General features: G+C 73.7%; 6 protein-coding genes and 4 pseudogenes (1 of these 10 running past the window's edge). All 10 read left to right on the top strand.

Annotated features, from left to right (window positions below; genetic code table 11):
• Nucleotides 1-66 precede the first annotated feature (66 nt).
• Nucleotides 67-15,129 (top strand): type I polyketide synthase, encoded by a 15,063-nt coding sequence (locus tag Q3Y56_RS11735; RefSeq protein WP_304461895.1) that lies wholly within the window; start codon nt 67-69, stop codon nt 15,127-15,129.
• A pseudogene (locus Q3Y56_RS33450) lies at nt 15,045-15,512 on the top strand (SDR family NAD(P)-dependent oxidoreductase); the annotation flags it as partial. The gene Q3Y56_RS11735 and the pseudogene Q3Y56_RS33450, both read left to right, overlap by 85 nt.
• Nucleotides 15,513-15,584: 72 nt before the next feature.
• Nucleotides 15,585-16,382 (top strand): phosphopantetheine-binding protein, encoded by a 798-nt coding sequence (locus Q3Y56_RS33445; RefSeq protein WP_369696854.1) that lies wholly within the window; start codon nt 15,585-15,587, stop codon nt 16,380-16,382.
• Nucleotides 16,383-16,494: 112 nt separating this feature from the next.
• Nucleotides 16,495-38,316, top strand: coding sequence for a type I polyketide synthase (locus tag Q3Y56_RS11725; RefSeq protein WP_304461894.1), 21,822 nt, complete (start codon nt 16,495-16,497; stop codon nt 38,314-38,316).
• Between the two features lie 78 nt (nt 38,317-38,394).
• Nucleotides 38,395-44,889, top strand: a complete 6,495-nt coding sequence (locus tag Q3Y56_RS11720; protein ID WP_304461893.1) for a type I polyketide synthase — start codon at nt 38,395-38,397, stop codon at nt 44,887-44,889.
• Nucleotides 44,890-44,897: 8 nt separating this feature from the next.
• Nucleotides 44,898-45,755, top strand: a pseudogene (locus Q3Y56_RS11715) (acyltransferase domain-containing protein); the annotation flags it as partial.
• Nucleotides 45,732-46,031, top strand: a pseudogene (locus Q3Y56_RS33440) (hypothetical protein); the annotation flags it as partial. The pseudogenes Q3Y56_RS11715 and Q3Y56_RS33440, both read left to right, overlap by 24 nt.
• A gap of 201 nt (nt 46,032-46,232) precedes the next feature.
• A pseudogene (locus Q3Y56_RS33435) lies at nt 46,233-47,399 on the top strand (beta-ketoacyl reductase); the annotation flags it as partial.
• 123 nt (nt 47,400-47,522) lie between these two features.
• Entirely contained in the window at nt 47,523-48,263 is a 741-nt protein-coding gene (locus tag Q3Y56_RS33430; protein ID WP_369696853.1) for a phosphopantetheine-binding protein, read from the top strand.
• A 39-nt stretch (nt 48,264-48,302) separates the two neighbouring features.
• On the top strand, nt 48,303-57,671 hold the 5' portion of the coding sequence (locus Q3Y56_RS11705) for a type I polyketide synthase (RefSeq protein ID WP_304461892.1). 1,404 nt of this gene lie beyond the right edge of the window; the window shows 9,369 of its 10,773 coding nt (coding positions 1-9,369); it begins with the start codon at nt 48,303-48,305; its stop codon lies beyond the right edge, outside the window.

The following is a 57,671-nucleotide window of genomic DNA, read 5'->3' as shown; positions in this document are numbered from 1 at the left end:
CGCCGAGAACTCGACTGATTCTGGTTATTTTTCGATGCCGGTCTGCCGTAAATGGGTTGCGTTTAAATGGCGAATGAAGAGACGCTGCGGGACTACCTCAAGCTGGTAACGGCGGATCTGCATCAGACGCGCCGCCGCCTGCGCGAGGCGGAGGCGAAGAACCACGACCCCATCGCCATCGTGGGAATCGGCTGCCGTTATCCCGGCGGGGTGCGTTCTCCCGAGGACCTGTGGCGGATCGTCAGCGAAGGCGTCGACGCCGTCGGCGACTTCCCCGTCGACCGCGGCTGGGACGTCGAGACGATGTACCACCCGGACCCGGACCACCCCGGCACCAGCTACGTGCACGAGGGCGGCTTCGTCGACGGCATCGCCGACTTCGACCCGTCCGTCTTCGGCATCAGCCCCCGCGAAGCCCTCGGCATGGACCCGCAGCAGCGCATGCTGCTGGAGACCTCCTGGGAGGCGTTCGAACGGGCCGGCATCGACCCGACCGCGGTGCGCGGCAAGCAGATCGGCGTCTTCGTCGGCACCAGCAACCACGACTACCTGACCGCCATCCTCAGCTCCACCGAGAACTTCGAGGGCTACTTCGGCACCGGCAACGCCGCCAGCGTCGCCTCCGGCCGGCTGTCGTACACCTTCGGCCTCGAAGGCCCCGCCGTCTCCGTCGACACCGCCTGCTCCTCCTCCCTGGTGGCGCTCCACCTGGCCGTCCAGGCGCTGCGCAACGGCGAGTGCGCACAGGCGCTGGCCGGCGGCGCGACCCTCATGTGCGCCCCCGGGGTCTTCGTCGACTACAGCAAGATGCGCGGACTGGCCCGCGACGGCCGCTCCAAGCCCTTCGCTCCCGAGGCCGACGGCTTCTGCCTGGGCGAGGGCGTCGGCATGCTGCTCGTCGAGCGGCTCTCGGACGCCCAGCGCCTGGGCCACCCGGTGCTCGCCGTCATCCGCGGCTCCGCCGTCAACCAGGACGGCGCCAGCAACGGCCTCACCTCCCCCAACGGCCCGTCCCAGCAGCGCGTCATCCTCCAGGCACTGGCCAACGCCCGGCTCACCCCGGACCAGGTCGACGCCATCGAGGCGCACGGCACCGGCACCGCGCTCGGCGACCCGATCGAGGCGCAGGCGCTGCTCGCCACCTACGGCCAGGACCGCCCGGCGGGCCGCCCGCTCCTCATCGGCTCGGTCAAGTCCAACATCGGCCACGCCCAGGCGGGCGCCGGTGTCGGCGGCGTCATCAAGATGGTCATGGCGCTCCAGCACGGCGTGCTGCCCAAGACCCTCCACCTCACCGAGCCCACCCCGCACGTCGACTGGACGGCGGGCGACGTCGAGCTCCTGACGCGGGCGCGGGCGTGGCCGGAGACCGGCGCGCCGCGCCGCGCCGCCGTCTCGTCGTTCGGCATGAGCGGCACCAACGCGCACACGATCATCGAGCAGGCCCCCACCCCCGGAACGGGTACGGACGACGCGGAGACGGACCCCGCCGACGCGGCCGAGGGCCACGCCGAGACGGTGGAGGGCCACGCCGAGCCGACCGCGGACTCCGCCGAGCCCGCCGTAGCGCGCACCGGGACGACCGTGGCCCGCACCGCGACGGCCGTGGCGCGCACCGCGACGGCGCTGCCGCTGACGCCCGTCGTCCTCTCCGGCAAGAACCTGGACGCGCTGCGCGCCCAGGCCGGGCAGCTCCGCGCGCACCTCGCCGCCCACCCGGACCTGGGCCTGACCGACGTCGGCTACGCGCAGGCCGTCACCCGCGCCGCGCTGGACCGGCGCGCCGCCGTGGCCGCGAGCGACCGCGACGAACTCCTGGCGGGCCTGGCCGCGCTGGCCGACGGGCAGCGGCACCCCGCCCTGACCGAGGGCCTGGCCGCCGAGGGCAAGGTCGCGTTCCTCTTCACCGGCCAGGGCAGCCAGCGGCTCGGCATGGGCCGCGAACTGTACGAGACGTACCCGGCGTTCACCCAGGCGCTGGACGACGTCTGCGCCCAGCTCGACCGCTTCCTGGACAAGCCTCTCAAGGAGGTGCTGTTCGGCGACGACGCGGCGCTGCTGGACCAGACGGGATACACCCAGCCCGCGCTGTTCGCCGTCGAGGTGGCGCTGTTCCGGCTGGTGGAGTCCTGGGGCCTGAAGCCCGACTTCCTGTCCGGGCACTCGATCGGCGAACTGGCGGCCGCGCACGTCGCCGGGGTGCTGTCGCTCACCCACGCCTGCGCCCTGGTCGCGGCCCGCAGCCAGCTGATGCAGCAACTCCCCGCCGGCGGCGCGATGATCGCCGTGCAGGCGTCGGAGGCGGAGGTGCTGCCGCTGCTGACCGACCGGGTCGGGATCGCCGCGGTCAACGGCCCGGTGTCGGTCGTCATCGCGGGCGACGAGCACGCGGCGCTGGAGATCGCGGCGCGCTTCGAGGCCGACGGCCGCAAGACGAAGCGGCTGACGGTGAGCCACGCGTTCCACTCCCCGCACATGGACGGCATGCTCGACGCCTTCCGCCAGGTCGCGCAGAAGCTGACGTACCAGCCGCCGACGATCCCGATCGTCTCCAACCTCACCGGCACGCTGGTCTCCGCCGACGAGATCACCAGCCCCGACTTCTGGGTGCGGCACGTCCGCCAGGCCGTGCGCTTCCTCGACGGCGTCCGCTGGCTCGACGACCACGGCGTGACGACGTACGTCGAACTGGGCCCCGGCGGAGTGCTGTCCGCCATGGCCCAGGACTGCCTCACCAGCGCCAAGGCGCGGACCCACGCGTTCGTACCGGCCCTGCGCGCCGACCGCCCCGAGGCCCGCACCCTGACCCAGGCACTCGCCCAGGCCCACGTACGCGGCGCCGCCGTCGACTGGCACACGTACTACTCGGGCACCGGGGCCCGCCGCGTCGCCCTGCCCACCTATGCCTTCCAGCGGCAGCGCTACTGGCCGTCGAACCCCTTCTCCTACGGGGACGACGCGGCCACCGCGCCCGTCACCGCGCTCGACACGGCCGACGCCCGCTTCTGGGAGGTCGTCCACAGCGAGGACCTCGCGGCCCTGGTCGACACCCTCGGCCTCGACGGCGACCAGCCGCTCAGCGCCGTCCTGCCCGCCCTGTCCGCCTGGCGCAGGCAGAGCCACGACCGGAGCACCGTCGACGGCTGGCGCTACCGCGTCACCTGGAAGCCGCTCACGGAGACCGGGCGGGGGCGGCTGACGGGGACGTGGCTGGTGGTCGCCCCGGACGGGGGCGACAGCCTCTGGGCGGCGGCTGCCGTCCGCCTGCTCACCGAACGGGGCGTCCAGGTCCGGCAGATCGAGGTGGACACCGCGGGCGCGGACCGGGCCGCGATAGCCGAACAGGTGCGTGCCGCGCTGTCCACCGCACCGAACCAGGCTCCGGCCGACGGGGTGCCGACCGATGGCGCGTCGGCCGACGGCGACATCGTGTCCGTCGACGGCGTCCTGTCCCTCCTCGGGCTGGACGAGCGCCCCCACCCCGGCCACCCCGCGCTGCCCGCCGGGCTCGCGGCCACCCTCGCCCTCCTCCAGGCGCTCGGCGACGCGGGCGTGGACGCGCGGCTGTGGGCCGCCACCCGCGGTGCCGTCTCCACCGGCCGCTCCGACCGGCTCACCAGCCCCGTCCAGGCTCAGCTGTGGGGCCTCGGCCGGACCGCCGCCCACGAACACCCCGACCGCTGGGGCGGCCTGATCGACCTCCCCGCGGCCACGGACGACCGCGCCCTGGGGCGGCTCGCCGACGTCCTCGCCGACCCCGGCGACGAGGACCACCTCGCCATCCGCCCGAACGGCGTCTTCGTACGGCGCCTCAGCCGCGCCCCGCACGCCGACAGCGCCGCCGGACCCGCCGCCGACACGTCATGGAGGACGCGCGGCACCGCGCTCGTCACCGGCGGCACCGGTGCCCTCGGCGCCCACGTGGCCCGCTGGCTCGCCCGCAACGGCGCCGAGCACCTGCTGCTGACCAGCCGCCGGGGCCAAGACGCGCCGGGCGCGGCCGAGCTGCGCGACGAACTCACCGCGCTGGGCGCCCAGGTGACCATCGCCGCCTGCGACACCGCCGACCGCGCCGCGCTCGCCGACCTGCTGGCCGCCGTCCCGGCAGACCCACCCCTGACCACCGTCGTCCACGCGGCCGGGGTGCTGGACGACGGCGTCCTGGATGCCCAGACCCCGCGGCGGTTCGCCGCCGTACTGCGCGCCAAAGCCGAAACGGCACGGCACCTGCACGAGCTGACGCGCGACCTCGACCTGACCGCCTTCGTGCTCTTCTCCTCCATGGCGGGCACGTTCGGTGCCGCGGGCCAGGCCAACTACACGGCCGCCAACGCCTATCTGGACGCGCTCGCGGAAGCCCGCCGGGCGGACGGCCTGCCCGCCACGTCCATCGCCTGGGGCGCCTGGGCCGAAGGCGGCATGGCCGCCGACGGACTCGTCGCCGAACGGCTCCGGCACTCCGGGCTGCCCGCGCTCGCCCCCGACCTGGCCCTCGCCGCCCTGCATACGGCACTGAGCCGCGACGAGAGGTTCTCGCTCGTCGTCGACATCGACTGGGACCGGTTCGCCCCTGGCCTCACCGCCATCCGCCCCAATCTGCTCGTCGCCGACCTGCCCGAGGCCGTACGCGCCGTGGAGCAGGCGGCGGCGACCAACGGAACCACCGGTACCGGCTCCGGCACCGGCTCCGACGACGGTTCGCTGGCGCGCCGGCTCACCGCTGCCGCGACCGCGGAGGAGCGCGAGCAGCTCGCCGTGGACTTCGTCCGCACCCAGGTCGCCGTCGTCCTCGGCTACCCCGGGCCCGCCTCCGTCGAGCCCGCCCGCGCCTTCCGGGACCTTGGCTTCGACTCCCTCACCGCGGTGGAGATCCGCAACCTGCTGGGCTCGCTCACCGGCCTCAAACTCCCCGCCACCCTCGTCTTCGACTACCCGACCCCGCTCGCCCTCGCCGGCCACCTCCTCACCGAACTGCTCGGCGAACAGGCCGCCGTCACCGGTCCCGCCGTCACGGCGGTGGTGGCCGAGGACCCCATCGCGATCGTGGCGATGAGCTGCCGGTTCCCGGGCGGCGTCCGTACCCCCGAGGAGCTGTGGCGGCTGCTGGCGTCCGGGCAGGACGCGGTGACCGGCTTCCCCGCCGACCGCGGCTGGGACATCGAGAACCTGTACGACCCGGAGTCGGCCGCCGAGAACACGACGTACGTCCGCGAGGGCGGCTTCGTCGCCGACGCGGCCGACTTCGACCCGGCGTTCTTCGGCATCTCGCCGCGCGAGGCCCTCGCGATGGACCCGCAGCAGCGGCTGCTGCTGGAGACGTCGTGGGAGGCCATCGAGCGGGCGGGCATCGACCCGGTGACGCTGCGCGGTCGGCAGGTCGGCGTCTTCGCGGGCACCAACGGCCAGGACTACCTGCCGGTCATCCTGGCCGCCCCGGACGGCGCGGAAGGCTTCCTCGGCACCGGCAACGCCGCCAGCGTGCTGTCCGGCCGGGTCGCGTACGCACTCGGACTGGAGGGCCCGGCGGTCACCGTCGACACGGCGTGCTCGTCGTCGCTGGTCGCTCTGCATTGGGCGATCCAGGCGCTGCGGCAGGGCGAGTGCTCGCTGGCGCTGGCCGGTGGCGTCACGGTCATGTCCACCCCGTCGTCGTTCATCGACTTCAGCCGTCAGCGCGGGTTGGCGGCCGATGGTCGGGTCAAGGCGTTCGCGGCGGGTGCGGATGGTACGGGCTGGGGTGAGGGCGTGGGCATGCTGCTGGTGGAGCGGCTGTCGGACGCGCGCAGGAACGGGCATCCGGTGCTGGCGGTCGTGCGCGGTAGCGCCGTCAACCAGGACGGTGCCAGTAATGGGTTGACGGCGCCGAATGGTCCGTCGCAGCAGCGGGTGATTCGGCAGGCGCTGGCGAGTGCCGGGTTGTCGGCGAGCGATGTGGATGCGGTGGAGGCGCACGGTACGGGGACGAAGCTGGGCGATCCGATCGAGGCGCAGGCGCTGCTGGCCACGTACGGCCAGGAGCGGCCGGAGGGCTCGCCGCTGCTGCTCGGCTCCATCAAGTCCAACTTCGGGCACACGCAGGCCGCGGCGGGTGTCGCGGGTGTGATGAAGATGGTGCTGGCGATCCAGCACGGGCTGCTGCCCCAGACGCTGCATGTAGACGAGCCGACGCCGCATGTGGACTGGTCCGCGGGGGAGATCGCGCTGCTGACGGAGGCGCGGGAGTGGCCGGAGACCGGCTGCCGCCCGCGTCGGGCCGCCGTCTCGTCGTTCGGCATCAGCGGCACCAACGCGCACACCATCATCGAGCAGGCGCCCGAGGACGATTCCGTCGTCGGAACGTCGGTCACGGCACCCCGGACCGGCACGCTCCCCTGGGTCCTGTCCGGCAAGACGGACCAGGCCCTGCGCGATCAGGCACGCCAGCTGCACACGTACCTCACCGACCACCCCGAACTCGCCCCCGTCGACGCGGCGTTCTCCCTCGCCACCCGCCGTACGGCTTTCGAGGAGCGCGCGGCGGTGGTGTCCGCTGGGGACCGGGAGGGTCTGCTGGCGGGGTTGGCGGCGCTGGCGGAGGGGCGTGGCTCGGCTGGTCTGGTCACGGACACGGCTGTGGCGGGCAAGGTGGCGTTCCTGTTCACGGGGCAGGGCAGCCAGCGGCTCGGCATGGGCCGCGAGCTGTACGAGACGTATCCGGTGTTCGCGGACGCGCTGGACGCGGTGTGCGCGCATCTGGACGGGCACCTGGAACGGCCGCTGCGGGACGTGCTGTTCGGGGACGACGCGGGGTTGTTGGATCAGACGGGGTACACGCAGCCTGCGCTGTTCGCGGTCGAGGTGGCGCTGTTCCGTCTGGTGGAGGCGTGGGGGCTGAGGGCGGACTTCCTGTCCGGGCACTCGATCGGTGAGCTGGCGGCCGCGCATGTGGCCGGGGTGCTGTCTCTTGAAGATGCCTGTGTGCTGGTTGCCGCCCGTGGGCGTCTGATGCAGGAACTCCCGGCCGGTGGGGCGATGGTCGCGGTCCAGGCGTCGGAGGACGAGGTGCTGCCGCTGCTCTCCGGCCGGGTGAGCATCGCCGCGATCAACGGTCCGGCGTCGGTCGTCATCGCGGGTGACGAAGAGGTGGCGCTGGCGATCGCGGCGCGGTTCGAGGCCGACGGCCGTAAGACGAAGCGGCTCGGCGTCAGCCACGCGTTCCACTCGCCGCGTATGGATGGGATGGTGGAGGCGTTCCGGGAGGTCGCGGAGGGCCTGTCGTACGAGGCCCCGCGCATCCCGATCGTTTCGGGTCTGACCGGTGGCGTGGTGGCCGCCGAGGAGATCGCGACCGCCGACTTCTGGGTGCGGCACGTCCGTGAGGCCGTCCGCTTCCTCGACGGCATCCGGGCTCTGGAAGCGCAGGGTGTCACGACGTACGTCGAACTCGGCCCGGATGGAGTTCTGTCCGCGATGGGGCAGGAGTGCGTGTCCGGCGATGCTGCTGTCTTCGTGCCCGTGCTGCGGAAGGGCAGGCCGGAGGCCGAGGCGCTGACCGCTGCCGTCGCTCGTGTGCATGTACGCGGTGTGGCGGTGGACTGGGACGCGTATTTCGCGGGGACGGGTGCCCGGCAGGTCGAGCTGCCGACATACGCCTTCCAACACGACCGCTACTGGCCCAAGGTGTCCTCGCTCTTCCTCGGCGACGTCACCGCCGTGGGCTTGGGCGAGACCGAGCATCCGCTGCTCGGCGCCAGTGCCGAACTGCCCGACGCGGACATCGTGCTGTTCACCGGCCGCCTCGCGCTGTCGACGCACCCGTGGCTCGCCGATCACACCATCTTGGGCAGTGTTCTGCTGCCGGGGACGGCGTTTGTGGAGTTGGCGGTTCGGGCGGGGGACCAGGTCGGTTGTGATCTGCTGGAGGAGTTGACGCTGGAGGCTCCGCTGGTGCTGCCGGAGCGGGGCGGTGTCCAGTTGCGGTTGGCGGTCGGTGCGGCCGATGGGTCGGGTCGGCGGCTGTTGACGTTGCACTCCCGGTTGGAGGGCTTGCCCGTCGAGGAGCCGTGGATCCGCCACGCCAGTGGTGTCCTGGTCGCTGACGCGCGACCGCGGGCGTCGTTCGACCTCAGCGCGTGGCCTCCCGCCGGCGCGACCGAGGTGGAACTCGGCGACCGCTACGCGGGCCTTCTGGACATCGGCTTCGCCTACGGGCCCGCGTTCCAGGGCCTGCGCGCGGCGTGGCGGCGGGACGGCGAGATCTTCGCCGAGGTACGGCTGCCCAAGGACGCCGAGGAGGACGCGGCCCGGTTCGGGCTGCACCCCGCGCTGCTGGACGCCGCACTGCACGCCATCGGGCTCGGAGGCCTCGGCACCACCGACGACGCGGGCCGGTTGCCGTTCGCCTGGACCGGGGTGTCGCTGCACGCGAGCGGCGCGTCGGCACTGCGGGTCCGCCTGACGTCGGCGGGCGCGGACGCGGTCCGGCTGGAGATCGCGGACGGTACGGGCGCGCCGGTCGCGGCCGTGGAGTCGCTGGGGCTGCGCCCGGTCTCGGCCGAGCAACTGCGGACCGCCCGTACGACGCACCACGAGTCGCTGTTCCACATGGAGTGGCCGGAGCTTCCCGCTGGTACGTCCGAGCACAGCGGCGGGCGGGACGGCGGCCGCTGGGCCGTCCTGGGGGCCGACGCCATCGGTCTCGCGGGGGCGGGTTCCGACGCGGCGGTGTACGCGGACCTGGCGGAGCTGGCCGAGGCGGTCGCCTCCGGTGCCCCGGCGCCCGAGGTCGTCTTCGCGTCCCCTGTGGTGGAGAGCGGCGAAGGCGTGGCCGATGCCGCGCACCGGGTCGCCGCCGACGCGCTCGCGCTGGTGCAGGGCTGGCTGTCCGATGAGCGGGTCTCCGACGCGACGCTGGCCGTGCTCACCTCGGGGGCTGTGGCCACCGAGGCCGGCGAGCCGGTGGCGGACCTCGCGGCCGCGGCCGTGTGGGGTCTGCTGCGCTCGGCGCAGTCGGAGAACCCGGGCCGGTTCGTCCTGATCGATGTCGACGGCCACGAGGACTCGCTGCGCGCGCTGCCCGCCGCCGTGGCCTCCGGAGAGCCGCAACTCGCGGTGCGCGCGGGTGCGCTGCGTACGCCACGGCTGGCACGGGTGCCCGTCGGCGAGTCGGAGACCGATTCCGCGAGCGAGCGCGTCTGGCGGCCGGAGGTCGACGGCACGGTGCTCGTCACCGGGGCATCGGGCTCCCTCGGCGGGCTGGTGGCTCGCCACTTGGTGGCCGAGTACGGCGTACGGCGTCTGCTGCTGGTCAGCCGACGCGGGGAGCGGGCTCCGGGTGCGTCCGAACTGGCCGCTGAACTCGCCGAGTCGGGTGCCGACGTGCGCTGGGCTGCCTGTGATGTGGCCGATCGCGGCGCGCTCGCGGAGACGCTGGCGGCGGTCCCCGCCGACCACCCGCTGACCGCCGTGTTCCACACGGCCGGTGTGTTGGACGACGGTGTCATCGGTTCGCTGACGCCCGAGCGGCTCGCCCATGTGATGCGTCCGAAGGTGGACGCGGCGTGGAACCTGCACGAGCTGACACAGGAGCTGGACCTCTCCGCCTTCGTCCTGTTCTCCTCCTCCTCGGGTGTCTTCGGTGGCCCGGGGCAGGGCAACTACGCCGCCGCCAACGTCTTCCTGGACGCGCTGGCCGCCCACCGCGCGGCCCGTGGCCTGCCCGCGACCGCGCTGGCGTGGGGGCTGTGGGCCGGTGGCGGTATGGGCGACAGCCTCGACGAGGCCGACATCGCCCGTATGCGGCGGGCCGGTGTGCCCCCGCTGCCCGTGGCGGAGGGGCTCGCCCTGCTCGACACCGCCCTCCGCGTGGGCCGGCCGTCGCTGGTGCCGATGCGGGTGGACGTCGCGGCGCTGCGGGCGCTGGCGTCCGCTGGTGCGGTCTCGCCGTTGCTGCGGGGTCTGGTGCGGGTTCCGGTGCGGCGCGCCGTCGAGGCGGCGGTGGCCGGCGAGTCGGGTCTGGTGCAGCGGCTTCAGGGGCTGTCGGTGGCCGAGCAGGAGCGGACGCTGTTGGAGTTGGTCCGTACGCAGGTGGCGACGGTGCTCGGTTACGCGGGTCCGGAGACCATCGGTTCCGGGCGGGCGTTCAAGGAGCTGGGCTTCGACTCCCTCACGGCTGTCGAACTCCGTAACCACCTCAACGCGGTGACCGGGCTGCGGCTGCCTGCCACGCTCGTCTTCGACTACCCGGACCCGGCCGTCCTCGCCCGCCACCTGCGCACCGAACTGCTCGGCACCGCGGCCGCGGACGCCGCGCCCGTACCAGTGGCCTCCGCGGTCAAGGACAACGAGCCGATCGCCATCGTCGCGATGAGCTGCCGCTACCCCGGCGGCGTCCGTACCCCCGAGGACCTGTGGCGGATGCTCGCCGCGGGCCAGGACGGCATCTCCCCGTTCCCGGACAACCGCGGCTGGGACCTGGACGCCCTGTACGACCCGGACCCCGAGACCCAGGGCACCTCCTACGCCCGCGAGGGCGGCTTCGTGCACGACGCCGCCGACTTCGACCCGGCGTTCTTCGGGATCTCGCCTCGCGAGGCTCTCGCCATGGATCCGCAGCAGCGCCTGCTGCTGGAGACGTCCTGGGAGGCGTTCGAACGGGCGGGCATCGACCCGCTGTCCGTGCGCGGCACGCAGACCGGCGTCTTCGCGGGCGTCATGTACCACGACTACGGGTCGCGGCTCCGCGCCGTGCCGGAGGAGGTCGAGGGCTACCTCGGCACCGGCAGCTCCAGCAGCGTCGTCTCCGGCCGCGTCGCCTACACCTTCGGGCTGGAGGGCCCGGCCGTCACCGTCGACACGGCCTGCTCCTCGTCCCTCGTCGCCCTGCACCTCGCCGCGCAGGCGCTGCGGAACGGCGAGTGCGCGCTGGCGCTGGCCGGCGGCGTCACGGTGATGTTCACCCCGGGTACGTTCATCGAGTTCAGCCGCCAGCGCGGGCTGGCCCGCGACGGGCGCTGCAAGTCGTTCGCCGCCGCCGCCGACGGCACCGGCTGGGGCGAGGGCGCGGGCATGCTGCTGCTGGAACGGCTGTCCGACGCCCGCAGGAACGGGCACCAGGTGCTGGCCCTCGTGCGCGGCTCCGCCGTCAACCAGGACGGCGCCAGCAACGGGCTCACGGCCCCCAACGGCCCGTCCCAGCAGCGCGTCATCCGGCAGGCGCTCGCCAACGCCCGGCTGAGCGGCGACCAGGTGGACGCGGTCGAGGCGCACGGCACCGGCACCGTCCTGGGCGACCCCATCGAGGCGCAGGCGCTGCTGGCCACGTACGGCCAGGAGCGTCCGGCGGGGCAGCCTCTGTGGCTCGGCTCGGTCAAGTCCAACCTCGGCCACACGCAGGCCGCCTCCGGCGTCGCGGGCGTCATCAAGATGGTGCTGGCGATGCGGCACGGCGTGCTGCCCAGGACCCTGCACGTCGACGCGCCCTCCCCGCACGTGGAGTGGTCCGCGGGCGCGGTGTCGCTGCTGACCGAGGAACGGGCATGGCCGCGGACCGACCGCGCGCGGCGCGCGGGTGTCTCCTCGTTCGGCATCAGCGGCACCAACGCCCACGCCATCATCGAGGAGCCGCCCGCCGCCGCCGACGACTCCGCCGCCATCAGCCCCGCCGCCACCGGCCCCGCCGAACTGCCCGCGATCCCGGCCGTACCGGTCCTGCTCTCCGCGCGCGGCGAGGACGGGCTGCGCGCCCAGGCCCAGCGTTTGCGCTCCCGTATCGCCGCCGACCCGGCCCTGGACCTGACCGACCTCGGGTACGCGCTCGCCACCACCCGTGCCGCGCTGGAGCAGCGCGCCGCCGTGGTCGCCGGTGACCGCGAGGAACTGCTACGCGCTCTGGACGCGCTGGCCCGCGGGGAGAGCCCCGCGCACACGCTGCGCGGCACCGCCGCCGAAGGCAAGACGGCTTTCCTGTTCACCGGGCAGGGCAGCCAGCGGCTGGATGCGGGACGCGAACTGTACGAGACGTTCCCGGTGTTCACCGAGGCCCTGGACGCGGTGTGCGCGGCCATGGACCCGCACCTCGAACGGCCGCTGCGCGATGTGCTGTTCGGTGACGACGCGGCGCTGCTGGATCAGACGGCGTACACCCAGCCCGCGCTGTTCGCGACTGAGGTGGCGCTGTTCCGCCTTCTGACGGCGTGGGGTCTGACCCCGGACTACGTCGCCGGGCACTCGATCGGTGAGCTGGCCGCCGCGCATGTGGCGGGCGTGCTGTCGTTGGCGGATGCCTGCGCGCTGGTGGCGGCGCGCGGCCGTCTGATGCAGCAGTTGCCCGCCGGTGGCGCGATGATCGCCGTCCAGGCGTCGGAGAACGAGGTCCGTCCGCTGCTCGGTAAGAGGGTGGACATCGCCGCGCTCAACGGCCCGTCGTCCGTCGTCATCGCCGGTGACGAGGACGCGGCGTTGGAGGTCGCCGAGCACTTCGCGTCCGAGGGCCGGAAGACCAAGCGGCTCACCGTCGGCCACGCCTTCCACTCCCCGCACATGGACCCCATGCTCGCGGACTTCCGGAAGCTCGCCGAGACGCTGACGTACCAGGCCCCGCGGATCCCGATCGTGTCCCACCTGACCGGAACCGTCGTCTCCGCCGACGAGATCGGGATGCCCGAGTTCTGGGTCCGGCACGTCCGGGAGGCGGTCCGCTTCCTCGACGGCGTCCGCACCCTGCGCGAGGCCGGTGTGACCACGTTCGTCGAACTCGGCCCGGACGGCGTGCTGTCCGCGATGGGTGAGGACTGCGTGACCGCCGATTCCGGCGAAGGCGTTGACGCGGCGGGGACCGACGCGGTGTTCGTCCCCGTCCTGCGCGGCGGCCGCCCCGAGACCCGGACGCTGGCCACGGCCCTGGCCCAGGCGCACGTCCGCGGCGTGGCCGTGGACTGGACCGCCTACTACGCCGGGCGCGGCGCGCGCCGGGTGGAACTGCCCACGTACCCGTTCCAGCGCCGCCGCTACTGGCTCGACGTCGGCGTGTCCGCCGAGGACGTCGCCGCCACGGGCCTGGAGCTCACCGGCCACCCGCTGCTCGGCGCGGCCGTCGAACTCCCCGACACCGGCGGCTACGTCTTCACCGGCCGGCTGTCCCTCCAGAGCCACCCCTGGCTCGCCGACCACGCCGTCATGGACACCGTCCTGCTGCCCGGCACGGCCTTCGTCGATCTGGCGCTGCGCGCGGCCACCGAGGTCGGCTGCGACACCGTGGAGGAACTGACCCTCCAGGCCCCGCTGGTGCTGCCCGCGACCGGCGCGGTCCAACTGCGCCTGGGGCTCGCCGCCGCCGATGACACCGGACGACGCGCCCTGACCCTGCACTCGCGCCCGGAGGACGCGGCCGCCCACGGCGTGGGGGCGCCTCCTGGGGGTACCTCCTGGGGGCACCTCCCAGCGGCCGCGCCGGGGGAGGAGTCTGGGGGAGGCCGCGCTGGGGGAGAGCCGTGGACCCGGCACGCCACGGGATTCCTGACGCGCGGGGGGCAACCGGCCGGGACCGCACCGGAGCCTTCGTTGCCACCGTCGGAGCCGTCGGAGCCGTCGGAGCCGTCGGAGCCGTCGAAGCCGTCGAAGTCGGCCGACCTGACCGAATGGCCCCCGGCCGGCGCCGAACCCGTGGACGTCGCCGCCTTCTACGAGCACGCGGCCGCCGCCGGACTCGGCTACGGCCCCGTCTTCCAGGGGCTGACGGCCGCCTGGCGGCACGGCGACGAGCTGTACGCGGACGTCCGGCTGCCCGAGGGCTACGAGACCGCGGCCGCCGCGTTCGGCGTACACCCGGCCCTCCTGGACGCCGCGCTGCACACGATCGGCCTTGGTGTGGATACGGAGGCCGCTGACGCGGGGGTCGCTGACGCGGCCAACGGGACGGACGCGGGCACCGGCGCCGATGCGGACTCCGGCGCCGATGCGGACTCCGGGGGCACGACCACGGGCGTCCGCACGTCTGCCGGCGCAGGCCGTACCCACGCGGGCACGGACGTGGCCGCCGACGAGGGTCGTACGGGCCGTACCCGCGTGGGCACGGACGTGGCCGACGCGGGCCGTACCGCCGCACGGCTGCCGTTCGCCTGGACCGGTGTCCGGCTGTACGCACAGGGCGCCGCCGCGTTGCGCGTGCGGGTCCGGCCCGCCGGAAACGGCGGCGTCACGCTGGACCTGGCCGACGGCACGGGCGCCGCGGTCGCCACCGTCGGCGGTCTCGTGCTGCGCCCGCTCGACGCCGAGCAACTCGACGCCTCCCGCGGAACGCGCCAGGAGTCGCTGTTCCGCCCCGAGTGGAGCGCGCTGCCGGTGCCGTCCGCCGACGGATCCCGCCCCCAGACCTGTCCCCCAGCGCGGCCGCTGGGAGGTGCCCCCAGGAGGTACCCCCAGGGCGAGCACTGGGTGGCCCTCGGCGGCGACGGGACGTTCACCGTCGCGGGCGAGCCCCTCGACACCTACCCGGACCTGGCCGCGCTCGCCGCCGCCGCGGACGCGGACGGCACCGCGCCGGAGCTGGTGTACGTGCCCCTCACCGCCCCGGCCGGTACGGAACGGTCGGCCGACGCCGCCAGGGCGGCCGCCCGGCAAGCCCTCGACCTGGTGCAACGCTGGCTGGCCGATACCCGCTTCGCCGACACGCCGCTGGTCTTCGCCACCCGGGGCGCGGTCGCGGCCCGGCCCGGAGAGGACGTCACCGACCTGGTCCACACCACCGTGTGGGGCCTGGTCCGGTCGGCGCAGTCGGAGAACCCCGGACGGTTCGTCCTGATCGACACCGACGGGAGCGACGCCTCCGACCGCGCCCTGCCCGCCGCGCTGGCCACCGAAGAACCGCAACTCGCCCTGCGCGCTGGGGCCGTCCACGCCCTCCGCCTGGCACGGGTCGCCACCCCGGTCGGGGCCGACTCCGCCGGAGCCGTCCCCACCGTGCCCACCGGAGCCGCCCCCACCGGAGCTGCCCCAACGGGTCCGCCCCCAACGGGTCCACCACCGCCGCACCCGGCCGCCGCCTCGGCGCCGACCGCGGCACCGTCCTGGTCACCGGCGCGAGCGGCACCCTCGGCAGCCTGTTCGCCCGCCACCTGGTCACCGAACACGGCGCCCGGCACCTGCTGCTGACCGGTCGGCGCGGCGACCAGGCCCCCGGAGCCGCCGAACTCGGCGCCGAGCTCCGCGCCTTGGGCGCCGAGGTCACCTGGGCGGCCTGCGACGCCGCCGACCGCGACGCCCTGGCCGCCACCCTGGCCGCCATCCCCGCCGCGCACCCGCTCACCGCCGTCGTGCACATCGCGGGCGTACTGGACGACGGCGTCATCGGCTCCCTCACCCCGGAGCGCGTGGACGCGGTGCTGCGCCCCAAGGTCGACGCCGCCTGGCACCTCCACGAGCTGACCCGCGAGCTCGACCTGTCCGCGTTCGTGCTCTTCTCCTCCGCCGCCGGGGTCTTCGGCAGCGCCGGACAGGGCAACTACGCCGCCGCCAACACCTTCCTCGACGCCCTCGCCCAGCACCGCGCCGCGCACGGCCTCCCGGCCACCTCCCTGGCCTGGGGCCTGTGGGCGGCGGACGGCGGCATGGCGGGCGGCCTCGACGCGTCCGACCGGACCCGGATCTCCCGGGGCGGCTACGCGGCCCTGCCACAGGACGAGGGCCTGGCCCTGTTCGACCTGTCCGGGACCCTCGACGACGCCGTACTGGTCCCCATCGCGCTCGACGCGAACGCGCTGCGCGGCCAGGCCGCCGCCGGACTGCTGCCGCCGCTGCTGCGCGGCCTGGTCCGCACCCCGATCCGGCGCGCCACCGCCGAGCCGGGCGGCACGGCCAACGGAGCGGCGGCAGCGGCCGGGCCGGGCGCGCTCGCCGAGCGGCTGGCCGCGCTGCCGGCGGCCGAACGCGACCGCGAACTGCTCGACCTGGTCCTCACCCACGTCGCGGCCGTCCTCGGCCACGGCACGCCGGACGACGTCGACGCCACCCGCGGCTTCCTCGACCTCGGCTTCGACTCCCTCACCGCCGTGGACCTGCGCAACCGGCTCGGCGCCGCCGCCGGGCTGCGGCTGCCCGTCACGCTGATCTTCGACTACCCGACCCCCACCGCACTGGCCGGGCATCTGCGCGAAGAACTCGTCACGGACACCGCCGCCGCCCACCCGCCCGTCCACGCGGAACTCGACAAGCTCGAGGCGATCCTCGCCGCGATCGCCCCCGACGACGCCGAACGCCCCGGAATCACCACCCGCCTGCGGGATCTCCTGTCGAAGTGGAATGAAACGCACAGTGCAACGGACAGCGCCGCCGACGACCGCGAAATCCAGGACGCCACAGCAGACGAGATCTTCAGTCTTCTCGACGACGAGCTCGGGCTCTCCTGACCCGTTGCACCCGCTCCGCATGAGCGACCCGCTCCGCACAAGCGACCCGCTCCGCACGGGCGACCCGCTCCACATGGGCTTCTGGACTCTTCACACCGGGGGGATGGCGTAAATGGCGAACGAGGAGAAGTACCTGGAGTACCTCAAGCGGGCCACGGCCGACCTGCGCGAGGCACGGCGGCGGCTGCGCGAGGTCGAGGACCGCGAGCAGGAGCCCATCGCCATCGTCGCGATGAGCTGCCGCTACCCGGGCGGCGTCAGCACCCCCGAGGAGCTGTGGGACCTCGTCGCCCGCGGCGGCGACGCGGCCACGCCCTACCCCGCGAACCGCGGCTGGGGCACCGACGTCCTCTTCGAGCCCGACCCGGAGAGCGGCCACGACGCCTACGTCCGCGAGGGCGGCTTCCTCCACGACGCCGCCGACTTCGACGCCGCCTTCTTCGGCATCCCGCCGCGCGAGGCCCTCGCCATGGACCCCCAGCAGCGGCTGCTCCTGGAGACCTCCTGGGAGGCGTTCGAGCGGGCGGGCATCGACCCCGACACGCTGCGCGGCAGCCGCACCGGGGTCTTCGCGGGCGTGATGTACCACGACTACGCCTCGCGCCTGTTCTCCGTACCCGAAGACGTCGAAGGCTTCCTCGGCAACGGCAGCTCCGGCAGCATCGCCTCCGGCCGCGTCGCCTACACCTTCGGGCTCGAAGGCCCCGCCGTCACCATCGACACGGCCTGCTCGTCGTCCCTGGTCGCCCTGCACCTCGCCGCCCAGGCCCTGCGCCGGGGTGAGTGCACGCTCGCCCTGGCGGGCGGCGTCACGGTCATGTCCACTCCGGGGACGTTCACCGAGTTCAGCCGCCACCGCGGACTCGCCATCGACGGCCGCTGCAAGTCCTTCGCCGCCGCCGCCGACGGCACCGGCTGGGGTGAGGGCGCCGGCATGCTCCTGCTGGAGCGGCTGTCCGACGCCCGCGCCAACGGCCACCGGGTACTCGCCCTCGTACGCGGTAGCGCCATCAACCAGGACGGCGCCAGCAGCGGCCTCACCGCCCCCAACGGCCCGTCGCAGCAGCGCGTCATCCGCCAGGCGCTGGCCGGGGCCCGGCTCTCGGCGGGCCAGATCGACGCCGTCGAGGCGCACGGCACCGGCACCACGCTGGGCGACCCGATCGAGGCCCAGGCCCTGCTCGCCACCTACGGACGCCACCGGACCGCCGAGCAGCCGCCGCTGTGGCTCGGCTCCGTCAAGTCCAACCTCGGCCACACGCAGGCCGCCGCGGGCGTCGCCGGGATCATCAAGATGGTCATGGCGATGCGGTACGGCGTGCTGCCCAAGACCCTGCACGTCGACGCGCCCACCCCCGCCGTCGACTGGACGGCCGGCGCCGTCGAACTGCTGACCGAGGCCCGGCCGTGGCCCGAGACCGGCCAGCCGCGCCGCGCCGCCGTCTCCTCGTTCGGCATCAGCGGCACCAACGCCCACACGATCATCGAGCAGGCCCCGGACGAGGCGCCCCAGCCCACCGAGGAGGACGCCCCGGCGCCCGCCGCCGCGCTGCCCCTGTGGACGCTCTCCGCCAAGACCCCCACGGCACTGCGCGCCCAGGCCGAACGCCTCCGCGCGCACGTGGAGAACGACCCCGACCTGCCCCTCACCGATCTCGCCTACTCCCTCGCCACCGGCCGCGCCGCCTTCGAGCACCGCGCCGCCCTGGTGACGGACGACCGCGACGGCCTCCTGCGGGGCCTGGACGCACTGAGCCGCGAGGAGCCCGCCACCGGGCTCCGCCACGGCAAGGCCACCAGCGGCAAGGTGGCGTTCCTGTTCACGGGGCAGGGCAGTCAGCGGCTGGGGATGGGCCGTGAGCTGTACGAGGCGTATCCGGTCTTCGCGGAGGCGCTGGACGCGGTGTGCGCGGAGCTGGACGGGCATCTCGAGCGGCCGTTGAAGGACGTCCTGTTCGGCGAGGATGCCGGGCTGCTGGATCAGACGGGGTACACGCAGCCTGCGCTGTTTGCCGTCGAGGTGGCGCTGTTCCGGCTGGTCGAGGCGTGGGGGCTGCGGGCGGACTTCCTGTCGGGTCATTCGATCGGTGAGTTGGCGGCTGCGCATGTGGCGGGTGTGCTGTCGCTGTCTGACGCGTGTGTGCTGGTGGCGGCGCGTGGCCGGCTGATGCAGGAGCTGCCTGTCGGTGGCGCGATGGTCGCGGTTCAGGCGTCGGAGGCGGAGGTGCTGCCGCTGCTTTCCGACCGGGTGAGCATCGCCGCTGTCAACGGTCCGGTGTCGGTGGTCATCGCGGGTGACGAGGACGTGGCACTGGAGATCGCGACGCGTTTTGAGGCCGAGGGCCGTAAGACGAAGCGGCTTGCTGTCAGCCATGCGTTCCATTCGCCGCGTATGGACGGGATGGTGGAGGCGTTCCGTGCGGTCGCGGAGGGCCTGTCATATGAGGCGCCGAAGATCCCGATCGTGTCGGGTCTGACCGGTGGCGTGGTGGCCGCCGAGGAGATCACGACCCCCGACTTCTGGGTGCGGCACGTCCGCGAGGCCGTCCGCTTCCTCGACGGCGTACGGACGCTGGCCGCGAAGAACGTCACCACGTACGTGGAGCTGGGTCCGGACGGCGTCCTCACCGCCATGGCGCAGGACTGCCTGCCCGAGAGCGACGGGACGTTCGTGCCCCTGCTGCGGGCCGGCCGCCCGGAGATACGGAGCCTGGCCGCGGCCCTGGCCGAGGCCCATGTCCATGGTGTCTCCCCCGACTGGAACGCGGTGTTCGCCGGGACGGACGCGACCCGTACCGACCTTCCGCTCTACCCCTTCCAGCGCGAGACCTACTGGCTCGACGCCGGATACCTGACGGGCGACGTCACCTCCGCCGGGCTCGGCGCCGCGGACCATCCGCTGCTGGGCGCCGCGGTGGCCCTCGCCGACACCGACGGCTTCCTCTACACCGGCCGCCTGGCCCTCGACACCCACCCGTGGCTGGCCGATCACACAGTCGCGGGCTCGGTGCTGTTGCCGGGTACGGCGTTGGTGGAGTTGGCGGTGCGGGCCGGTGACCAGGTCGGTTGTGATCTGCTGGAGGAGTTGACGCTGGAGGCGCCGCTGGTGCTTCCCGAGGTGGGTGGGGTTCAGCTTCAGCTGTCGGTGGGGGCGCCGGATGCGTCGGGCCGTCGTGTGCTGTCGGTGTATTCGCGGTTCGAGGACGTGGTGGGGGAGGAGCCGTGGGTGCGGCATGCCTCGGGTGTGCTGGCGTCCGGTGCGGCGGCCGCTGATGTTGATCTGAGCGTGTGGCCTCCGGCGGGTGCGGAGGCGCTGCCGGTTGAGGGTCTGTACGAGGTCCTGGCCGAGGCCGGACTCGCGTACGGCCCCGTCTTCCGGGGGTTGACGTCCGCGTGGCGGTGCGGGGACGAGGTCTTCGCCGAACTGGCGCTGCCGGAGGAGGCGCGGTCGGAGGCTACGGCTTTCGGTTTGCATCCGGCGTTGCTGGATTCGGCGTTGCATGCGGTGGGGTTGGGTGGTCTGGTCGGGGGCGGCGAGGGTGCTCGGTTGCCGTTCTCGTGGGCTGGTGTGTCGCTGCATGCGGTGGGTGCGTCGGTGCTGCGGGTGCGGTTGTCGGCGGCGGGTTCGGATGGTGCGGTGGCGCTGGCGGCGGCCGATGGGGCCGGCCGTGCGGTGCTGTCGGTGGACTCGCTCGTCCTGCGGCCGGTGTCGGTCGAGCAGATCGACGGGGCGCGGGGTGGACGGCAGGAGTCGCTGTTCCGCCTGGACTGGACGGAGATGCAAGCCGAGCCCGCCTCGGGAACGGCGCTGGTGCGGTCCGCCCTGGTGGGCTCCGGCCGCCCGAACCTGGCCGCGGCCCTGGCCGGGGACCGTGCCGAGACGTACCCGGACCTGGCCGCGCTGATCACGGCCGTCGACTCCGGTACCGCAATGCCGGACGAGGTGCTCGTCCAGCTCACGGAGACCGGAACGGAGGCAACGGAGGCAGACGGCCCGGGGGCGGTGCACGCGGCCACTGCCGAGGTGTTGGCCCTGCTCCAGCAGTGGCTGGCCGATGAGCGCTTCGCCGACGCCCGCCTGGTCCTGCTGACCTCGGGCGCGGTGGCGGCTGGAACTGATGAGCCGGTGCGGGACCTGGTGCACGCGGCCGTCTGGGGCCTGGTGCGCTCCGCCCAGTCCGAGAACTCGGGCCGCTTCGCCCTGGTCGACGTGGCCGACGACGAGGCGTCGCTTGCGGCGCTGCCTGCCGCCTTGGCGGCCGAAGAACCCCAGGTCGCCGTACGTGGCGGTGTGCTGCGCGCGCCGCGTCTGGCGCGGGTGCCGTCCATGACCGACAGTGCCACGGCGGCCGCGTGGGACCCGGACGGCACGGTGCTGGTGACCGGCGCGAGCGGGCAGTTGGGCGGCCTGTTCGCGCGGCACCTGGTCGCGGAGCGCGGCGTACGGCGTCTGCTGCTGGTCAGCCGCCGGGGCGCGGAGGCGCCGGGCGCGGTGGAGTTGGCCGCTGAGCTTTCCGCGTTGGGCGCCGAGGTGGCCTGGGCAGCGTGCGATGTGGCTGACCGCGACGCGCTGGCGGAGGCGCTCGCGGCGATCCCGTCCGAGCATCCGCTGACGGGTGTGGTGCACACGGCCGGTGTGCTGGACGACGGCGTGATCGGTTCGCTGACGCCGGACCGGCTTGCCGCGGTGTTGCGGCCGAAGGTGGACGCGGCGTGGCATCTGCACGAGCTGACCGAGGGCCTGGACCTGTCGGCCTTCGTGCTGTTCTCGTCGGCCGCCGGCGTCTTCGGCGGCGCGGGCCAGGCCAATTACGCGGCGGCCAACGCCTTCCTGGACGCCCTCGCCCAGCACCGGGCGGCCCAGGGGCTGGCGGGTACGTCGCTGGCGTGGGGCCTGTGGGCCGCGTCCGGCGGTATGGCCGGTGTGCTGGACGACGCCGACGTGAGCCGGATGAACCGCGGCGGGATCACCGCGCTGACCGCCGAAGAAGGCGTCGAGCTGTTCGACGCCGCCGAGCGGGTCGGCGAGGCGCTGCTGGTCCCCGTGCGCATGGACCTGGCCGCGGTACGGGCCCAGGCACGCCGCTCCGGGGCCGTCGCCCCGCTGATGCGCGGGCTGATCCGCGTGTCGGGACGGCGTACGGCGGAGGGCACGGACGGGGCCGCCGCCACCGGTTCGCTGGTCCGGCGGCTCGCCGGACTCGGCGAGACCGAACGGCTGGACGTCCTGCTGGAACTGGTCCGTACCCAGGTCGCCGCCGTCCTCGGCCATGACTCGGCGGACGCCGTCGAGGCGGACCGGGCCTTCAAGGAGCTGGGCTTCGACTCCCTCACGGCCGTCGAGCTCCGCAACCGCGTGAACGCGGCCACCGGACTGCGGCTGCCCGCCACCCTGGTCTTCGACTATCCGACGTCCCTCGTCCTCGCCGAGCACCTCAGGGGTGAACTCGTGGGCGGCGGCGCCCAGGTGGACCTGGTCGCGCCGCGCCCCGGCGTCCGAGCCGCGGCCGACGAGGAGCCGATCGCCATCGTCGCGATGAGCTGCCGGTTCCCGGGCGGGGTCCGGACCCCCGAGGAGCTGTGGCGGCTCCTGGCGGGGGGCGAGGACGCGATCTCCGGATTCCCCGACGACCGCGGCTGGGACCTGGACGCGCTGTACCACCCGGACCCGGAGCACCCCGGCACCTCGTACACCCGCGAAGGCGGCTTCCTGCACGACGCCGCCGACTTCGACCCCACGTTCTTCGGCATCTCCCCGCGCGAGGCGCTGGCCACCGATCCGCAGCAGCGGCTGCTCCTGGAGATCTCCTGGGAGGCGTTCGAGCGCGCGGGCATCGACCCGGCCACACTGCGCGGCAGCAGGACCGGTGTCTTCGCGGGCGTGATGTACCACGACTACGCCTCCCTCGTGGAGCGGGCCCCGGACGGCGGCGGTGAAGGCGCGCTCGGTTCGGGCAGCACCGGCAGCATCGCCTCCGGCCGGGTGGCGTACACCTTCGGCCTCGAAGGCCCGGCGGTGACGGTGGACACGGCGTGCTCGTCGTCGCTGGTCGCGCTGCACTGGGCGATCCAGGCGCTGCGGCAGGGCGATTGCACGCTCGCCCTGGCGGGCGGTGTGACGGTGATGGCCACCCCCGGCACGTTCATCGGATTCAGCCGCCAGGGCGGTCTGTCCGCCGACGGCCGCTGCAAGGCGTTCTCGGCGGGCGCGGATGGTACGGGGTGGTCCGAGGGTGCGGGCATGTTGCTGGTGGAGCGGCTGTCGGACGCGCGGAGGAACGGGCATCCGGTGTTGGCGGTGGTGCGCGGCAGCGCGGTCAATCAGGACGGTGCCAGTAATGGGTTGACGGCGCCGAATGGTCCGTCGCAGCAGCGGGTGATTCGGCAGGCGCTGGCGAGTGCCGGGTTGTCGGTGGCTGATGTGGACGTGGTGGAGGCGCACGGTACGGGTACGACGTTGGGTGATCCGATCGAGGCGCAGGCGCTGCTGGCGACGTACGGTCAGGAGCGGCCGGAGGGCTCGCCGCTGCTGCTCGGTTCCATCAAGTCGAACATGGGCCACACCCAGGCGGCGGCCGGGGTCGCCGGGATCATCAAGATGGTCATGGCGATGCGGCATGGGGTGCTGCCGAAGACGTTGCATGTGGGGGAGCCGTCGCCGCATGTGGACTGGTCGGCGGGTGACGTTGAGCTGCTGACGGAGTCGGTGGCGTGGCCGGAGACCGGCCACCCGCGCCGCGCGGGCGTGTCGTCCTTCGGCATCAGCGGCACCAATGCCCACACGATCATCGAGCAGGCGCCGGCTGCCACCCGGGCGGAGACCTCGGGTGACGCGGCTGCTCCCGTGTCTCCCACGTCTCCCGTGTCTCCCACGTCTCCCGTATCTTCCGCGTCCCCCGTGACGCCGTGGCTGCTGTCGGCGAAGACCGCCGACGCGCTGCGTGCGCAGGCTGCACGGCTCCTCGTCCACGTCGGCGAGAACGCGGACATCGCCCTGGGCGACCTCGGCTACTCGCTCGCGACGGGCCGGGCACGCTTCGACCACCGCGCGGCGGTGGTGGGCGGTGACCGGGACGGTCTGCTGGCGGGGTTGGCTGCGCTGGCGGAGGGGCGCGGTGCGTCTGGTGTCGTCACGGACACGGTTGCGGCGGGCAAGGTGGCGTTCCTGTTCACGGGACAGGGGAGTCAGCGGCTGGGGATGGGCCGTGAGCTTTACGAGGCGTATCCGGTGTTCGCGGAGGCGCTGGACACGGTGTGCGCGGAGCTGGACCGGCACTTGGAGCGGCCGCTGCGTGGCGTGTTGTTCGGTGAGGATGCTGGACTGCTGGATCAGACGGTGTACACGCAGCCTGCGTTGTTTGCCGTCGAGGTGGCGTTGTTCCGTCTGGTGGAAGCCTGGGGTCTGCGGGCGGACTTCCTGTCCGGGCACTCGATCGGCGAGCTGGCGGCGGCGCATGTGGCGGGTGTGCTGTCTCTCGAAGACGCCTGCACATTGGTTGCTGCCCGTGGGCGTCTGATGCAGGAGCTGCCTGCTGGTGGCGCGATGATCGCGGTCCAGGCATCTGAGGACGAGGTGCTGCCGCTGCTTTCCGACCGGGTGAGTATCGCCGCCGTGAACGGTCCGGCGTCGGTCGTCATCGCGGGCGACGAGGATGTGGCGCTGGAGATCGCCGCGTCGTTTGAGGCGCAGGGGCGTAAGACGAAGCGGCTGACCGTGAGCCATGCGTTTCATTCGCCGCGTATCGACGGGATGGTGGGCGCGTTCCGGAAGGTTGCGGAGGGCCTTTCCTACGAGGCCCCGCGCATTCCGATCGTGTCGAACCTGACCGGTGGCGTGGTGGCCGCCGAGGAGATCACGACTGCCGACTTCTGGGTGCGGCACGTCCGCGAGGCCGTCCGTTTCCTGGATGGAGTACGGGCGTTGGAGGCGCAGGGCGTCACGACGTACGTGGAGCTGGGGCCGGACGGGGTGCTGTCCGCGATGGGTCAGGAGTGCCTGGCCGGAGACCCCGCCGTCTTCGTCCCCGTTCTCCGTGACGGCCGCGCGGAGGCGGACACGCTGACCATCGCTCTCGCGCGGGCGCATGTGCGTGGCGCGGCGGTGGACTGGGACGCCTACTTCGCCGGTACGGGGGCGGCCTCGGTCGCGCTGCCGACGTATGCCTTCCAGCGTGAGCGCTACTGGCCGGAAGTGTCGACGTACGGCCTGACCGGCACGGCGGGGGTGGGCCAGACGTCGGTCGATCACCCCCTGGTGGGTGCCGCCGTCGCGCTGGCCGACGGTGAGGGGCTGCTTCTCACAGGTCGGGTCGGGCTCGACTCGCACCCGTGGCTGGCCGATCACGTGGTGATGGGTTCGGTGTTGTTGCCGGGTACGGCGTTGGTGGAGTTGGCGGTGCGGGCCGGTGACCAGGTCGGTTGTGATCTGCTGGAGGAGTTGACGCTGGAGGCGCCGCTGGTGCTTCCCGAGGTGGGTGGGGTTCAGCTTCAGCTGTCGGTGGGGGCGCAGGATGCGTCGGGCCGTCGTCCGCTGTCGGTGTATTCGCGGTTCGAGGACGTGGTGGGGGAGGAGCCGTGGGTGCGGCATGCCTCGGGTGTGCTGGCGTCCGGTGCGGCGGCCGCTGATGTTGATCTGAGTGTGTGGCCTCCGGCGGGTGCGGAGGCGCTGCCGGTTGAGGGCCTGTACGAGGCCCTGGCCGAGGCCGGACTCGCCTACGGCCCCGTCTTCCGGGGGCTGACGTCCGCGTGGCGGCTTGGGGGCGAGGTGTTCGCGGAGCTGGCGCTGCCGGAGGAGGCGCGGTCGGAGGCCACGGCTTTCGGTTTGCATCCGGCGTTGTTGGATTCGGCGTTGCATGCGGTGGGGTTGGGTGGTCTGGTCGGGGGCGGCGAGGGTGCTCGGTTGCCGTTCTCGTGGGCTGGTGTGTCGCTGCATGCGGTGGGTGCGTCGGTGCTGCGGGTGCGGTTGTCGGCGGCGGGTTCGGATGGTGCGGTGGCGCTGGCGGTGGCCGATGGGTCCGGTCGTGCGGTGCTGTCGGTGGATTCGTTGGTGTTGCGGCCGGTGTCGGCCGCGCAGATCGACGGCGCGCGCGGTGGTGGACGGCAGGAATCCCTGTACCGCCTGGACTGGACCGACCTACAGGCCGCCGCTCCCACCGGCCCCGCTCAGGCCCGACGCTGGGCCGTCCTCGGGTCCGGCGGTCTCGGGGCCCGCGCCGCGGGCGCCGACACCCTCGCGTACGCGGACCTCGCGGAGCTGTCCGACGAGCTGGCCGTCGACGATGCCGAGACGCCCGGGTTCGTGTTCGTCACGCCTGGCGACGCGGGTGCGGATCCGGATGCGGTGCATCGGGCGACGGTTGAGGCGTTGGGGCTGGTGCAGGCCTGGCTGGCGGATGAGCGCTTGTCTGATGCGCGCCTGGTTGTGGTGACGTCGGGCGCGGTGGCCGCGCGTGCGGGTGAGTCGGTCGATGATCTGGCCGGTGCGGCGGTGTGGGGCCTGGTGCGTTCGGCACAGGCTGAGAACCCCGGCCGTTTCGTGCTGGTGGACGTGGAGGGCGACGCCGATGCGGACGCCGATCACGAGGCGTCGCTGAACGCGCTGTCCGTCGCCCTGTCCTCGGGTGAGCCGCAGGTTGCCGTACGCGGCGGTGCGGTGCGGGCGCCGCGTCTGGTGCGCGCCGTGCCGGACTCCGGGTACGAGGCGCCCGCGCTGGACGCCGGCGGCACGGTGCTGGTGACGGGCGCGAGCGGGCAGTTGGGCGGCCTGTTCGCGCGGCACCTGGTCGCGGAGCGCGGCGTACGGCGTCTGCTGCTGGTCAGCCGCCGGGGCGCGGAGGCGCCCGGGGCGGCGGAACTCTCGGCCGAGCTGTCGGCTCTGGGCGCCGAGGTGTCGTGGGCGGCGTGTGACGCGGCCGACCGCGACGCGCTGGCCGGGGTGTTGGCCGGGGTACCTGCCGCGTATCCGCTGACGGGTGTGGTGCACACGGCCGGTGTGCTGGACGACGGCGTGATCGGTTCGCTGTCGCCGGACCGGCTTGCCGCGGTGTTGCGGCCGAAGGTGGACGCGGCGTGGCATCTGCACGAGCTGACCGAGGGCATGGACCTGTCGGCCTTCGTGTTGTTCTCGTCGGCTGCCGGTGTGTTCGGTAACGCGGGGCAGGCCAATTACGCGGCGGCGAACGCCTACGTGGACGCGTTGGCGCAGTACCGGGTGGCGCGTGGTCTGGCGGGCACGTCGTTGGCGTGGGGCTTGTGGGCCGATGGCGACGGTGACGGTATGGCCGCTGGGCTGGGCGAGGCCGATGTGTCCCGGATGAGCCGGGGTGGCGTCGCGGCACTGACCCAGGCCGAGGGCCTGGAACTGTTCGACGCGGCGAGGGGCACGGGCGAGGCGCTCCTCGTGCCGATGCGCCTGGACGTGGCCGCACTGCGCGGTCAGGCGGGTTCCGGCACGCTGTCCCCGCTGCTGAGCGGACTGGTCCGGGTGCCCGTACGCCGTACTGCGCAGGGCGCGGCGGCCGCCGGCGGTGCGCTGGCGCGGCGGTTGGCCGGGCGCAGAGAGGCCGAACAGCTCGACATCCTGCTGGAGCTGGTCCGTACCCAGGTCGCGGCCGTGCTCGGATACGCCGATCCGACCGCGGTCGAAGCCGAACGGTCCTTCCGTGAGTTGGGTTTCGACTCGCTGACGGCGGTGGAGCTGCGGAATCTGGTGGGTGGGGCGTGTGAATTGCGGCTGCCCGCGACGTTGGTTTTCGACTATCCGACGCCGGTGGTGCTGGCGGAGTTCTTGCGGTCGGAGATGGTGGGGTCGGTGGCTGGGGCTGCCGGGCCGGTGGTGCTCCGGGCGCGTGTGGATGACGAGCCGATCGCGATTGTGGGTGTGGGGTGTCGTTATCCGGGTGGTGTGGCGTCGCCGGAGGATTTGTGGCGGCTGGTGATGGAGGGCCGGGATGCGATTTCGCCGTTCCCGACCGACCGTGGCTGGGACCTGGAATCGCTGTATCACGAGGACCCCGAACATCCCGGAACCTCGTACGCCCGTGAGGGGGGATTCGTCGACGAGGCGAGTCATTTCGACCCGGGATTCTTCGGGATTTCGCCGCGTGAGGCTCTTGCGATGGATCCGCAGCAGCGGTTGCTGTTGGAGACGTCGTGGGAGGCGTTCGAGCGCGCGGGGATCGATCCGGTGGCGCTGCGTGGGAGCCGGACCGGTGTCTTCGCGGGCGTCATGTACCACGACTACGCCTCGCTGCTGGAGCGGGTGCCCGAGGGAGTCGAAGGGTTCCTCGGGACGGGGAATGCGGCGAGTGTGATCTCGGGGCGTTTGTCGTACACGTTTGGGCTTGAGGGTCCGGCGGTGACGGTGGATACGGCGTGTTCGTCGTCGTTGGTGGCGTTGCATATGGCGGTGCAGGCGCTGCGTAGTGGTGAGTGTGAGTTGGCGCTTGCCGGTGGTGTGACGGTGATGGCGACTCCGGCGGCGTTTGTGGAGTTCAGTCGTCAGCGTGGGTTGGCGGCTGATGGTCGGTGCAAGGCGTTCGCGGCGGGTGCGGATGGTACGGGGTGGTCCGAGGGTGCGGGCATGTTGCTGGTGGAGCGGCTGTCGGACGCGCGGAGGAACGGGCATCCGGTGTTGGCGGTGGTGCGCGGCAGCGCCATCAATCAGGACGGCGCCAGTAATGGGCTGACGGCGCCGAATGGTCCGTCGCAGCAGCGGGTGATTCGGCAGGCGCTGGCGAGTGCCGGGTTGTCGGTGGCTGATGTGGACGTGGTGGAGGCGCACGGTACGGGTACGACGTTGGGTGATCCGATCGAGGCGCAGGCGCTGCTGGCGACGTACGGTCAGGAGCGGCCGGAGGGCTCGCCGCTGCTGCTCGGTTCCATCAAGTCGAACGTGGGCCACACGCAGGCTGCCGCCGGGGTCGCCGGGATCATCAAGATGGTCATGGCGATGCGGCATGGGGTGCTGCCGAAGACGTTGCATGTGGGGGAGCCGTCGCCGCATGTGGACTGGTCGGCGGGTGAGGTTGAGCTGCTGAGGGAGTCGGTGGCGTGGCCGGAGACGGGGCGTCCGCGTCGTGCGGCGGTGTCGTCGTTCGGATTCAGCGGCACCAACGCCCACACCATCATCGAACAGGCCCCGGCTGACCACCGGGCGGAGACCTCGGATGACGCGGTTGCTCCCGCCTCTCCCTTGTCTCCCGCGCTCCGCGTGACGCCGTGGCTGCTGTCGGCGAAGACCGCCGACGCGCTGCGTGCGCAGGCCGCACGGCTCCTCGCCCACGTCGGCGAGAACGGGGACGTCGCCCTGGGCGACCTCGGCTACTCACTCGCGACGGCGCGTACCGCTCTGGAGCACCGCGCGGCGGTGGTGGGCGGTGACCGGGATGCTCTGCTGGCCGGGTTGGCTGCGCTGGCGGAGGGGCGCGGCGCGGCTGGTGTCGTCACGGACACGGTTGCGGCGGGCAAGGTGGCGTTCCTGTTCACGGGGCAGGGCAGCCAGCGGCTGGGGATGGGCCGTGAGCTGTATGACGCCTACCCCGTCTTCGCCGAGGCGCTGGACGCGGTCTGCGCGGAGCTGGATGGGCATCTCGAGCGGCCGTTGAAGGATGTCCTGTTCGGCGAGGATGCCGGGCTGCTGGATCAGACGGGATACACGCAGCCTGCGCTGTTCGCGGTCGAGGTGGCGTTGTTCCGTGTGGTGGAGGCGTGGGGTCTGACGCCGGACTTCCTGTCGGGTCATTCGATCGGTGAGCTGGCGGCCGCGCATGTGGCGGGTGTGCTGTCTCTCGAAGACGCCTGCACATTGGTTGCTGCCCGTGGGCGTCTGATGCAGGAGCTACCTGCCGGTGGCGCGATGATCGCCCTCCAGGCGTCGGAGGACGAGGTCCTTCCGCTGCTGACCGAGCGCGTGAGCATCGCCGCCCTCAACGGCCCGACGTCAGTCGTCATCGCCGGTGACGAGGATGCGGCGCTGGAGATCGCCGCGCGGTTCGAGGCTGACGGCCGTAAGACGAAGCGGCTGGCCGTCAGCCACGCGTTCCACTCGCCCCGTATGGACGGGATGGTGGAGGCGTTCCGGGAGGTCGCGGAGGGGCTGTCGTACGAGGCTCCTCGTACCCCCATCGTCTCCAACCTCACCGGCGCCGTGGTCTCCGCCGAGGAGATCGCGACCGCCGATTTCTGGGTGCGGCATGTCCGCGAGGCGGTCCGTTTCCTCGATGGCGTTCGCACGCTCGAAGCGCAGGGCGTCACCACGTACGTCGAACTCGGCCCGGACGGGGTCCTGTCCGCAATGGCGCAGGAGTGCGTGACCGGCGAGGACGCCGCCTTCGTACCCGTGCTGCGCAAGGACCGGGCCGAGGCCGAGACGGCGACCGCCGCCCTCGCTCGCGCGCACGTCCGTGGCGTGCCCGTGGACTGGACGGCGTACTTCGCCGGGACCGGCGCCCAGCGCGTCGACCTGACCGAACTGCCCACGTACGCCTTCCAGCGCCGCCGCTACTGGCCGGAGTTCGCCGCCGTCGGCGCGAGTGGCACGGCCGGGTTGGGGCTGGCGGCCGTGGACCACCCGCTGGTCGGCGCGGCGGTGCCGCTCGCCGGTGGTGAGGGGCTGCTGCTGACCGGTCGCCTGTCGGTGCAGTCGCAGCCCTGGCTGGCGGACCACGCCGTCATGGGCTCCGTCCTGCTGCCCGGTACGGCCTTCGTGGAGTTGGCGATCCGCGCCGGTGATCAGGTCGGCTGCGACCGGCTCGAAGAGCTCACGCTGGAGGCGCCGTTGGTGCTTCCCGAGGTGGGCGGCGTGCAGCTCCAGCTGTCGGTGGGCGCGCCGGACGGATCCGGGCGGCGCTCGTTCGAGGTGTACGCGCGGGTGGACGACGCTGCCGCAGAAGCCGTCTGGTCGCGACACGCCTCCGGCGTGCTGGCTTCTGGCTCTCCGGTCGCCGACTTCGACCTGGCGGCGTGGCCCCCGGCGGGTGCCGAGCCGGTCGGCGTCGACGGCCTGTACGAGGGGCTGGCGGACCTCGGACTCGCCTACGGGCCTGTCTTCCAGGGGCTTCGGGCCGCGTGGCGGCGCGGGGGCGAGGTGTTCGCGGAACTGGCGCTGCCCGAGGCGGCCGATGCGGGCCGGTTCGGTCTGCATCCGGCGTTGTTGGATTCGGCGTTGCATGCGGTGGGGCTGGGTGGCTTGGTCGGGGGCGGCGAGGGTGCTCGGTTGCCGTTCTCGTGGGCTGGTGTGTCGCTGCATGCGGTGGGTGCGTCGGTGTTGCGGGTGCGGTTGTCGGCGGCGGGTTCGGATGGTGCGGTGGCGCTGGCGGTGGCCGATGGGTCCGGTCGTGCGGTGCTGTCGGTGGATTCGTTGGTGTTGCGGCCGGTGTCGGCCGCGCAGATCGACGATGCTCGGGGCGGTGGACGGCAGGAGTCGCTGTTCCGCGTCGACTGGGCCGAGATCGCCGCCGACTCGGGTGCTACCACGGACAACGCCCGCCGCGCGGTCCTCGGTTTGGGGGCACCTCCCAGCGGCAGCGCTGGGGGAGTCTTCGGGCTGGCCGGGATCGGCTCCGATGCGGCGGTCTACACGGACCTGGCGGCGCTGGGCGAGGCGATCACCTCCGGCGACGGCGGGGCGCCGGACGATGTCCTCGTCGCTCTCGCTCCCGCCGCTGGTGCCGGTGCGGACGAGGTGCACCAGGCGACGGCCGAGACGCTGGCACTCGTTCAGGACTGGCTGGCCGATGAACGGTTGACCGACTCCCGACTGGTCCTGGTGACCTCGGGCGCCGTGTCCACGCGGACGGGTGAGCCGGTCAACGACCTGGCCGGTGCCGCTGTATGGGGGCTGGTGCGCTCCGCGCAAGCGGAGAACCCGGGGCGCTTCGCCCTGGTGGACGTCGAGCCCGATGACGAGGCCTCGTTGGCGGCGCTTCGCGCCGCGCTGGCCTCGGGGGAGCCGCAGGTGGCCGTCCGAGGCGGTCTCCTGACGGCGCCGCGTCTGGCGCGGATGGCAGCTGGGGCCGCGACAGAGACTTCCGCGACAGAGACTTCCGTGGCAGAGGGTTTCGCGGCAGAGGCTTCCATGGACTACGGCTTCGCTGCCGGTGGCACGGTGCTGGTGACCGGCGCCAGTGGCACGCTGGGCCGCCTGTTCACGCGGCATCTGGTCGCCGAGCACGGCGTACGGCATCTGCTGCTGGTCAGCCGCCGGGGCGCCGAGGCACCCGGGGCCGCCCACCTCACCACCGAACTCGCCGCGATGGGCGCGGAGGTGTCGTGGGCCGCGTGTGACGTGGCCGACCGGGACGCCCTTGCCGGTGTCTTGGCCGCCGTCCCGGCCGAGCACCCGGTGACCGGCGTCATCCACACCGCCGGTGTGCTGGACGACGGCGTCATCGGCTCCCTCACCCCCGAACGGCTCGCCACCGTCTTGCGCCCGAAGGTCGACGCCGCCTGGCATCTGCACGAGCTGACGCAGGGCCTGAACCTCTCTGCCTTCGTCCTGTTCTCCTCCGCCGCAGGGGTCTTCGGCAACGCGGGCCAGGGCAACTACGCCGCCGCCAACACCTTCCTGGACGCCCTGGCGCAGCACCGCCGGGGCCACGGCTTGGCGGCCACCTCCCTTGCCTGGGGCCTGTGGGCCGCTGACGGCGGTGACGGTGACGGTATGGCCGGCGAGTTGGGCGAGGCCGACGTGTCCCGGATGGGGCGTGGCGGTGTCGCCGCCCTCACCGCGACCGAGGGCCTGGAACTGTTCGACGCCGCCGGCCGTACGGACGAAGCGCTGCTGATCCCGCTGCGTATGGATCTCGCGGCCGTACGGGCACAGGCAGACGCCTCCGGCGCGGTCGCACCGCTGCTGCGCGGCCTCGTCCGCGTACCGGGGCGTCGTACGGCGGAGGACGCGGCCGCCGGCGGTGCGCTAGCGCGGCGGCTCACCGGGCTCGGCGAGGAGGAGCAGCTCGCTGTCCTGCTGGAGCTGGTCCGTACCCAGGTCGCCGCTGTCCTCGGCCACGACTCCGCCGAATCGGTGCAGCCGCACCACTCGTTCCGTGAGTTGGGTTTCGACTCGCTGACGGCGGTGGAGCTGCGGAATCTGGTGGGCGGGGCGTGTGAGCTGCGGCTGCCCGCGACGTTGGTTTTCGACTATCCGACGCCGGTGGTGCTGGCGGAGTTCTTGCGGTCGGAGATGGTGGGGTCGGTGGCTGAGGCTGCCGGGCCGGTGGTCGTGCGGTCTGTGGACGATGAGCCGATCGCGATTGTGGGTCTGGGGTGTCGTTATCCGGGTGGTGTGGCGTCGCCGGAGGATTTGTGGCGGCTGGTGGTGGAGGGCCGGGATGCGATTTCGCCGTTCCCGGCGGATCGTGGTTGGGACCTGGCATCGCTGTACCACGAGGACCCCGAACACCCCGGAACCTCGTACACCCGCGAAGGCGGGTTCGTGGACGACGCGGGCTTCTTCGACGCGTCTTTCTTCGGGATTTCGCCGCGTGAGGCTCTTGCGATGGATCCGCAGCAGCGGTTGCTGTTGGAGACGTCGTGGGAGGCGTTCGAGCGGGCGGGGATCGATCCGGTGGCGCTGCGTGGGAGCCGGACCGGTGTCTTCGCAGGCGTGATGTACCACGACTACGCCTCCTCGCTGCCGACACTGCCGGAAGGTGTCGAGGGATTCGTCGGGACGGGGAATGCGGCGAGTGTGATCTCGGGGCGTTTGTCGTACACGTTTGGGCTTGAGGGTCCGGCGGTGACGGTGGATACGGCGTGTTCGTCGTCGTTGGTGGCGTTGCATATGGCGGTGCAGGCGCTGCGTAGTGGTGAGTGTGAGTTGGCGCTTGCTGGTGGTGTGACGGTGATGGCGACTCCGGCGGCGTTTGTGGAGTTCAGTCGTCAGCGTGGGTTGGCGGCTGATGGTCGGTGCAAGGCGTTCTCGGCGGGCGCGGATGGTACGGGTTGGTCCGAGGGTGCGGGCATGCTGCTGGTGGAGCGGCTGTCGGACGCGCGCAGGAACGGGCACCCGGTTCTCGCCGTGGTGCGGGGCAGCGCGATCAATCAGGACGGTGCCAGTAACGGTCTGACGGCGCCGAATGGTCCGTCGCAGCAGCGGGTGATTCGGCAGGCGCTGGCCAATGCGGGCCTGACGGCCACCGATGTGGACGTGGTGGAGGCGCACGGTACGGGGACGACGCTCGGTGACCCGATCGAGGCGCAGGCGCTGCTGACGACGTACGGCCAGGAGCGGCCGGAGGGTCGGCCGCTGTGGCTGGGCTCCTTCAAGTCGAATGTCGGTCACACGCAGGCCGCGGCCGGTGTCGGCGGCATCATCAAGATGGTCATGGCGATGCGGCATGGAGTGCTGCCGCGGACGCTGCATGCCGATGAGCCCTCGCCGCACATCGACTGGTCGGCGGGTGAGGTTGAGCTGCTGAGGGAGTCGGTGGCGTGGCCGGAGACGGGGCGTCCGCGTCGTGCGGCCGTGTCGTCGTTCGGATTCAGCGGCACCAACGCCCACACCATCATCGAACAGGCCCCGGAGGCCCCGGAGGCCACAGAAACGGACGGCCCCGCCTCTCGCGATGTGGCAGCCGTCGTGCGGCTCGTGACGGCGTGGCCGCTGTCGGCGAAGACCACTGACGCGCTGCGCGCCCAGGCCGCCCGACTGCACACGTACCTGGACGACCGTCCAGAGATCGCGTTGTCCGACCTCGGCTACTCGCTGGCGACCACACGTGCGTCGCTGGACCACCGCGCGGTGCTGATCGCGGGGGAGCGGGACGGGTTCGCGAGCGGCCTGACGGCGCTGGCTGCCGGGGAGTCCGCTCCGGGCCTGGTCGAGGGCTCGGTGGCGGACGGCAAGGTGGCGTTCCTGTTCACGGGGCAGGGGAGTCAGCGGCTGGGGATGGGCCGCGAGCTGTACGCGGCGTATCCGGTGTTCGCGGCGGCGCTGGACGCGGTGTGTGCGGAGCTGGACGGGCATCTCGAGCGGCCGTTGAAGGATGTCCTGTTCGGTGAGGATGCCGGGCTGCTGGATCAGACGGTGTACACGCAACCCGCGTTGTTCGCGGTTGAGGTGGCGTTGTTCCGTCTGGTAGAGGCGTGGGGCCTGCGGGCCGACTTCCTGTCCGGGCACTCGATCGGTGAGCTGGTGGCCGCGCATGTCGCCGGGGTGCTGTCGCTGTCGGACGCGTGCGCGCTGGTGGCGGCCCGCGGTCGTCTGATGCAGGAGCTGCCTGCCGGTGGCGCGATGATCGGGCTCCAGGCGTCGGAGGACGAGGTACTGCCTCTGCTCACCGAGCGCGTGAGCATCGCCGCGCTCAACGGCCCGACGTCGGTCGTCATCGCTGGTGACGAGGACGTGGCGCTGGGGATCGCGGGGTCCTTCGAGGCTCAGGGCCGTAAGACGAAGCGGCTTGCTGTCAGCCATGCGTTCCATTCGCCCCGTATGGACCCGATGCTGGAGGCGTTTCGGGAGGTCGCGGAGGGCCTGTCGTATGAGGCGCCGCGCATTCCGATTGCGTCGGGTCTGACCGGTGGCGTGGTGTCCGCCGAGGAGATCGCGACCGCCGATTTCTGGGTGCGGCATGTCCGCGAGGCCGTGCGTTTCCTTGACGGCGTCCGCACGCTCGAAGCGCAGGGCGTCACCACCTTCGTCGAACTCGGCCCGGACGGTGTCCTGTCCGCGATGGCGCAGGAGTGCGTGACCGGCGAGGATGCCGCCTTTGTACCGGCGCTCCGTGCCGGACGTCCCGAGGCCGAGACGCTGACCGCCGCCCTCGCGCAGGCCCACGTCCGGGGCGCCGGTGTGGACTGGGCGGCGTACTTCGCCGGGACCGGCGCCCAGCGCGTCGACCTGGCCGAACTGCCCACGTATGCCTTCCAGCGCCGCCGCTACTGGTTGGAGGCCCCCGCCGGAGCCGTCGGCGACGTGGTCTCGGCCGGGCTCGGTGCCACGGACCACCCGCTGCTGGGCGCGGCGGTGGACCTGCCGGACTCGGACGGGGTCCTGTTCACCGGGCGGCTGTCCCTGCAGAGCCACCCCTGGCTGGCCGACCACGCCGTCATGGACACCGTGCTGCTGCCCGGCACCGCGTTCGTGGAGCTGGCGATCCGCGCCGGTGAACAGGTCGGCTGCGACGTGCTGGAGGAACTGACCCTCGAAGCGCCGCTCATCCTTCCGGAGCGCGGCGGCGTCCAACTGCGGGTCTCGGTCGACGCGCCCGACGCGTCCGGACGGCGCGAGCTGACCGTCTACTCCCGGCCCGACCGGCCCGACCGGCATGCCGGGCCCGCGGACGACACCGCGGACATGCAATGGACCCGGCACGCGGCCGGTGTGCTCGCCGATCCCGGCGTCGCCGGGGCCGCCGCCGCGGCCACGTCCCCCGTCGGTCTGGAGGTCTGGCCCCCGGCCGGTGCCGAGCCGGTCGACGTCGACGGTCTCTATGACGGCCTCGCCGCCCTTGGGCTCAGCTATGGGCCGGAGTTCCAGGGCCTGCGGGCCGCCTGGCGGCACGGCGACGACGTGTACGCGGAGGTCGCGCTCGGCGACGGGCAGCGGGCCGACGCCCGGTCCTACGGGCTGCATCCCGCGCTCCTGGACGCCGCGCTGCACGCGGTCGGCCTGGGGGCACCTCCTGGGGGCACCTCCCGGACGGAGTCCGGGGGAGGCCGCGCTGGGGGAGGCTTCTTCGCGGCCGAGGACGAGGCCGCCGGGCGGGCCCGGCTGCCGTTCGCGTGGGACGGGGTGCGACTGCACGCGGTCGGCGCGGGCGCGCTGCGGGTGCGGGTCTCCCCGGCCGGGCAGGGCGCGGTGTCGCTGGCGGTCGCCGACGAGGCCGGTACACCGGTCGCCTCGGTCGGCTCGCTCGCGCTCCGGCCGGTCGACGCCGACCAGTTCACCGTCGCGCGCGGCGGGCACCACGAGGCGCTGTTCGCTCTCGACTGGGCCGCGCTGCCCCTGCCCGCCCCCGCCACGGCGCCGGCACTCCCGGCCGACTCCGGCACGTGGGCCGTCCTCGGTGGCGGCGGTGACCTCAAGGTGGCGGACGTCCTGTCGGACGCGGGTGTCGAGGCCGAGACGTACGCGGACCTGGCCGCGCTCGCCGAGGAGGTGGACACGTACGGCGTGGCGCCGGAGTTGGTCCTTCTGCTGTGCGTACCGGACCTGACCGCGTCTGCCCACACCCCCGCGGCCGTGCACGCTGCCACCAGCCGGGTGCTGACCGTCGTCCGGGAGTGGATCGCCGACGAGCGGTTCGCCGAGTCGCGACTGGTGCTGCTCACGTGCGGGGCGGCGGCCGTTGACGCCGCCGAGTCCGTGGACGATCTGGCGCACGCCGCCGCGTGGGGCCTGGTGCGCTCCGCGCAGGCCGAACACCCCGGCCGCTTCATGCTCGTGGACGTCGACGGGGCGGAGAGTTCCCTGCGGGTGCTCGCCTCGGCGCTGGCCTCCGACGACGAGCCGCAACTGGCCGTCCGCGCGGGCGAGGTCTACGCGCCCCGCCTGGCACGGGTGCCGTCCCTCGCCCCCGCCCCCACCCCCCTCCCCGCCCTCGACCCCAACGGCACCGTGCTCATCACCGGCGCCTCCGGCACCCTCGGCGGGCTGCTGGCCCGGCACCTGGTGGTCGAGCGCGGCGCGCGGCATCTGCTGCTGACCAGCCGCCGCGGCCCGGACACCCCCGGCGCCGCCGCCCTGCGCGACGAACTCACGGCCCTCGGCGCCCAGGTGACCGTCGCCGCCTGCGACGTCGCCGACCGTGACGCGCTCGTCGCGCTGCTGGCCGCCGTGCCGGCAGCGCACCCGCTGACCGCCGTGATCCACTCGGCCGGAGTGCTGGACGACGGCGTCATCGACGCCCTGACCCCGGAGCGGCTGGCGGCGGTCCTGCGGCCGAAGGCCGACGCGGCGTGGCACCTGCACGAGCTCACCCAGGGCCTGGACCTGTCCGCGTTCGTGCTGTTCTCCTCCGCGGCCGGTGTCTTCGGCAACCCGGGGCAGGCCAACTACGCGGCGGCGAACACCTTCCTCGACGCGCTCGCCCAGCACCGCCGGGCCCAGGGCCTGCCCGCCGTATCGCTGGCCTGGGGCCTGTGGGACGACGATGAGGGCGGCATGGCCGCCACCCTCGGTGACACCGACCGGCAGCGCATCAACCGCGGCAGCATGGCCGCGCTCAGCACCGCCCAGGGCCTGGCGCTCTTCGACGTGGCGAGCCTCACCGATCGGGCGCTGCTGATCCCCGCCGCGCTGGACATCGCCGCCCTACGCGCACAGGCCGCCGCGCCCGGCGCCGTCGTGCCACCGCTGCTGCGGGGGCTGATCCGTACCCCGGCGCGCCGCGCCGCGGCCGCCAATAACCAGGGCACGGGCCGCGGTACGGGCGGCGGTACGGGCCGCGACGAGGCGGCGAGCCTCGCCGAGCGGCTCGCGGGCCTGTCCCCGGCCGAGCGCGACCGCTACCTGCTCAACCTGGTCTGCGCGCAGGTGGCCACCGTCCTGGGGCACAGCGGGGCGGCGGCCGTCGAACCCGGCGCGGCCTTCAAGGAACTGGGCTTCGACTCGCTCACGGCGGTCGAACTCCGCAACCGGCTGGGCGCGGCCACCGGACTCCGGCTGCCCGCCACACTGATCTTCGACTATCCGACTCCCGGCGCCCTGGCCGACCACCTGCGCGCGGCGCTGCCGCACGACGCGCACGGCGGCGGTCCGTCCGTCTTCAGCGAACTCGACCGTCTCGAAGCCGCCCTGGCCACGGCCACGGCCGGCGACGACAGCGTCACCCGGTCGCGGATCACGATGCGCCTGCAAGCCCTCATGGCGAAGTGGAACGACGCCCAGGACGCGACGCCGACCGAGGGTGCCGGCGACGACGAAGACCTCGCATCGGCGACCGACGACGAACTCTTCGACCTGCTCGACGACGAGCTCGGCTCCTCCTGAACGGGAGCGCACCGACCAGATGAGCACGACCTCCCCTTCCGCCTCTTCCGCAGGAATTCGCAAGGAGCCGACGACGCAATGGTGAACAACGAGGACAAGCTGCGCGACTACCTCAAGCGGGCGACCGCCGATCTGCGTCAGGCCCGCCGACGGCTGCGCGAGGTCGAGGAGCGGCACCAGGAGCCCATCGCCATCGTCGCGATGAGCTGCCGCTACCCCGGCGGCGTCCGCACTCCCGAGGACCTGTGGCGGCTCGTGCTCGACGGCCGGGACGCCATCTCCGGCTTCCCGACCGACCGCGGCTGGGACATCGAGACGCTCTACGACGCCGACCCCGACCAGGCGGGCGCCAGCTACGTCAGCGAGGGCGGGTTCCTCTACGACGCGGGCGCCTTCGACCCCGCCCTCTTCGGGATCTCGCCGCGCGAGGCGCTGGCCATGGACCCGCAGCAGCGGCTGCTGCTGGAGACGTCCTGGGAAGCGTTCGAGCGGGCGGGCATCGACCCCACGTCGCTGCGCGGCCACCGGACCGGCGTCTTCGCGGGCGTGATGTACCACGACTACACCTCGCGGCTGGACTCCGTACCCGAGGGCGTCGAGGGCTTCCTCGGCACCGGCAGCTCCGGCAGCATCGCTTCCGGCCGGGTCTCGTACACCTTCGGCCTCGAAGGCCCGGCGGTCACCGTCGACACGGCCTGCTCGTCGTCGCTGGTGACGCTGCACATGGCCGTGCAGGCGCTGCGGAACGGCGAGTGCTCGCTGGCGCTGGCCGGCGGCGTCACCGTCATGGCGACCCCGTCCACCTTCACCGAGTTCAGCCGTCAGCGCGGGCTCGCCGCCGACGGGCGCTGCAAGCCGTTCGCGGCCGCCGCCGACGGCACCGGCTGGGGCGAGGGCGTCGGCATGCTGCTGGTGGAGCGGCTGTCGGACGCCCGCCGCAACGGCCACCCGGTGCTGGCGGTCGTCCGGGGCAGTGCCATCAACCAGGACGGCGCCAGCAACGGGCTCACCGCCCCCAACGGCCCCTCTCAGCAGCGCGTCATCCACCAGGCCCTCACCAACGGGCGGCTCTCCGCCGACGACGTGGACGCGGTGGAGGCGCACGGTACGGGGACGACGCTGGGCGACCCGATCGAGGCCCAGGCCCTGCTCGCCACGTACGGCCAGGACCGTCCCGAGGACCGGCCGCTGCTCCTCGGCTCGATCAAGTCCAACATCGGCCACACCCAGGCGGCGGCAGGGGTGGCCGGAATCATCAAGATGGTCAAGGCCATCGAGCACGGCGTGCTGCCGCAGACCCTGCACGTGGACGAGCCGACGCCGCACGTGGACTGGTCCGCGGGCGCCGTGTCGCTGCTGACCGAGACCACGCCGTGGCCGGAGACGGGGCGTCCGCGCCGTGCGGCGGTGTCGTCGTTCGGGTTCAGCGGCACCAACGCCCACACCATCCTTGAACAGGCTCCCGTGGGGGCACCTCCCAGCGGCAGCGCTGGGGGAGAGCCCGAGGAGGAGGAGAACGCGGCCGAGGCCGCTCCAGCGGCGCCTCGCGAACTGGGCGTACTGCCGTGGGCGCTGTCCGGCAAGAGCGCGGCGGCGCTGCGGGCGCAGGCCGAACGGCTGTTGGCGTACGCGACGGCCGAGCCGGAGCCGCGGCCACTGGACGTGGGCCTGTCACTCGCCACGACGCGCGCAGCGCTGGACCACCGTGCGGTGGTGGTCGGGCACGACCGTGACGAACTGGTGGCGGGGCTGGGCGCGCTGGCGGACGGTGCGATGGCCGCAGGCGTCGTGCAGGGAACTGTCACTGCCGGTCAGACGGCATTCGTGTTCCCGGGGCAGGGGTCGCAGTGGGTGGGGATGGCGGTGGGGCTGTTGGATGCCTCGCCGGTGTTCGCCGCCCGTATCGAGGAGTGCGGCGCCGCACTGGCGGAGTTCTGCGACTGGTCGTTGGTGGATGTGCTGCGGGGAGTCGAGGGGGCGCCGTCGCTGGAGCGTGTCGACGTCGTCCAGCCGGTGCTGTTCGCGGTGATGGTCTCCCTCGCGGAGCTGTGGCGTTCGCTGGGCGTTGAACCCGCCGCCGTGGTGGGCCACTCCCAGGGCGAGATCGCGGCCGCCTGCGTGGCGGGGGTGCTGTCGCTTGAGGACGCGGCGCGTGTGGTCGCCTTGCGGAGTCAGGTGATCGGTCGGGTGCTGGCGGGCAAGGGCGGGATGGTGTCGGTCGCGCTGCCGGTGGCCCAGGTCCGCGAGCGGATCGCCGCCTGGGGCGAGGAGCGGATCTCGGTGGCGGCCGTCAACGGGCCGGCGTCGGTGGTTGTCTCCGGTGAACCGGACGCGTTGGACGAGCTGCTGGCCTCGTGCGAGGCGGATGCGGTCCGGGCCCGCCGCGTTCCCGTGGATTACGCCTCGCACTCCGCCCAGGTGGAGCTGCTCCGCGACGAACTCCTGGCCTGCCTGGCCCCGGTGTGTCCGAAGGCGGCGGACGTGCCGTTCCTGTCCACCGTCACGGGCGAGTGGGTCAAGGGCCCGGAGCTGGATGCGGAATACTGGTTCACCAACCTCCGCCGCACCGTCGAACTCGAAGGCGCCGTCCGGCGGTTGCTGGACGACGGCTTCGGCGTCTTCATCGAGTCCAGCGCCCACCCGGTGCTGACCATGGCGGTGCAGGAGACGGCCGAGGACGCGGGCCACGAGGCCGCCGCGCTCGGCTCGCTCCGGCGCGACGAGGGTGGGCTGGAACGCTTCTGGCTGTCGCTGGGCGAGGCGTGGACGCGCGGCGTGGCCGTCGACTGGAACGCCGCCTACGCGGAGACCGGCGCCGACAGGATCGACCTGCCGACCTACGCCTTCCAGCACGAGCACTACTGGCTCGAAGCAGGCACCCCCGAGACCGCCGAAGTCGCCGCCGCCGACCCCCTGGAAGCCCGCTTCTGGGAGGCCGTCGAGCGCGAGGACTGGCAGGCACTCGCCAGTGACGTGGACGTCGACGGCGACCAGCCCCTCAGCTCCTTCCTCCCCGCGCTGTCCTCGTGGCGCAAGCAGGCCCGCGAGCAGTCCACCGTCGACGGGTGGCGCTACCGCGTGACGTGGAAGCCGCTCTCCGATGGACAGTCCGCGCGGCTCTCCGGCACCTGGCTCGTCGTGGTGCCACAGTCCGAGGTCGACGGTCCTTGGACCACCGGTACGGTTCGTGTGCTCGCCGAACGCGGCGCCACCGTACGGCAGATCAGTGTGGACACCGAGGCGTCGGACCGTACGGCGCTGACCGACCGACTCCGTGCCGAGCTGGCGGACACCGGCTCCGTGACCGGTGTCCTCTCCCTGCTCGCCCTGGAGGAACGCCCGCACCCCGTGCACTCCTCCGTCCCCTCCGGCGTCGCCGCCCAGCTCGCACTCATCCAGGCCCTCGGCGACGCCGAGGTCACCGCCCCGCTGTGGTCCGCCACCCAGGGCGCCGTCTCGGTCGGCCGCGCCGACCCGCTGGACTCCCCGGCACAGGCGCTGGTGTGGGGCCTCGGCCGGGTGGCCGCCCTGGAACACGGAGAGCGCTGGGGCGGTCTGATCGATCTCCCGGCCCTTGCCCACCCGGAGCCCGACGACCGCGCGTTCACGCGCCTCGTGACCGTAGTGGCGGGCATCGACGACGAGGATCAGATCGCCATCCGGCCCGCCGGGCTGTTCGCCCGCCGCCTGCTGCGCGCCCCGCTGGCCGAGACCCCCGCCGTACGGTCGTGGCGGCCCGACGGCACCGTTCTCGTCACCGGCGGTACGGGCGCGCTCGGCGCGCACGCGGCCCGCTGGCTGGCCCGTAACGGCGCCCGGCACCTCGTCCTCACCAGCCGCCGCGGTCCGGACGCCCCCGGAGCCGCCGAGCTGCGCGACGAACTCGTCGCCCTGGGCGCCGAGGTGTCCGTCGCCGCCTGCGACGTCGCCGACCGCGACGCGCTCGCCGCGCTGCTGGCGTCCGTACCGGCCGAGCACCCGCTGACCGCCGTCGTGCACACCGCCGCCGTCCTGGACGACGGGGTCATCGAGGCGCTGACGCCGGAGCAGGTCGACCGGGTGCTGAAGGTCAAGGTCGACGCCACGCTCCACCTGCACGAACTCACCAAGGACCGGGACCTGTCCGCGTTCGTGCTGTTCTCCTCCTTCGCCGCCACCTTCGGCGCGCCCGGCCAGGGCAACTACGCGCCGGGCAACGCCTTCCTCGATGCCTTCGCCGAGTACCGGCGCGCCGCCGGGCTGCCCGCCACCTCCCTCGCCTGGGGTCCGTGGGGCGAGGGCGGCATGGCCGAGGGGGCGGTCGGCGACCGGATGCGCCGCCACGGTGTCATCGAGATGGCCCCGGCGTCGGCCGTCACCGCGCTCCAGCACGCCCTGGACCGCGACGAGACCGCCCTGACCGTCGTCGACATGGAGTGGAAGCGCTTCGTCCTGGCCTTCACCTCCGGCCGCTCCCGGCCGTTGCTGCACGACCTGCCCGAGGCCCGGGACGTCATCAAGGACATGAGCGGGGCCGCCGACGAGGACGCGGCGGGCGGCGCCGCCGCCCTGGCGCAGCAGCTCGGCGGGCTGCCCGAGCCCGAGCAGGAGCGGCTGCTGCTGGACCTGGTGCGCGGCGCGGTCGCGGCTGTCCTCGGGTACGCCGGACCCGAGGCCGTCGAGGCGGGCCGGGCCTTCAAGGAGCTGGGCTTCGACTCCCTGACCGCCGTCGAACTGCGCAACCGGCTCGGCGCGGCCACCGGACTCAAGCTGCCGCCCACGCTGATCTTCGACTACCCGACCCCGACGGCCCTCGCCAGGCACCTGCGGACGGAGTCGTCCGGCGGGCAGCATGCGGCGAGCGCCGCCCCGCTCCCCGTCCCAGCGGCCCAGGCGGACGCCGGCGAGCCCATCGCCATCGTGGCCATGAGCTGCCGCTTCCCCGGCGGCGTCCGCACCCCCGAGGAACTGTGGCAGCTGCTCGCCTCCGGCGGCGACGCGCTGTCGGAGTTCCCCGCCGACCGCGGCTGGGACGTGGCATCCCTGTACAACCCGGACCCGGACGCACAGGGCACCAGCTACACCCGGGAGGGTGGATTCCTCACCGGCGCCGCCGAGTTCGACCCCGGCTTCTTCGGGATCTCGCCGCGCGAGGCCATGGCGATGGACCCGCAGCAGCGGCTGCTGCTGGAGACCTCGTGGGAGGCGTTCGAGCGGGCCGGCATCGACCCGGTGTCCCTGCGCGGCAGCCAGGCCGGGGTCTTCGTCGGCACCAACGGCTCCGACTACTCCCTCCTCATGCGGAACACCACCGACGGCGGCTACGAGGGGCACCTGGCCACCGGTAGCGCCGCCAGCGTCGTCTCCGGCCGGCTCTCCTACACCTTCGGCCTGGAGGGCCCGGCGGTCACCGTCGACACGGCCTGCTCCGCCTCCCTCGTGGCGCTGCACCTGGCCGTGCAGGCGCTGCGGAACGGCGAGTGCGCCGTGGCCCTGGCGGGCGGGGTCACCGTCATGGCGACGCCGGGCACGTTCATCGAGTTCAGCCGCCAGCGCGGACTGGCCTCCGACGGCCGGAGCAAGGCGTTCTCGTCGGACGCCGACGGCTTCAGCCCGGCCGAGGGCGTCGGCATGCTGCTCGTCGAGCGGCTCTCCGACGCCCGGCGCAACGGCCACCCGGTGCTGGCCGTCGTCCGCGGCACCGCCATCAACCAGGACGGCGCCAGCAACGGCCTGACCGCCCCGAACGGCCCGTCCCAGCAGCGCGTCATCCGGCAGGCGCTCGCCAACGCCCGGCTGTCGTACGCGGACGTGGACGTGGTCGAGGCGCACGGCACGGGCACGACGCTCGGCGACCCGATCGAGGCGCAGGCGCTGCTGGCCACCTACGGCCAGGACCGGCCCGCGGACCGGCCCGTGCTGCTCGGCTCCGTCAAGTCCAACATCGGGCACGCCCAGGCGGCCGCCGGCGTCGCGGGCGTGATGAAGCTGGTCCTGGCCATGCGGCACGGCGTCGTACCGGAGTCCCTGCACATCGCCGAACCGACCCCGCACGTCGACTGGTCGGCGGGCGCGGTGTCGCTGGTGACCGAGGCCACGCCGTGGCCGGACGCCGACCGCCCGCGCCGCGGCGCCGTCTCCTCCTTCGGCTTCAGCGGCACCAACGCGCACGCCATCCTGGAGCAGGCACCCGCCGAAGAGCCCTCCGGCAAGACCCCGGAGGCAGCCCCGATCACCCCGGCCTCGATCACCTCGGCCCCGGTCACCCCAGCCCCGATCACCCCGGTCCCGGCCACCCCCTGCCGTGGGTGCTCTCCGGCCGCACGGAGGCGGGCCTGCGGGACCAGGCGCGGAAGCTGCTGGCTCACCTGGAGGCCGAACCGGCGCCGCGCCCGGTCGACGTCGGCTGGTCGCTGGCCACCACCCGGAGCACGCTGGAGGAGCGCGCCGTCCTGGTGGGCACCGACCGCCCCGACTTCGTGCGCGGCCTGGACGCCCTGGCCCGCGGACAGGCCCTGCCCGGCCTCGTACAGGGGTCCGGTATCGGGGGCAAGGGGGCGTTCCTGTTCCCGGGACAGGGGTCGCAATGGGTAGGCATGGCCGTGGGCCTGTTGGATGCTTCGCCAGTGTTCTCTGCCCGGATCGATGAGTGCGCCGCCGCGCTCGCGGAGTTCACCGACTGGTCGTTGGTGGATGTGCTGCGGGGGGTCGAGGGTGCGCCGTCGCTGGAGCGGGTGGACGTCGTCCAGCCGGTGCTGTTCGCGGTGATGGTGTCGCTGGCCGAGCTGTGGCGCTCCGTGGGCGTCGAGCCGTCGGCCGTGGTGGGCCACTCCCAGGGCGAGATCGCCGCCGCGTGCGTCGCCGGGGCGCTGTCCCTGCCGGACGCGGCCCGGGTCGTGGCGCTGCGCAGCCAGGTGATCGGCCGCGAGCTGGCCGGTCTGGGCGGCATGGTGTCGGTGGCGCTGCCGGTCGCGCGGGTGCGGGAGCGGATCGAGCGGTGGGGGGAGGAGCGGATCTCGGTGGCGGCGGTCAACGGCCCGTCCTCCGTTGTCGTCTCCGGCGAGCCCGCCGCACTGGACGAGTTCCTGGCCTCCTGCGAGGCCGACGAGGTCCGGGCGCGCCGTGTCCCCGTCGACTACGCCTCGCACTCGGCGCAGGTGGAGCTGCTCCGCGAGGAGCTCCTGGCCTGCCTGGCGCCGATCCGGCCGCAGGCGCCCCAGGTGCCGTTCCTGTCGACCGTCACGGGGGAGTGGGTGACGGGCCCGGAGCTGGACGCGGAGTACTGGTTCACCAACCTGCGGCGCACGGTCGAACTGGAATCGGCTGTCCGGCGGTTGCTGGACGAGGGCTTCGGGGTCTTCATCGAGTCCAGTGCGCATCCGGTGCTGACGATGGGCGTGCAGGAGACGGCCGAGGACGCGGATCGCGCTGTCGCCGTGCTCGGTTCGCTGCGCCGAGACGAGGGCGGCCTGGAGCGCTTCTGGCTGTCGCTGGGCGAGGCGTGGACGCGTGGTGTGGCCGTGGACTGGCGGGCCGTGTACGGCGACGACGCGCGCCGCGTCGACCTGCCCACGTACGCCTTCCAGCACCAGCACCTGTGGCCGCAGGCCCCCGCCGTCGAGACCACCGTCCCGGCGCAGCGCGCCGACGACGTCGACGCCCGCTTCTGGAAGGCCGTCGAGCGCGAGGACCTGGAAACCCTGGCCGGAACCCTGGAGTTCGCCGACCCCGACGGGCTGGACTCGCTCGGCGCCGTCCTGCCCGCGCTGTCCTCCTGGCGCAAGCAGGCCCGCGAGCAGTCCACCGTCGACGGCTGGCGCTACCGCGTCACCTGGCAGCCCCGGCCCGAGGGGCAGCCCGGACGGCTCTCCGGCACGTGGTTGCTCGTCGTACCGCGTACGGAGGCCGACGGCGCCTGGGCCGCCGGCGCCGCCCGCATGCTCGCCGAACGCGGCGCCGCCGTACGGCGGCTCGTCGTGGACGTCGACGCCGTGGACGCCGACGCCGTGGACCGCGCGGCCCTGACCGCGCGGCTGCGCGCGGAGCTCGCCGGGAACGCCGGGAGCATCAGGAACACCGGGAACGCCGCGAGCACTGTGGGCGCCGGGAACGGCACGGGCGCGGAGGCGGCGGAGCTCGGTGAGTACGCGACCTCCCGCGACGGACGCGAGGCCGCCCCCGCACGGGACGGTGCCGGATCCGCCGCCGTCACCGGGGTGCTGTCCCTGCTGGCGCTCGCCCAGGAGCCCGGCCCCGACGGGGTGCACGCCGGGCTCGCCGGTACCGCCGCCCTCGTGCAGGCCCTCGGCGACGCCGACGTGGACGCCCCGCTGTGGTGTGCCACCCGCGGCGCCGTCTCCGTCAGCCGCTCGGACCGGCTGGCCGACCCCGCGCAGGCGCCGGTGTGGGGCCTGGGCCGGACCGCGGCCCTGGAGCACCCCGAGCGCTGGGGCGGCCTGGTCGACCTCCCGGCCGCCGCCGACGAGCGGGCGCTGTCCCGGCTGGCCGGGGTGCTCACCGCCGCCGACGGCGAGGACCAGCTCGCCGTGCGCGCTTCCGGCGTCTTCGTCCGCAGGCTGGCACACGCCCCGCTCGCCGGCGCACCCGCCGTACGGTCCTGGCGGCCGGACGGCACCGCGTTGGTCACCGGCGGTACGGGCGCGCTCGGCGCGCACGTGGCCCGCTGGCTGGCCCGCGGCGGCGCGCGGCATCTGCTGCTGACCAGCCGCCGCGGGCTCGAAGCCCCCGGCGCCGCCGAGCTGCGCGACGAACTGACCGCGCTGGGCGCCGAGGTGACGATCGCCGTGTGCGACGTGGCCGACCGCGAGGCCGTCGCGGCGCTGCTCGACGCCGTCCCCGCCGACCGGCCGCTGACGGCCGTCGTCCACGCGGCCGGTGTGCTCGACGACGGCGTCCTGGACGCGCTGACGCCCGACCGGTTCGCGACCGTACTCGGACCGAAGGCCGACGCCGCCCGCCACCTGCACGAACTCACCCAGGGCCGGGACCTGTCCGCGTTCGTGCTGTTCTCCGGCGTCGCGGGCACCCTCGGCGACGCCGGGCAGGGCAACTACGCGGCGGCCAACGCCTACCTCGACGCCCTGGCCGAGCAGCGGCGCGCCGACGGGCTGCCCGCCACCTCCGTGGCCTGGGGCCGCTGGGGCGACACCGGACTCGCCGCGGGCGGCGCCATCGGGGAGCGGCTGGACCGCGGCGGCGTGCCCGCCATGGCCCCGGCCGCCGCGATCGTCGCCCTCCAGCAGGCCCTGGACCACGACGACGTGGCCGTCGCCGTCGCCGACATCCAGTGGGAGCGGTTCGTCCACGGCTACACGGCGGTCCGCCCCAGCCCGTTCATCGGCGACCTGCCCGCGGTACGGCGGATGACCGAGGCGGCGGGCGGCGGCGAGCCCGGCCCGGCCGAGGCCCCCGCGTCCGCGCTGCGGCAGCGGCTGGCGGGCATGCCCGCCGCCGAGCAACTGCTGGTCGTCACGGAACTGGTGCGCTCCCACGCGGCCGCCGCGCTGGGCCACACCACCACCGACGAGGTCGGCGCCCAGCGGGCGTTCAAGGAACTGGGCTTCGACTCGCTCATCGCCCTGGAGCTGCGCAACCGGTTGGGCGCCGCCACCGGGCGGAAGCTCCCCGCCACGCTGGTCTTCGACCACCCGACTCCGGCGGCCCTCGCCGCGTTCCTGCGGTCGCAGCTGGTCGAGGACGGCGGCGCGGCGGCGGCGCCGGGCATCGCGGAGCTCGACAAGCTCGAATCCGCGCTGTCGGTGCTGGACCCGGCGGGCGAGGACGGCGAGCGGCGGGCGGAGATCGCGGCCCGGCTCCAGGCACTCCTGGCGACCTGGAACGAGCCCCGCGCGGCGACCGGCGACGGCGCCGCCGAGGTGACGGAGCAGCTGCAAGAGGCAACGGCGGATGAGGTCTTCGACTTCATCGAGAAAGAACTCGGAATCTGAGGATCCTCCGATCCGCGGGCAAGGTGTGTGACGACAAGCATGGGTGAGACTCCAATGGCGGATCAGGACAAGATCCTCGACTACCTCAAGCGGGTAACGGCCGATCTGCACCAGACGCGGCAGCGGCTCCGCGAGGCCGAGTCGCGGGATCCTGAACCGATCGCGATCGTCGGCATGAGCTGCCGGTTCCCCGGAGGCGTCGCGTCTCCGGAGGACCTGTGGGAGCTCGTGGCGGGCGGCCGCGACGCCATCGGGGACTTCCCCACCGACCGCGGCTGGGACGTCGAGGCGCTGTTCGACAGCGACCCCGACCAGCAGGGCACCAGCTACACCGACAAGGGCGGGTTCCTGGCGGACGCGGGCCGGTTCGACGCCGCGTTCTTCGGGATCAGCCCGCGCGAAACCCTCGGCATGGACCCGCAGCAGCGGCTGCTGCTGGAGACCTCCTGGGAGGTCTTCGAACGGGCCGGGATCGACCCGGCCACACTGCGGGGCAGCAAGGCCGGGGTGTTCATCGGCACCAACGGCCAGGACTACCCGGAGCTGATGCACCGCCTGCCCCAGGGCGTCGAGCAGTACCTGCTCACCGGCAACGCGGCCAGCGTCATCTCCGGCCGGATCTCCTACACCTTCGGCCTGGAGGGCCCGGCGCTCACCGTCGACACCGCCTGCTCGGCGTCGCTGGTCGCCCTGCACCTGGCCGTGCAGGCGCTGCGCAACGGCGAGTGCTCGCTGGCCCTGACCGGCGGCGTCACCGTGATGAACAGCCCGCGCGCGTTCGTCAACTTCAGCCGCCAGCGCGGCCTGGCCCCCGACGGGCGCTGCAAAGCCTTCGCCGACGGCGCCGACGGCACCGGCTGGGGCGAGGGCGTCGGCATGCTGCTCGTCGAGCGGCTCTCCGACGCCCGCGCGAACGGGCACCCGGTGCTGGCCATCGTGCGCGGCTCCGCCATCAACCAGGACGGCGCCAGCAACGGCCTGACCGCGCCCAACGGCCCGTCCCAGCAGCGCGTCATCCGCCAAGCGCTCACCGACGCCCGGCTGACCCCCGCCCAGGTCGACGCCGTCGAGGCGCACGGCACCGGCACCAGCCTCGGCGACCCCATCGAGGCCCAGGCCCTGCTGGCCACCTACGGGCAGAACCGGCCCGACGGGCGGCCGCTGTGGCTGGGCTCGATCAAGTCCAACGTCGGGCACACCCAGGCCGCCGCAGGCGTCGCCGGGATCATCAAGATGGTCAAGGCCATCGAACACGGCGTCCTGCCGCAGACCCTGCACGTCGACGCCCCGTCGTCCGACGTCGACTGGACGGCGGGCGCCGTCGAGCTGCTGACCGAGGCCCGGCCGTGGCCGGAGACCGGCCGGCCGCGCCGCGCGGGTGTCTCCTCCTTCGGCGTCAGCGGCACCAACGCGCACACCGTCATCGAGCAGGCCCCAGCCGAGGCCGCCCCCGAGGCCGCCCCCGAGGCCGCGGCCGACGATCACGGCTGGTCAGGGCTGGGCGGGCTGCTGCCCATGGTGATATCCGCGCAGAGCCCCCAGGCCCTGCGCGCGCAGGCCCAGCGGCTGGCCGCACATGTGACCGGCCACCCGGAGCCGCGCCCGGTCGACCTCGCCCACTCCCTGGCCACCACCCGCTCCGCCCTCGACCACCGGGCCGTGGTCCTCACCGGCGACACCCCGCGCGAGGAACTGCTGAGCGCTCTGGCGGCACTTGCCGACGAGGACGCTGCCACCGACCTCGTACCGGGCCTGGTACGAGGCGAAGTCCGCGACGGCAAGACCGCGTTCCTGTTCTCCGGCCAGGGCAGCCAGCGCCCCGGCATGGGGCGTGAGCTGTACGCGGCCGTGCCCGTCTTCGCGCGCGCCCTGGACGAGGTGTGCGCCGCGCTCGACCCGCACCTGCCGCGGCCGCTGCGCGAGGTGATGTCCGCCGGGCCCGGCTCGGCCGAGGCCGAGCTGCTGGACCGCACCGGCTACACCCAGCCCGCCCTCTTCGCCCTCGAGGTGGCGCTCTTCCGGCTGCTGGAGAGCTGGGGCGTCCGGCCCGACTTCCTGATCGGCCACTCCATCGGCGAACTGGCCGCGGCCCACGTCGCCGGGGTGCTGTCCCTGGAAGACGCCTGCACGCTGGTGACCGCCCGCGGCCGGCTGATGGACGAACTCCCCGCCGACGGCGCGATGATCGCGCTCCAGGCGTCGGAGGCGGAGGTGCTGCCCCTGCTCACCGACGGGGTGGGCATCGCCGCGATCAACGGGCCGACGTCGGTCGTCATCGCCGGTGACGAGGACGCGGCACTGGAGATCGCCGCGTCGTTCGCGGCCCAGGGCCGCAAGACCAAGCGGCTGACGGTCAGCCACGCGTTCCACTCCCCGCACATGGACGGCATGCTCGACGCGTTCCGCCAGGTCGCCGAGGGAGTCGCCTACCACCCGCCGGTCATCCCGATCGTCTCCACCCTCACCGGCGACTCCGTCGCCGCCGCCGACCTCTGCTCGCCCGACTACTGGGTGCGGCACGTCCGCCAGACGGTCCGCTTCCTCGACGGCGCCCGCCGCCTCGCCGAGTACGGCGTCACCACGTACCTCGAACTCGGCCCGGACGGCGTGCTGTCCGCCATGGCCCAGGACTGCGTCGCCACCGACGGCGCCGTGTTCGCGCCCGTCCTGCGCGGCGACCGCCCCGAGCCCACCGCGCTGGCCACGGCGCTGGCCCACGCCCACGTCCACGGCGCCCGCGTCGACTGGGGCGCCGTCCTCGACGGCAGTGGCGGCCGCCGCGTCGAGCTGCCCACGTACGCCTTCCAGCGCGAGCTGTACTGGCCCGAGCCGCCCGGCCCGTGGACCGGCGACGTCACCTCCGCCGGGCTCGGCTCCGCCGACCACCCGCTGCTGGGGGCCGCCGTCTCGCTGGCCGACGCCGCCGGATTCCTGTTCACCGGCCGCCTCTCGCTGCACACCCACCCCTGGCTCGCCGACCACGCGGTGATGGACACCGTCCTGCTGCCCGGCACCGCCTTCGTGGAGCTGGCCGTCCGCGCCGGGGACCACGTCGGCTGCGACATGCTGGAAGAACTCACCCTCGAAGCGCCGCTGGTGCTGCCCCCGACCGGCGGCGTGCAGCTCCAGGTGGCCGTCGGAGCGCCGGACGCCACCGGCCGCCGCACCCTGACCCTGCACTCCCGCCTGGAGGACGCCGCCGACGGCAGCTGGGGCGAGGGCGAATGGACCCGCCACGCCACGGGTGTGCTCGCCGCCGGGGCCCGTGCGCCCCAGGCGGACCTTGGCGGCGCCTGGCCGCCGCCCGGCGCCACCGAGGTCCCCGTCGACGGCCTGTACGACGTCCTCGCCGGGTCCGGCTTCGCCTACGGGCCGGTGTTCCAGGGCCTGACCGCGGCCTGGCAGCACGGCACGGACGTGTACGCCGAGGTACGGCTGCCCGCGAGCGCCCGCGAGGAGGCCGGACGCTTCGGCCTGCACCCGGCGCTGCTGGACGCCGCCCTGCACGCCGTCGGCATCGGCGACCTGCTGGAGGACACCGAGCACGGCCGCCTGCCGTTCTCCTGGCGCGGCGTCAGCCTGCACGCCGTCGGCGCCACCGCCCTGCGGGTCCGGCTGTCACCCGCCGGTCAGGACACGGTCGCCGTCCTCGTCACCGACGAGTCAGGCGCTCCGGTCGCCTCAATGGACGGGCTGCTGCTGCGCCCGGTCTCCCCGGAGCAGGTGCACGCCGCCCGCGACACCTTCCACGACGCGCTGTTCCGGGTCGAGTGGACCGCCGCGCCGACCCCGGCGACGACGACGGTCACGGCGGGCCAGTGGGCCGTCATCGGCGACACCGCGCCGGACCTGGCCGTCGCACTGCCGACCGCCGCGACGTACGCCGACCTGACCGCGCTGGGCGAGGCGGTGGCCGCCGGGGCGCCGCTGCCGGGGGCGGTCGTGGTGCCGTTCTTCTCCCCCAGCGCGGCTGCTGGGAGGTGCCCCCAGGACACGGCGGACCCGGCGGAGACGCCGGGCGCCACCGACCCCGCGGGCGCCACCGACCCCGCGGGCACGTCTGCCTTCGCGGGCGCCCCCGCCGCGGACGCCCCCAACCGCGCGGGCGCGCCTGGCCTCGCGGAATCGCCCGACCGCGCGTACGCCACGGCCGGCGCCGCCCCTGCGGACACCGCGGACGTGGCCCGCGCCGCCGCCCCCGCACACGCCGCAGCCGCAGCCGCGGCCGCGGCCGCGGACCGGGCCGACCTGCCCGCCGCCGTCCGGGACGCGCTCCACCGTGCCCTGGGACTCATACAGCGCTGGCTCGCCGACGACCGCTTCTCCGGCTCCCGCCTCGTCATCGCCACCCGCGGGGCCGTCGCCACGGGCGCCGACGCCGACGTCGCGGACCTGGTCCATGCCCCACTGTGGGGCCTGCTGCGCTCCGCCGAGTCGGAGAACCCCGACCGCTTCGTCCTGCTCGACGTGGACGGCGAGGAAGCGTCGTACCGGGCCCTGCCCGCCGCGCTCGCCGCCGGAGAACCGCAACTGGCCGTACGCGCCGGAACGGTCGTCGTACCGCGACTGGCCCGGGTGGCCGCCGACCCCGCTCACGCCCTCCCGTCTCTCGACCCCGAGGGCACGGTCCTGGTCACCGGTGCGACCGGCACGCTCGGCGGCCTGGTGGCCCGGCATCTGGTCGCCGAGCACGGTGTACGGCATCTGCTGCTGCTCAGCCGCCGCGGCGCCGACGCGCCCGGCGCGGCCGAGCTGCGCGACGACCTGACCGCGCTGGGCGCCGAAGCCACCCTCGCGGCCTGCGACGTCGCCGACCGCGAGGCGCTGGCCGCCGTCCTGGCCGCCGTCCCGGCGGAGCATCCGCTGACCGCCGTCGTCCACACGGCCGGTGTCCTCGACGACGGCGTCATCGACTCGCTGACCCCGGAGCGCATCGACCGCGTCCTGCCCCCCAAGGTCGACGCGGCGCTGAACCTGCACGACCTCACCCAGGACAGCGACCTGTCCGCCTTCGTGCTGTTCTCCGCCGCCGCGGGCACCCTCGGCGGACCCGGGCAGGCCAACTACGCCGCCGCCAACGCCTTCCTCGACGCGCTCGCCCAGCGCCGCGCCGCGCAGGGCCTCCCGGCCACCGCGCTCGCCTGGGGCCTATGGGCCGAGCGCAGCGGCATGACCGCCGACCTGGCCGACACCGACATCCAGCGCATCACCCGCGCCGGAGTCGCCGCTCTCTCCTCCGCCGAGGGCCTGGCCCTGCTGGACACCGCGCTCGCCGTCGGGGACCCCGCCTTCGTACCGATGCACCTGGACCTGGCGCCGCTGCGGCAGGCGGACGCGAGCATGGTGCCCGCGCTGCTGCGCGGACTGGTGCGCGTCCCGGGCCGCCGCGCCGTGGCGGCGGCCGGTGCCGCACCCGCCGGCGGCCTCGCGGAACGCCTCCTCGGCCTGGCCGCCGCCGAACGCGACCGGCTGCTGCTGGAGATCGTCTGCGCCCAGGTCGCCGCCGTGCTCGGCTACGCGGGCCCGGAGGCCGTCGGCGCGGCGCGCGCCTTCAAGGAACTGGGCTTCGACTCCCTCACGGCCGTCGAACTGCGCAACCGGCTCGGCGCCGTCACCGGCGTACGGCTCCCGGCCACCCTGGTCTTCGACTACCCGACGCCCACCGCCCTCGCGGGCTTCCTGCGCACCGAGATCCTCGGCGACCAGGCCGACGACGCCGCCACCGCCCCGGTCACCACGGTCGCCGCTGTCGACGATGAGCCGATCGCCATCGTCGGCATGAGCTGCCGCTACCCGGGCGGCGTCACCAGCCCCGAGGAGCTGTGGCAGCTCGTCATGGGCGCCGTGGACGCCATCGGCGACTTCCCGACCGACCGCGGCTGGCCGCTGGACGCCCTCCACGGCGACGACCCCGCCCAGGCGGGCACCAGCACCACCAGCCAGGGCGGCTTCCTGTACGACGCGGGCGAGTTCGACCCGGACTTCTTCGGGATCAACCCGCGCGAAGCCCTCGCCATGGACCCGCACCAGCGGCTGCTGCTGGAGGCGTCCTGGGAGGTCTTCGAGCGCGCCGGGATCGATCCGGCGACCGTACGCGGCAGCAGGACCGGCGTCTTCGCGGGCGTCATGTACCACGACTACCTGTCCCGGCTCGCCGCCCTGCCCGAGGGCCTGGAGGGCTATCTGGGCACGGGCACGGCGGGCAGCGTGGCCTCCGGCCGTATCGCCTACACCTTCGGGCTCGAAGGCCCTGCCGTGACCATCGACACGGCGTGCTCGTCGTCGCTGGTCGCGCTGCACCTGGCGGCGCAGGCGCTGCGCAACGGCGAATGCACCATGGCCCTGGCCGGCGGCGTCACCGTCATGGCCACCCCGGACACCTTCGTGGACTTCAGCCGCCAGGGCGGCCTGTCCACCAGCGGGCGCTGCAAGTCCTTCGCGGCCGCGGCCGACGGCACGGGGTGGAGCGAGGGCGTCGGCATGCTGCTCGTGGAGCGGCTGTCGGACGCGCGGCGGAACGGCCACCAGGTGCTGGCCCTCGTCCGAGGCACCGCCGTCAACCAGGACGGGGCCAGCAACGGCCTGACCGCCCCGAACGGCCCGTCCCAGCAGCGCGTCATCCGCCAGGCCCTGGCCAACGCGGGCCTGACCGCCACCGATGTGGACGCGGTGGAGGCGCACGGCACGGGCACGACCTTGGGTGACCCGATCGAGGCGCAGGCGCTGCTGGCCACGTACGGCAAGGAGAAGACCGCCGACCAGCCGCTGTGGCTCGGCTCGGTGAAGTCCAACATCGGCCACACCCAGGCCGCCGCCGGTGTCGCGGGCATCATCAAGATGGTGCTGGCCATGCGGCACGGCGTCCTGCCGCAGACGCTGCACGTCGACGAGCCGTCCCCGCACGTCGCATGGTCCTCGGGCGCGGTGTCGCTGCTCACGGAGGCGCGGCAGTGGCCGGAGACCGGCCGTGCGCGCCGGGCCGCCGTCTCCTCGTTCGGCGTGAGCGGCACCAACGCGCACACCATCATCGAACAGGCCCCGGAACCCGCACCGGCCCCCGTCGAAGGGCCCGACGCCGCGCCCCGTACGGCCGGGACACTGCCGTGGACCCTGTCCGGCAAGAGCGCCGACGCCCTGCGCGCCCAAGCCGAGCGACTGCGGTCCCACCTGGCGGACCGGCCCGAGCAGGACGTCACCGACATCGCCTACGCGCTGGCCACGACGCGCACCGCACTGGACCACCGCGCGGCGGTCACCGGCGAGGACCGGGACGCGCTCATCGCGGGCCTGACGGCACTGGCTGCCAGGGAGCCCGCCCCGGGCCTGGTCGAGGACTCGGTGGCGGACGGCAAGGTGGCGTTTCTGTTCACCGGTCAGGGGAGTCAGCGGCTGGGGATGGGCCGTGAGCTGTATGACGCCTACCCCGTCTTCGCGGCGGCGCTGGACGCGGTCTGCGCGGAGCTGGACGGGCATCTCGAACGGCCGTTGAAGGATGTCCTGTTTGGTGAGGATGCCGGGCTGCTGGATCAGACGGTGTACACGCAGCCCGCGTTGTTCGCGGTCGAGGTGGCGCTGTTCCGGCTGGTCGAGGCGTGGGGCCTGCGGGCCGACTTCCTGTCCGGACACTCGATCGGCGAGCTGGCCGCCGCGCATGTGGCGGGTGTGCTGTCGCTGTCGGACGCGTGCGCGCTGGTGGCGGCGCGTGGCCGTCTGATGCAGGAGCTGCCCGTCGGTGGCGCGATGATCGCGCTCCAGGCGTCGGAGGACGAGGTACTGCCTCTGCTCTCCGATCGGGTGAGCATCGCCGCGCTCAACGGCCCGACGTCGGTCGTCATCGCGGGTGACGAGGATGCGGCGCTGGAGATCGCGGCGCGGTTCGAGGCTGACGGCCGGAAGACCAAGCGGCTGGCCGTCAGCCACGCGTTCCACTCGCCCCGTATGGACGGGATGGTGGAGGCGTTCCGGGAGGTCGCGGAAGGGCTGTCGTACGAGGCTCCTCGTATCCCCATCGTCTCCAACCTCACCGGCGCCGTGGTGTCCGCCGAGGAGATCACCACCGCCGACTTCTGGGTCCGGCACGTCCGCGAGGCGGTCCGCTTCCTGGATGGCGTACGTACGCTCGAAGCGCAGGGCGTCACCACGTACGTCGAACTCGGCCCGGACGGGGTCCTGTCCGCAATGGCGCAGGAGTGCGTGACCGGCGAGGACGCCGCCTTCGTACCCGTGCTGCGCAAGGACCGGGCCGAGGCCGAGACGGCGACCGCCGCCCTCGCTCGCGCGCACGTTCGTGGCGTGCCCGTGGACTGGACGGCGTACTTCGCCGGGACCGGCGCCCAGCGCGTCGAGCTGCCCACCTACGCCTTCCAGCGCCGCCGTTACTGGCTTCAGACGCCCGCGGGCTGGGTCGGCGACGTGGTGTCGGCGGGGCTCGGCCCGGCCGACCACCCGCTGCTCGGTGCCGCCCTGCCGCTCGCGGACTCCGACGGCTTCCTGCTCACCGGGCGGCTCTCGCTCGACACCCACCCCTGGCTGGCCGACCACGCCGTCATGGACACCGTCCTGCTGCCCGGTACCGCCTTCGTGGAGCTGGCGATCCGCGCCGGGGACCAGGTCGGCTGCGACCACCTCGAAGAGCTGACCATCGAGGCCCCGCTCGTCCTGGCCGAGCAGGGCGCCGTACAGCTCCAGGTCGTCGTCGGGTCTGCCGAGGGATCCGGGCTCCGCACCGTGGCCCTGTACTCGCGGGCGGAGGACGCGCCCGAGGGGACGCCCTGGATCCGGCACGCCAGTGGTGTGCTCGCCGCCGGGGGCCCGCGGCCCGCCTTCGACCTGACCGAGTGGCCGCCGCCGGGCGCCGAACCCGCCGACGTGACGGGCCTGTACGAGCACCTGGCGCACGGCGGTTTCGCCTACGGGCCGGTGTTCCAGGGCCTGCGGGCCGCGTGGCTGCGCGGCGACGAGGTGTTCGCCGAGGTCGAGCTGCCGGAGGACCGCACCGCCGAGGCCGGGCAGTTCGGCCTGCACCCGGCGCTGCTGGACGCCGCGCTGCACGGCAGCTTCGCCCGCGAGGGCGGGGACGAGCAGGGCCGCCTGCCGTTCTCCTGGAGCGGCGTGTCCCTGTACGCGGTCGGCGCCGGGGCGCTGCGGGTCCGGCTCGCCCCGGCCGGGGCCGACGGCGTGGCGCTGGAGCTCGCCGACGGCACCGGCGCGCCGGTGGCCCGGGTCGAGCACCTGGCGCTGCGCCCGGTCTCGGCCGGACAGCTCAGCGGGCCCGCCGCCACGCACCATGAGTCGCTGTTCCGGGTGGACTGGGCCACCGTTCCGGTGTCCGGGACCGCCGAGGCCGGGGGGTGGGCGGTGCTGGGCGACGCGCCCGCCGCGCTGACCTCCGCCGCCGTGACCACCGCG

Source organism: Streptomyces sp. XD-27 (assembly GCF_030553055.1).
Taxonomy (GTDB): domain Bacteria; phylum Actinomycetota; class Actinomycetes; order Streptomycetales; family Streptomycetaceae; genus Streptomyces.
The sequence above is the reverse complement of the archived record's forward strand: the minus strand, read 5'-3'. Positions and strand labels throughout refer to the sequence as shown.

Excerpts from the sequence above, each read along its gene's own strand:
- Q3Y56_RS11720 (WP_304461893.1), top strand. The coding sequence starts at position 38,395 with ATGGTGAACAACGAGGACAAGCTGCGCGACTACCTCAAGCGGGCGACC.
- Q3Y56_RS11735 (WP_304461895.1), top strand. The coding sequence starts at position 67 with ATGGCGAATGAAGAGACGCTGCGGGACTACCTCAAGCTGGTAACGGCG.
- Q3Y56_RS33430 (WP_369696853.1), top strand. The coding sequence starts at position 47,523 with ATGGCCCCGGCCGCCGCGATCGTCGCCCTCCAGCAGGCCCTGGACCAC.
- Q3Y56_RS11725 (WP_304461894.1), top strand. The coding sequence starts at position 16,495 with ATGGCGAACGAGGAGAAGTACCTGGAGTACCTCAAGCGGGCCACGGCC.
- Q3Y56_RS33445 (WP_369696854.1), top strand. The coding sequence starts at position 15,585 with ATGGCGGGCGGCCTCGACGCGTCCGACCGGACCCGGATCTCCCGGGGC.